Source organism: Polaromonas sp. P4_F4, from assembly GCF_056401355.1.
The window spans coordinates 110,785-165,783 of the sequence record NZ_JBFUJO010000002.1; the positions used below are offsets into that span (position 1 = coordinate 110,785).

Annotated in this window: 55 protein-coding genes and 2 pseudogenes (2 of these 57 cut by a window edge); 28 read left to right on the plus strand and 29 right to left on the minus strand. The window is 63.0% G+C overall.

The window, feature by feature from the left end; translation table 11 throughout:
- The 4 genes from AC1DUR_RS03095 to AC1DUR_RS03110 form a co-directional block, all read left to right on the plus strand.
- Positions 1–407 carry the 3' portion of a hydrolase gene (locus tag AC1DUR_RS03095; RefSeq protein WP_477716595.1) on the plus strand. The gene continues 244 nt to the left of window position 1, outside the view, so only the last 407 of its 651 coding nucleotides appear in the window; its start codon lies off the left edge, out of view; it ends in the stop codon at positions 405–407.
- Positions 408–416: 9 nt separating this feature from the next.
- Positions 417–1,034: an antibiotic biosynthesis monooxygenase gene (locus AC1DUR_RS03100; RefSeq protein WP_477716594.1), complete on the plus strand. Its 618-nt coding sequence runs from the start codon at positions 417–419 to the stop codon at positions 1,032–1,034.
- Positions 1,035–1,121: 87 nt separating this feature from the next.
- A complete protein-coding gene (locus tag AC1DUR_RS03105; RefSeq protein WP_477716593.1) occupies positions 1,122–3,026 on the plus strand; it encodes an amidohydrolase in 1,905 nt (634 codons plus the stop codon).
- Between the two features lie 37 nt (positions 3,027–3,063).
- A complete protein-coding gene (locus AC1DUR_RS03110) occupies positions 3,064–3,474 on the plus strand; it encodes a DoxX family protein (protein ID WP_477721172.1) in 411 nt (136 codons plus the stop codon).
- Between the two features lie 533 nt (positions 3,475–4,007).
- Here the strand turns inward: AC1DUR_RS03110 and AC1DUR_RS03115 are convergent.
- From AC1DUR_RS03115 to AC1DUR_RS03130, 4 genes are read right to left on the minus strand one after another with little or no spacing between them, the layout of a single operon-like run.
- The gene (locus AC1DUR_RS03115; RefSeq protein ID WP_477721173.1) at positions 4,008–5,621 is read right to left on the minus strand and encodes an MFS transporter; all 1,614 of its coding nucleotides are present in this window, start codon (positions 5,619–5,621) and stop codon (positions 4,008–4,010) included.
- A complete protein-coding gene (locus tag AC1DUR_RS03120; RefSeq protein WP_477716590.1) occupies positions 5,618–6,145 on the minus strand; it encodes a DUF421 domain-containing protein in 528 nt (175 codons plus the stop codon). Before AC1DUR_RS03120 ends, AC1DUR_RS03115 begins: the two co-directional genes overlap by 4 nt.
- Positions 6,142–6,753, minus strand: coding sequence for a M17 family peptidase N-terminal domain-containing protein (locus tag AC1DUR_RS03125; protein WP_477716589.1), 612 nt, complete (start codon positions 6,751–6,753; stop codon positions 6,142–6,144). Before AC1DUR_RS03125 ends, AC1DUR_RS03120 begins: the two co-directional genes overlap by 4 nt.
- Before the next feature lie 27 nt (positions 6,754–6,780).
- Positions 6,781–7,182 (minus strand): hypothetical protein, encoded by a 402-nt coding sequence (locus AC1DUR_RS03130; RefSeq protein ID WP_477721174.1) that lies wholly within the window; start codon positions 7,180–7,182, stop codon positions 6,781–6,783.
- A gap of 412 nt (positions 7,183–7,594) precedes the next feature.
- Between AC1DUR_RS03130 and AC1DUR_RS03135 the strand changes: the two genes are divergently transcribed.
- The 3 genes from AC1DUR_RS03135 to AC1DUR_RS03145 all read left to right on the plus strand — a co-directional run bounded on the left by AC1DUR_RS03135 (position 7,595) and on the right by AC1DUR_RS03145 (position 10,523).
- On the plus strand, positions 7,595–8,362 hold the full coding sequence (locus AC1DUR_RS03135) for a YoaK family protein (protein ID WP_477721175.1): 768 nt from the start codon (positions 7,595–7,597) through the stop codon (positions 8,360–8,362).
- Positions 8,363–8,764: 402 nt separating this feature from the next.
- Entirely contained in the window at positions 8,765–9,544 is a 780-nt protein-coding gene (locus tag AC1DUR_RS03140) for an SDR family oxidoreductase (RefSeq protein WP_477721176.1), read from the plus strand.
- A 43-nt stretch (positions 9,545–9,587) separates the two neighbouring features.
- Positions 9,588–10,523, plus strand: coding sequence for an alpha/beta fold hydrolase (locus AC1DUR_RS03145; RefSeq protein WP_477721177.1), 936 nt, complete (start codon positions 9,588–9,590; stop codon positions 10,521–10,523).
- Positions 10,524–10,592: 69 nt separating this feature from the next.
- Here AC1DUR_RS03145 and AC1DUR_RS03150 read toward each other — a convergent pair whose 3' ends face one another.
- Positions 10,593–11,477 (minus strand): LysR substrate-binding domain-containing protein, encoded by an 885-nt coding sequence (locus tag AC1DUR_RS03150; protein ID WP_477721178.1) that lies wholly within the window; start codon positions 11,475–11,477, stop codon positions 10,593–10,595.
- 141 nt (positions 11,478–11,618) lie between these two features.
- On the opposite strand from AC1DUR_RS03150, the gene AC1DUR_RS03155 reads away from it, so the two are divergent.
- On the plus strand, positions 11,619–12,821 hold the full coding sequence (locus AC1DUR_RS03155; RefSeq protein WP_477721179.1) for an MFS transporter: 1,203 nt from the start codon (positions 11,619–11,621) through the stop codon (positions 12,819–12,821).
- A gap of 50 nt (positions 12,822–12,871) precedes the next feature.
- Complete coding sequence (gene dkgB / locus AC1DUR_RS03160; RefSeq protein WP_477721180.1) at positions 12,872–13,675, plus strand: 2,5-didehydrogluconate reductase DkgB; 804 nt, start codon at positions 12,872–12,874, stop codon at positions 13,673–13,675.
- 109 nt (positions 13,676–13,784) lie between these two features.
- Here dkgB and AC1DUR_RS03165 read toward each other — a convergent pair whose 3' ends face one another.
- The 3 genes from AC1DUR_RS03165 to AC1DUR_RS03175 form a co-directional block, all read right to left on the minus strand.
- On the minus strand, positions 13,785–14,255 hold the full coding sequence (locus tag AC1DUR_RS03165; protein WP_477721181.1) for a DM13 domain-containing protein: 471 nt from the start codon (positions 14,253–14,255) through the stop codon (positions 13,785–13,787).
- 177 nt (positions 14,256–14,432) lie between these two features.
- Positions 14,433–15,869: an aldehyde dehydrogenase family protein gene (locus AC1DUR_RS03170; RefSeq protein WP_477721182.1), complete on the minus strand. Its 1,437-nt coding sequence runs from the start codon at positions 15,867–15,869 to the stop codon at positions 14,433–14,435.
- A 79-nt stretch (positions 15,870–15,948) separates the two neighbouring features.
- Positions 15,949–16,359 (minus strand): thioesterase family protein, encoded by a 411-nt coding sequence (locus tag AC1DUR_RS03175; protein WP_477721183.1) that lies wholly within the window; start codon positions 16,357–16,359, stop codon positions 15,949–15,951.
- A 193-nt stretch (positions 16,360–16,552) separates the two neighbouring features.
- On the opposite strand from AC1DUR_RS03175, the gene AC1DUR_RS03180 reads away from it, so the two are divergent.
- A complete protein-coding gene (locus AC1DUR_RS03180) occupies positions 16,553–17,596 on the plus strand; it encodes a transcriptional regulator GcvA (RefSeq protein WP_477721184.1) in 1,044 nt (347 codons plus the stop codon).
- Here the strand turns inward: AC1DUR_RS03180 and AC1DUR_RS03185 are convergent.
- The 5 genes from AC1DUR_RS03185 to AC1DUR_RS03205 all read right to left on the minus strand — a co-directional run bounded on the left by AC1DUR_RS03185 (position 17,584) and on the right by AC1DUR_RS03205 (position 22,164).
- A complete protein-coding gene (locus AC1DUR_RS03185) occupies positions 17,584–18,486 on the minus strand; it encodes an amidohydrolase family protein (RefSeq protein WP_477721185.1) in 903 nt (300 codons plus the stop codon). The two genes, AC1DUR_RS03180 and AC1DUR_RS03185, sit on opposite strands and share 13 nt — an antisense overlap.
- A gap of 72 nt (positions 18,487–18,558) precedes the next feature.
- Complete coding sequence (locus tag AC1DUR_RS03190) at positions 18,559–19,032, minus strand: cupin domain-containing protein (protein ID WP_477721186.1); 474 nt, start codon at positions 19,030–19,032, stop codon at positions 18,559–18,561.
- A gap of 103 nt (positions 19,033–19,135) precedes the next feature.
- A complete protein-coding gene (locus AC1DUR_RS03195; RefSeq protein WP_477721187.1) occupies positions 19,136–20,104 on the minus strand; it encodes a tripartite tricarboxylate transporter substrate binding protein in 969 nt (322 codons plus the stop codon).
- Between the two features lie 82 nt (positions 20,105–20,186).
- On the minus strand, positions 20,187–21,383 hold the full coding sequence (locus AC1DUR_RS03200; RefSeq protein WP_477721188.1) for a CaiB/BaiF CoA transferase family protein: 1,197 nt from the start codon (positions 21,381–21,383) through the stop codon (positions 20,187–20,189).
- A gap of 1 nt (position 21,384) precedes the next feature.
- Complete coding sequence (locus tag AC1DUR_RS03205; protein ID WP_477721189.1) at positions 21,385–22,164, minus strand: enoyl-CoA hydratase-related protein; 780 nt, start codon at positions 22,162–22,164, stop codon at positions 21,385–21,387.
- Positions 22,165–22,484: 320 nt separating this feature from the next.
- Between AC1DUR_RS03205 and AC1DUR_RS03210 the strand changes: the two genes are divergently transcribed.
- From AC1DUR_RS03210 to AC1DUR_RS03235, 6 genes are all read left to right on the plus strand, one after another.
- On the plus strand, positions 22,485–23,624 hold the full coding sequence (locus tag AC1DUR_RS03210) for an iron-containing alcohol dehydrogenase (RefSeq protein WP_477721321.1): 1,140 nt from the start codon (positions 22,485–22,487) through the stop codon (positions 23,622–23,624).
- 172 nt (positions 23,625–23,796) lie between these two features.
- On the plus strand, positions 23,797–24,783 hold the full coding sequence (locus tag AC1DUR_RS03215; RefSeq protein ID WP_477716574.1) for a TRAP transporter substrate-binding protein: 987 nt from the start codon (positions 23,797–23,799) through the stop codon (positions 24,781–24,783).
- Between the two features lie 19 nt (positions 24,784–24,802).
- Positions 24,803–25,738: an amidohydrolase family protein gene (locus tag AC1DUR_RS03220; protein ID WP_477721190.1), complete on the plus strand. Its 936-nt coding sequence runs from the start codon at positions 24,803–24,805 to the stop codon at positions 25,736–25,738.
- A gap of 11 nt (positions 25,739–25,749) precedes the next feature.
- Entirely contained in the window at positions 25,750–26,253 is a 504-nt protein-coding gene (locus tag AC1DUR_RS03225; RefSeq protein ID WP_477716572.1) for a TRAP transporter small permease, read from the plus strand.
- A 15-nt stretch (positions 26,254–26,268) separates the two neighbouring features.
- A complete protein-coding gene (locus AC1DUR_RS03230; protein WP_477716571.1) occupies positions 26,269–27,546 on the plus strand; it encodes a TRAP transporter large permease subunit in 1,278 nt (425 codons plus the stop codon).
- 36 nt (positions 27,547–27,582) lie between these two features.
- Entirely contained in the window at positions 27,583–28,485 is a 903-nt protein-coding gene (locus AC1DUR_RS03235; RefSeq protein WP_477716570.1) for an NAD-dependent epimerase/dehydratase family protein, read from the plus strand.
- 334 nt (positions 28,486–28,819) lie between these two features.
- Here AC1DUR_RS03235 and AC1DUR_RS03240 read toward each other — a convergent pair whose 3' ends face one another.
- The 7 genes from AC1DUR_RS03240 to AC1DUR_RS03270 all read right to left on the minus strand — a co-directional run bounded on the left by AC1DUR_RS03240 (position 28,820) and on the right by AC1DUR_RS03270 (position 33,339).
- Complete coding sequence (locus tag AC1DUR_RS03240) at positions 28,820–29,911, minus strand: pirin family protein (RefSeq protein WP_477716569.1); 1,092 nt, start codon at positions 29,909–29,911, stop codon at positions 28,820–28,822.
- A 113-nt stretch (positions 29,912–30,024) separates the two neighbouring features.
- Positions 30,025–30,510 (minus strand): DUF1579 domain-containing protein, encoded by a 486-nt coding sequence (locus AC1DUR_RS03245; protein WP_477721191.1) that lies wholly within the window; start codon positions 30,508–30,510, stop codon positions 30,025–30,027.
- Positions 30,511–30,551: 41 nt separating this feature from the next.
- Entirely contained in the window at positions 30,552–31,172 is a 621-nt protein-coding gene (locus AC1DUR_RS03250; protein ID WP_477721192.1) for a glutathione S-transferase family protein, read from the minus strand.
- Positions 31,173–31,185: 13 nt separating this feature from the next.
- On the minus strand, positions 31,186–31,605 hold the full coding sequence (locus AC1DUR_RS03255; protein WP_477716566.1) for a VOC family protein: 420 nt from the start codon (positions 31,603–31,605) through the stop codon (positions 31,186–31,188).
- Between the two features lie 117 nt (positions 31,606–31,722).
- Positions 31,723–32,082 (minus strand): VOC family protein, encoded by a 360-nt coding sequence (locus AC1DUR_RS03260; protein ID WP_477721193.1) that lies wholly within the window; start codon positions 32,080–32,082, stop codon positions 31,723–31,725.
- Positions 32,083–32,200: 118 nt separating this feature from the next.
- The gene (locus AC1DUR_RS03265; RefSeq protein WP_477716564.1) at positions 32,201–32,671 is read right to left on the minus strand and encodes a VOC family protein; all 471 of its coding nucleotides are present in this window, start codon (positions 32,669–32,671) and stop codon (positions 32,201–32,203) included.
- A 194-nt stretch (positions 32,672–32,865) separates the two neighbouring features.
- Complete coding sequence (locus AC1DUR_RS03270; protein WP_477721194.1) at positions 32,866–33,339, minus strand: VOC family protein; 474 nt, start codon at positions 33,337–33,339, stop codon at positions 32,866–32,868.
- Positions 33,340–33,507: 168 nt separating this feature from the next.
- On the opposite strand from AC1DUR_RS03270, the gene AC1DUR_RS03275 reads away from it, so the two are divergent.
- On the plus strand, positions 33,508–34,167 hold the full coding sequence (locus AC1DUR_RS03275; RefSeq protein ID WP_477721195.1) for a TetR/AcrR family transcriptional regulator: 660 nt from the start codon (positions 33,508–33,510) through the stop codon (positions 34,165–34,167).
- Between the two features lie 219 nt (positions 34,168–34,386).
- Here AC1DUR_RS03275 and AC1DUR_RS03280 read toward each other — a convergent pair whose 3' ends face one another.
- Genes AC1DUR_RS03280 through AC1DUR_RS03295 form a run of 4 tightly spaced genes read right to left on the minus strand, consistent with a single transcriptional unit; the run spans position 34,387 to position 38,695 of the window.
- A complete protein-coding gene (locus AC1DUR_RS03280) occupies positions 34,387–35,181 on the minus strand; it encodes a class II aldolase/adducin family protein (RefSeq protein ID WP_477721196.1) in 795 nt (264 codons plus the stop codon).
- Positions 35,178–36,206, minus strand: coding sequence for a Bug family tripartite tricarboxylate transporter substrate binding protein (locus tag AC1DUR_RS03285; protein ID WP_477721197.1), 1,029 nt, complete (start codon positions 36,204–36,206; stop codon positions 35,178–35,180). The genes AC1DUR_RS03280 and AC1DUR_RS03285 overlap by 4 nt, the downstream gene beginning before the upstream one ends.
- Before the next feature lie 36 nt (positions 36,207–36,242).
- Positions 36,243–37,247, minus strand: a complete 1,005-nt coding sequence (locus AC1DUR_RS03290; RefSeq protein ID WP_477721198.1) for a tripartite tricarboxylate transporter substrate-binding protein — start codon at positions 37,245–37,247, stop codon at positions 36,243–36,245.
- 8 nt (positions 37,248–37,255) lie between these two features.
- Positions 37,256–38,695 (minus strand): amidase, encoded by a 1,440-nt coding sequence (locus AC1DUR_RS03295; protein WP_477721199.1) that lies wholly within the window; start codon positions 38,693–38,695, stop codon positions 37,256–37,258.
- A 105-nt stretch (positions 38,696–38,800) separates the two neighbouring features.
- On the opposite strand from AC1DUR_RS03295, the gene AC1DUR_RS03300 reads away from it, so the two are divergent.
- Complete coding sequence (locus AC1DUR_RS03300) at positions 38,801–39,688, plus strand: LysR family transcriptional regulator (protein ID WP_477721200.1); 888 nt, start codon at positions 38,801–38,803, stop codon at positions 39,686–39,688.
- 23 nt (positions 39,689–39,711) lie between these two features.
- Here AC1DUR_RS03300 and AC1DUR_RS03305 read toward each other — a convergent pair whose 3' ends face one another.
- Both AC1DUR_RS03305 and AC1DUR_RS03310 read right to left on the minus strand, forming a co-directional pair.
- Positions 39,712–40,440 carry an enoyl-CoA hydratase/isomerase family protein gene (locus AC1DUR_RS03305; RefSeq protein ID WP_477716557.1) on the minus strand — a complete coding sequence of 243 codons (729 nt, stop codon included), beginning with the start codon at positions 40,438–40,440 and terminating at the stop codon, positions 39,712–39,714.
- The gene (locus AC1DUR_RS03310; RefSeq protein ID WP_477721201.1) at positions 40,437–41,843 is read right to left on the minus strand and encodes a CaiB/BaiF CoA transferase family protein; all 1,407 of its coding nucleotides are present in this window, start codon (positions 41,841–41,843) and stop codon (positions 40,437–40,439) included. The genes AC1DUR_RS03305 and AC1DUR_RS03310 overlap by 4 nt, the downstream gene beginning before the upstream one ends.
- Before the next feature lie 92 nt (positions 41,844–41,935).
- On the opposite strand from AC1DUR_RS03310, the gene betC reads away from it, so the two are divergent.
- From betC to AC1DUR_RS03340, 6 genes are read left to right on the plus strand one after another with little or no spacing between them, the layout of a single operon-like run.
- Complete coding sequence (gene betC / locus AC1DUR_RS03315) at positions 41,936–43,465, plus strand: choline-sulfatase (RefSeq protein ID WP_477721202.1); 1,530 nt, start codon at positions 41,936–41,938, stop codon at positions 43,463–43,465.
- A gap of 29 nt (positions 43,466–43,494) precedes the next feature.
- Entirely contained in the window at positions 43,495–44,994 is a 1,500-nt protein-coding gene (locus AC1DUR_RS03320; RefSeq protein WP_477716554.1) for an aldehyde dehydrogenase family protein, read from the plus strand.
- Between the two features lie 31 nt (positions 44,995–45,025).
- Complete coding sequence (gene mmsB / locus AC1DUR_RS03325; RefSeq protein WP_477721203.1) at positions 45,026–45,925, plus strand: 3-hydroxyisobutyrate dehydrogenase; 900 nt, start codon at positions 45,026–45,028, stop codon at positions 45,923–45,925.
- Between the two features lie 60 nt (positions 45,926–45,985).
- Positions 45,986–46,948: a Bug family tripartite tricarboxylate transporter substrate binding protein gene (locus AC1DUR_RS03330; protein ID WP_477716552.1), complete on the plus strand. Its 963-nt coding sequence runs from the start codon at positions 45,986–45,988 to the stop codon at positions 46,946–46,948.
- A 4-nt stretch (positions 46,949–46,952) separates the two neighbouring features.
- Positions 46,953–47,702, plus strand: coding sequence for a hypothetical protein (locus AC1DUR_RS03335; protein ID WP_477721204.1), 750 nt, complete (start codon positions 46,953–46,955; stop codon positions 47,700–47,702).
- Positions 47,699–48,421, plus strand: coding sequence for a GntR family transcriptional regulator (locus AC1DUR_RS03340; protein ID WP_477716550.1), 723 nt, complete (start codon positions 47,699–47,701; stop codon positions 48,419–48,421). The genes AC1DUR_RS03335 and AC1DUR_RS03340 overlap by 4 nt, the downstream gene beginning before the upstream one ends.
- 203 nt (positions 48,422–48,624) lie before the next feature.
- Here the strand turns inward: AC1DUR_RS03340 and AC1DUR_RS03345 are convergent.
- Together AC1DUR_RS03345 and AC1DUR_RS03350 are read right to left on the minus strand one after the other, a co-directional pair.
- A pseudogene (locus tag AC1DUR_RS03345) lies at positions 48,625–49,368 on the minus strand (pirin family protein).
- 45 nt (positions 49,369–49,413) lie between these two features.
- Positions 49,414–49,728: pseudogene (locus tag AC1DUR_RS03350) on the minus strand (isochorismatase family protein); the annotation flags it as partial.
- Here AC1DUR_RS03350 and AC1DUR_RS03355 point away from each other — a divergent pair.
- A complete protein-coding gene (locus tag AC1DUR_RS03355; RefSeq protein ID WP_477721331.1) occupies positions 49,652–49,954 on the plus strand; it encodes a hypothetical protein in 303 nt (100 codons plus the stop codon). The pseudogene AC1DUR_RS03350 and the gene AC1DUR_RS03355 overlap by 77 nt on opposite strands.
- A gap of 55 nt (positions 49,955–50,009) precedes the next feature.
- On the opposite strand, the gene AC1DUR_RS03360 is transcribed toward AC1DUR_RS03355, so the two are convergent.
- The gene (locus AC1DUR_RS03360; RefSeq protein WP_477721205.1) at positions 50,010–51,467 is read right to left on the minus strand and encodes an efflux transporter outer membrane subunit; all 1,458 of its coding nucleotides are present in this window, start codon (positions 51,465–51,467) and stop codon (positions 50,010–50,012) included.
- Between the two features lie 91 nt (positions 51,468–51,558).
- Between AC1DUR_RS03360 and AC1DUR_RS03365 the strand changes: the two genes are divergently transcribed.
- The 3 genes from AC1DUR_RS03365 to AC1DUR_RS03375 all read left to right on the plus strand — a co-directional run.
- Positions 51,559–52,173 (plus strand): TetR/AcrR family transcriptional regulator, encoded by a 615-nt coding sequence (locus AC1DUR_RS03365; protein ID WP_477721206.1) that lies wholly within the window; start codon positions 51,559–51,561, stop codon positions 52,171–52,173.
- Positions 52,174–52,250: 77 nt separating this feature from the next.
- Entirely contained in the window at positions 52,251–53,360 is a 1,110-nt protein-coding gene (locus tag AC1DUR_RS03370) for an efflux RND transporter periplasmic adaptor subunit (protein WP_477721207.1), read from the plus strand.
- Positions 53,357–54,999: the 5' portion of an efflux RND transporter permease subunit gene (locus AC1DUR_RS03375; RefSeq protein WP_477721208.1), read on the plus strand. 1,432 nt of this gene lie beyond the right edge of the window; only the first 1,643 of its 3,075 coding nucleotides appear in the window; it begins with the start codon at positions 53,357–53,359; its stop codon lies off the right edge, out of view. The genes AC1DUR_RS03370 and AC1DUR_RS03375 overlap by 4 nt, the downstream gene beginning before the upstream one ends.

The window sequence follows — 54,999 nt, forward strand, 5'->3', positions numbered from 1 at the left end:
TTTTCGAGCGCACCAGCATGAACACCTGGGATGACGAGGCCGTGAAGGCTGAATTGAAGAAGTTCGGCCGCAAAAAGCTGGTGCTCGCTGCGCTCTGGACGGAGGTCTGCCTGAACTTCCCGGCGCTCGAGGCGATGGCGGATGGTTATGAGGTCTACTTTGTAGAGGATGCCTCCGGCGGCACCTCGGTCGCGGCACACAACATGTCGGTGCAGCGCATGATTCAGGCGGGCGCCGTGCCAATCACCTGGCAGCAGTTCCTGCTGGAAATGCAGCGTGACTGGGCACGCAAGGAAACCTACGCCGCCACCACCGGCATCGTCGTGGAGCACTCCGGCGCCTACGGCTCGGGTATCGACTACGCGATCACGCATGTGCACAAGATGCCGGCGCGCAAGGTTGGCTGAGAGCACACCATGAACAGCGTCGCGAGCACCCCCCTTGCTGCCGCTGACCAGCGGGTCAGCGCGTCCGCCGACAGCGTCAGTTTCGTCGTGCGTCACCGTGTGCGCGCCGGCGCACACGCCGCGTATGAGGCCTGGCTTGTCGAGACCATGGGGGCTGCCGCGGCCTTTCCGGGCCACCAGGGGGTGCAGGTCGTGCGTCCGACCGAGGGCGGCGTCGACTACACCATCATCGTGAGCTTTGCCACGCATGACGACGCGACACGCTGGTACCAGTCGGCCGAGCGAGCACGCCTGATCGAGGCCGTGCAGCCTCATCTGGCGGCCGCCGAACGGGTCAGCGTCGGCGCCGGCATCGATTACTGGTTCCAGCCCGAGTCCCCTGCAGCCGGCGAGCCGGCGGTGAAGCCACCAGCGTGGAAGCAGTGGCTGATCACCACCTCGGTGATCTGGCCGCTGACCATGGTGGTGCCGTGGGCGTTTGGACCCGTGTTTAAAGCTTTTCCTGTGCTGGGTGCATACGGAGTCGCGCACGGCATCCTTGCCGCCGTCATCGTCGCCATCGTCGTCTGGCTGATCATGCCGCGCTACACCGAGCTGGTGCACGACTGGTTATTCCGCAAAGAGTAGTCCCCCGCAAGTAGTCCCCCGCAAAAATTGGCCAGCGCGAACGCACTCTGTTGCTGGTCCTCCTTTGACCAACTCCTGGAGACGCGCATGACCGCTTCCATCACCCCCGCTGAAATCATCTTCATCAACGGCCGCTTCACCACCCTGGACCGGCAGAACCCGGTGGCCCAGGCCGTGGCCATCGCCGGCGGCAAGTTCATCGCTGTCGGTGACCGCGAAGAAGTCATGCGTCACGCCGGCAGCAAGACGCAGGTGATTGACCTGGGCGGCAGCGCTGCCCTGCCAGGTCTGCACGACAGCCACACGCACCTGATCCGCGGCGGCCTGAACTACACCATGGAGTTGCGCTGGGACGGTGTGCCCTCGCTGGCCGATGCGATGGCGATGCTCAAGGCCCAGGTGGCGCGCACGCCGGCGCCGCAATGGGTGCGCGTGGTCGGCGGTTTCACCGAGCACCAGTTCGCCGAAAAGCGCTTGCCGACGCTGGAAGAAATCAACGCCGTCGCGCCCGACACCCCCGTCTTCATCCTGCACCTGTACGACCGCGCGTTGCTGAACGGCGCGGCGCTGCGCGCCGTCGGTTACGGCAAGGACACGCCGAACCCGCCCGGCGGCGAGATCGTGCGCGACGCCAGTGGCAACCCGACAGGCCTTCTGCTTGCCAAGCCGAACGCGATGATTCTTTACGCCACGCTGGCCAAAGGCCCCAAGCTCGACCCCGACGCGCAGGAGGCCTCAAGCCGGCTCTTCATGCGCGAACTCAACCGACTCGGCATCACCTCGGTGATCGACGCCGGCGGCGGCTTTCAGAACTACCCCGACGATTACCGCGTGATCGAGAAACTGCGTGACGCGGATGAGCTCACCGTGCGCATCGGCTACAACCTGTTCACGCAGCGGCCCAAGCAGGAGATAGACGACTTCAGGCAGTGGACCGACATGTTGCCGCCGCTGTCCGGCAGCGACATGTTCCGCCACAACGGCGCCGGCGAAATGCTGGTGTTCTCCGCTGCCGATTTCGAGGACTTCCGCGAACCGCGCCCCGACCTGCCTGCGAGCATGGAGGACGAGCTCGAAGGCGTCGTGCGCCTGCTGGTCGAAAAGCGCTGGCCCTTCCGGCTGCACGCGACCTACGACGAATCGATAGGCCGCGCACTCGATACGTTTGAGAAAGTCAACAGCGACATTCCCTTCAACGGCCTGCACTGGTTCTTCGACCATGCCGAAACCATCAGCCTGCGCAACATCGAGCGCGTCAAGGCGCTGGGCGGCGGCATCGCCGTGCAGCACCGCATGGCTTACCAGGGCGAATATTTCATCGAGCGTTATGGGGCCCGGGCCGCCGAGCAAGCGCCGCCGATCCGCAAGATGCTTGATGCGGGTCTGCCCGTCGGTGGCGGCACCGATGCGACCCGCGTCGCCAGCTATAACCCCTGGATCTGCCTGTACTGGATGATCACCGGCCAGACCGTCGGCGGCACCACGATGTACCGGCCCGACAACCTGCTCGACCGCGACACCGCGCTGCGGCTGTGGACCACCGGCAGCGCCTGGTTCGCCAATGCCGACGGGCAAAAGGGCCAGATCAAGGCCGGCCAGCTGGCCGATTTCATCGTGCCCTCGCGCGACTTCTTCGGTGTGCCAGAGGCCGACATCAAGGACCTGGTCTCGCACCTGACAGTGGTTGGCGGCCGCATCGTGCATGGCGACGGCGACTTCGCCAGGCTCGCGCCACCGATGCCCAAAGCCGCCAACGACTGGGCGCCGACCAACGCCTACGGTGGCTACTGGCGCGAACCTGCACTGGGTGGCAACCAGCCGGGCCGCGCCGCCCCAACCACGCAACGCAAGGCCCTGCTGCCGTTTGCCGATTGCTGCGTCAAGCCTTGCGCCGTTCATGGCCATGCGCACACGAAAAGCTGGCTGGCCAACACGCCGGTGTCGGACGAGAAGAGCTTCTGGGGCGCGCTGGGCTGCGCCTGCTGGCTGTAGATAAAGAATGACAAGAATGGTCACCACGGACAACGCCATGGACACCCACAACCCACAATTTTCAACACAGGCGCTCTGGGCCGCCAAAGTCCTGCTGGCGATCGCCTTCGTCTACAGCGGCGTATCCAAGCTGTTGAATTTCGACGCAGCGATCGGCGAGGCCCAGCATTTCGGCCTGAGCCCGGCGCCGGTCTTTGCCGCCGCGACGCTCGCCACGCAGCTGGTCGGCGCGGCGCTGATGCTGCTGGGCCGCGGCCTGTGGTCGGCCCTGGGCGCGCTCGCGCTGGCCGGGTTCACCGTGATCGCCACGGTCATCGGCCACCCGTTCTGGACCATGAGCGGCATGGAGCAGTTCCACAACCGCAATGCTTTTCTTGAACACCTGGGGTTGGTCGGCGGCCTCCTGCTCGTGGCCGCGCTGTGCTGGGACCGTCGCACTGCGCGTTAAGGTGAAGCCAGCTACAAAGAAATCTGCGCCTGGATGAAAGCGCAAAGCGAAGGCGCGCTCAAAGGCGTGCTGGGACACCCAAGACAAGAAAGTCCTCATGGATCGAGGGCATGTCGTCGATCCGCAAAATGCGCCGGTTCTGCTGCGGGGTCATGGTTCGCGGGTACACAGAACTCGTCTCGAAGTCATGCTCGAAGGCATGGTGTGCGTGAAAAATCCGGCGGCGGTGTGGCGCCTGGCGACACTCCCGTTAGGAAGCCTCGGTCGCTCGCCGGCGTTTGCACTTGCCCTGGAGCGGTCCTGTCAACGGAAAAATCTGATTCCAGAGCCAGGTTCCTGATTTTTCCCCAATAGCCCTGACATGCACCCAAAAGAATCTAGTGACTGAGTGACTGGCTCATTCGTTTTGGGTGTGGCGAACATGGTCGAGTTCTCCAAAAAAGAGTCAAGGTAATGTCTGATACAGGTTTGCGTTGACATCCCGGTCGTAAAAAGTGCAAGCGCCGGCTCGAAGGGGCCGGCAGCCTCCATGCTCAATTGATGGCCTCCAGTCTGAAGTATCGCTGCGCTGGGGGCTGCCTGGTCACGGTCAACCCGATGATGTCGGACAACACGGCCTGGTCTTCGTCGGAGATCCGGTCGTTCTGGTCCCCATACTCAGTCCGGGACGACACCATGAATCGTTCCTTTTGCAGCGCTGGGTTCTCAAGGTCTTCGAAAATGCCCCATTGGTAGGCGCCGTTTTTTCGTCTGATCCTTCCGAGCATGATGACTTTTTCGAGAAATTCCGCGCGGTTCTGAGGCGGAACCTGGTAGTCGTTGTAGACGGCGATGGGTCCTTCCCCCTGTATATCGAGGGTCTCGCTGAAGACCGGCGTCATCGTGGCCAGGGGGAGCGGCGGCGATGGTGTGGCGCTGGCACTGCCGGTCGATGGCAGGGTCAGAAAGAGACCACAGGTAGCGGTGACTGCAAGCGTAAGCAGCGCGATCGTCAGTGCAATCTGGGGGCTGGAGAGCTGGGCGATGAAGCCCCAGACAATGCTGCCCGCGCTGACACCGCCAAAAAACGTCAAGGAGTAAATGGCGATGACGCGGCCGCGCACCCAGGTGGGTGTGGCCGGCAGGAGGCTTGCCTGCAAGTTGGAGAGAACCAGTATCCAGCCGGCGCCGGCGAGCGCCATGGTCGCGCACAGGGTCCCAAAATGCGGGACGTAGGCGAGAGCCGCCAAGTTGGCGATGAAGCACAGGTTGCCCGCGAACATCATGCCTTCCGTGCCCAGTCGGCTCTTGAGCCGCGGCATCAGTCCGATGACGGCGATGGCGCCGAGACCGACGCTGCCCACCAGCATGCCGTATCCGCCCGATGAAAGTCCCATGGCCTTACGTCCGATCAGCGGCAGCAGCGCCCACATCACGCTGGCCGGTAACAGGAACATTAGGCTTCTGCTCAGGATGCGCAGCACCGCAGGCGAAAAGCGTGCGAACTGGATGCCGGTGCGCAATGACGAGACGAATGCTGTGGCAGAGATGGGCTTGACCGTCCGCACCTCGGGCGTCCAGCGGAGCAGAAGCAAGGCCAAGGCGATGAAGGATAGCGCATTGAAGGCCAGCGCGAGCGATGGGCTTTGAAGGCCGATGAGGATACCGGCTATGGCGGGTCCCAACGCACGCGCAAGGTTCACGGAAACGCCGTCAAGGCCAAATGCCGAGGTCTGCAGTTCCGGCTTGACGAGTTGTGGCACCACGCCTTTCCAGACCGGATTGTAGAACGCACCGCCCGCACCCATGGCGAAAACGTAGAGAAGCAGCATCCAGGGTGCGATGGGCATTACCAGCGACAAACCGGCCATGAGCGCCGACACGCAGGCCACGAAGAAGGCCGCCGTGACAAGCATGGTGCGCTGGTTAAGGCTGTCGGCAAGTACGCCTGCCGGGAAGGCGAACAGCAAGTAAGGCAGGCTAGCCGCGCCTTGCATTAGTGATACGAGCAGCGGCGAGTCGGTCGCCGATATCATCATCCAGCTGGCCGCCATGTCCTGCGTCCAGGTACCGGTATTGGCGATCAGGGTGGCGATCCACAGGGTGCGGAACAGTGGTTCCGCCAAGGGCGCCCAGCTGCCGGGAGTAGCTGTGCTGGATGCGCTCATGTCGACTCTTGTTTGTCGATTTCCGACTCGATGGGGGAGCCTTTGTGGGTGACGATCAGCCGGCCCTCGGAGTCGAGCACCACCCGCCGGACTTCGGCCATGTCTTCGACACCCTGCAGCATGAGCAATGCGCGGAGCTGCGGCGCTGTCATCAGCACCTTACGGAGTTCAGCGCCCAGTATCTTTCCGTCGATGACCACGGTAATGGGCTTGCCTTCGATGAGGGCACTCATGGCGTGGCTGTGAAACGTAAGGTAGCGGATGGCGCGACTGCACACGACGAGCGTGGCGGCGGAGATCAGGCCCCCAGCGAGCGAGCTGTCCCCGCCAACCATGGAGTTCTGCACGGCGTTGCTGATCAGCAGCATCGCCACCAACTCGGTGGGACCCATCTGAGCGATCTGACGGCGACCGGCTATCCGCAATAGAACCAACACGATCGCGTACACGACCAGCGTACGGACGATCAGGTCCAGTGGGGAAACCGTCAGCTCGAATAGAGGCGAGAGCATGAATGCGGTCATTTGCCGAAAGCGGTCCTCAATCCCTTGAGTGAGCTTTCGAGATGTTGCGTGCCTGCCAGGAATATGACCTCCTCCAGAAGGAAGTCTTGCTGCAGACCTCGCGCATGCAGCGTCTGTGCCCAGGAAATGGCCTGTGTCATGCCGCGTGCGAGCGCGACAGACACCTCGGACGCGTCGAACAGCGAGAGCCCCGCGTCCTTCAGGCTGGGCGCGAAGCAAAAACTCCAGACGTTGAGCTTGATGGCTTCGCGCGCGGCGACACGACCCACGGCTGTGAGTGTGTCCAGTGTCAGCATGGTTGGGTCGCCCAAGCCAATCAGTAGCAGGTTACGCGCGGGGATCTGCTGGCGCGCGGGCTGTAGCAGCAGCGTTTCGAGCCGTTCACCGCGAAAAATATCCTCGCTGCGCAGGTCTCGAATGGCGCCCTTGAAGCCTGCATCTATCAGCTCGGTGCCGCCGCCGTAGGTCTGGTTCAGCGTCTGGTCGGGAAAGCAGACGACCTGCAAGGCGGTGTCCGTTGCTGACGGGCTCATGGCTACAGCCTTGAACGTTACTTTCCCGTGCGAGAAGCTTTCGGGGCTGTCGGGATTGAGGTGCGTGGATGTCATGGCAATGGTCCTTGTTGTGCAAATGGGTCAGGATGGATCGGTGCTGATGTCGGGTTTTCCGGCAGCATCGACCATCACCTGGGCGCGGCGCTTGCCCGCCTGGTCGGTCAGCACTACGCCGGTCGGCCCGCCGTTTTTCAGGAACAAGTAGCTTTGCTGTCCGCCTTCGCCAGCCAAAAACACGTGCGTGCCTTTGGCGTCCAGGCTGATCTCGACGCGCTTCGCACCGGTGTCCCGGTCGAAGAGTTGCAGGGCGGCGTCTCCGCCCGCGTCCGCGCCAAGCCACAGCTGTGGTCCGCTGCCACTGCTGCCCATGGTCAGCGCCACGCCGTTAGCGGTCGCGCCTAGGCGCGCTTGCTGCTGACCGTTCGCATCCAGCAACTGGAATTCGTGGGCTTTGACTACGATGTGTTCGCCGGTTGTTGGCATGGTCGGTTCCTTCCTCAGGATATGGGCAGGACCCCGGCGGATGTGGACGTCACTGTGGCCGATTCGGTTTTGGGCATGACCACGTGGCGACGTCCGTCAGCGCGCAGGGCGGCGCAAAGGTGACAGTGCTAGCATCATAGGACAGCCTGCATGGAATGGCTTGTTGAAAAGTGCGATTTTTGGCTGCCGCGTACCGGTTTTGCGCGCGGCATCTATGAAGAATGACGGTGTGAGGGCAGAAAAGCCGCAAACCGGGAGGCTTGGAAAGCCCATTCTCTATCAGTCAAGAAACAATCTCTTGACTCTTCACTCCTGGCGCCGGGGTTGCCGACGGGCAGGGCACCGTCTGCTGCAAGAGCAGGCTTGGCCTGAAGCCGCCGGCGCTGGCGTTCCACATCCCGAGGACATATCAATGAGTACCACCAATCCCACCGCCACCGCGCCGCAGGCGTTTTCCTCCGCGCCTGCGCCCGCGCCGGCGACGCCAGACGCCTCCGGGCCCATGGCCAGCCGGCGTGTGAGCATCCTGCTCTCGTTCACGGCGGGCTTCGTAGACACCTTCGGGTTTGTCGCGCTGTTTGGGCTGTTCACGGCTCACGTCACCGGCAACTTCGTGCTTATAGGCGCGGCGATCGCGGGCGCCGGCAGCGCCGCCGTGCTGGGCAAGTTGCTGGCGCTGCCGGCCTTTGTGGCCGGCGTGGTGGCGACCCGTGCCTGGCAACTGCGTTGTGAGCGGGAGGGCCGTGCGTCTGGCGTGGCGGTGGTGGTTGTGCAACTGCTGCTGCTGCTGGCATTCATGGCCAGCGGTGTGCTCGCCACGCCGTTTCTGCACCAGGACGGCTGGCAGGTGATCGTGGTGGGCTTGCTGGGCGTGCTCGGCATGTCGGTGCAGAACGCGGCGTCGCGAAGCACCTTCTCGAAGATGAGTCCGTCCACCGTGATGACCGGTAATGTGACCCAGATATCCATGGACCTGATCGACTTGTTGACCAAGGCGCCGGGATCCGCAGCTGCGGCGACGCGTATGCGCGGGATGTGGCCGGCCATCACGGCCTTCGCCATAGGCTCGCTCGGCGGTGCGCTGGCTTTCAAGCCCATGGGATTTTGGGCCATCCTGGCGCCGGTGGCGGCGCTCGCACTGGTGCTGAACGCGCTGACGCAAACAAGCCCGGCCCCGTAAAAATCACTGACCTGGAAGGTGCACCCGGCGTTTGCGTGGGGCATGTGTGGGTTTCTAAAACGGCGCAGGGCCGGGCTGCGGCCACCGAGCTTGAAACGCTCAGCCCTGGATGACGGCCAGCAGCTCCCTATTGATGTCGTCCTGGTTCGTGACGCAGGTCGCGCGGCGCGCTGGGATAGACCTTGAGCACAGAGCCCTTCATCATGCTGGCCGCGAGTTTGCCGGTGGCATCGAAGGGAACAACCTGGTCATCGTCGCCATGAATTCATAAAAGCTGAGTGATCAAAACACTTTTTGGCCATTCTTCTAACAGAAGATGAATCGTACATTGGCTTCATCGGCTGGCACATCGGGCTAACCGACCCAAGCTTTTGCCATTCACTCAACTTTCAGGACATCACCATGAATACGCTCACAACCCAAAGACTCAAGGACAAAGTGGCCATCGTCACAGGTGCCAGTTCAGGCATAGGCCGTGCGACGGCCAGGCTTTTTGCCGCCGAAGGCGCGCGCGTGGTGGTCGCTGCTCGCCGCCAGCCGGAACTGGACAGCCTGGTGGCCGAAATTGCGGCCGATGGTGGCATTGCCATCGCATTGGCCGGCGATGTGCAATCGGAAGCCTTTGCCCAGGCGCTGGTTGAGTTGGCTGTGGCGAAATTTGGCCGGCTGGACATTGCCTTCAACAACGCCGGCACCCTGGGCGAAATGGGCCCGAGCACCGGAATTTCGGCGCAAGGCTGGAATGAGGCCCTGAGCACCAATTTGACCAGCGCCTTCTTTGGCGCAAAACACCAAGTGGCAGCCATGCAAAAAACGGGCGCCGGTTCGATTATTTTTACCTCGACCTTTGTCGGGCACACTTTCGCTTTTCCGGGTGTGGCCGCTTATGCCGCCAGCAAGTCCGGGTTGATCGGATTGACGCAGGCCCTGGCGGCGGAGTATGGTCCGCAAGGCATTCGGGTCAATGCCATCTTGCCGGGCGCTGTAGACACCGAGATGTACCGGGCCATGAACAACACCCCCGAATCCCAATCGTTCGTGACCAATCTGCACGCGTTGAAGCGGCCGGCACGGCCTGAAGAGCTGGCCCGTTCGGTGCTGTACCTGGCTTCGGATGACTCGTCGTTTGTCACCGGCACGGCCTCGTTGGTTGACGGCGGCGCCTCCATCACGCGTACGTGATCCCTGTCTTTCATCGTATCCATCTCAACGTGAGGAAGTCACCATGAAAACACGCCATATTATTTTTTCAGCGATGCTAAGCGCGGTGCTCTACGCCGTCACCACCATCGCCACTGCAGCGCCGCCGTCCCTACCCGCAGGCTTCAAAACTCGCACGGTCACCATGCAGGACGGAACGAATATTTTCGTTCGCTCGGGCGGGGCCGGCCCGGCCGTCGTGTTGATCCACGGCTTCGGCGACACAGGGGACATGTGGGGGCCGCTGGCGCAGGACCTGGCCAAGACGCATATGGTCATCGTGCCTGATCTGCGCGGCATGGGACGCTCTTCGAAAGCGACCGGCGGATACGACAAGAAGTCACAGGCCACCGACATCAGGACGGTCGTCACGCAGCTGGGACAAGACCATGCCGCAGTGGTCGGTCACGACATCGGCACCATGGTGGCCTATGCTTACGCGGCGAGCTATCCCGACAAAGTGGATAAATTGGTCGTGATGGATGCACCCGTTCCGGGCGTTGCGCCATGGGACCAGATCATTCTCAGCCCCCAACTGTGGCATTTTAATTTTGCTGGCCGCGATGCCGAGCGTCTGGTGGCCGGGCGCGAACGCATCTACCTGGATCGCTTCTGGAATGAGTTCGCTGGCGACCCCTCCAAGATCGACGAAGCGACGCGCGTTCATTACACCAGGCAGTATGCGCAGCGTGGCGCCATGCGGGCGGCTTTCTCCCAGTTCACGGCCATTGCGGCGAAAGACGTGGCGGACAACATCACCTGGTCCAAAACCAAACTGGCCATGCCCGTGCTGGCCATCGGAGGCGAAAAATCATTCGGCGCAACCATGGCCGTGGTGATGCGCAACGCGGCGACGAATGTCCAGGAAGAGGTGGTGCCAAAGGCGGGGCACTGGCTCATGGAGGAGAGCCCTGATACGACCGTTGCGTTGATTGGGAAGTTCCTCGGCAGCGGACGATAAGTTACGCGCCGTGCCGCTCTGGCTCTGGGCCCGCGTGATTTCAGCCCCAGCCAGGGTTCTGTTGTCGGGTCAGCGCAGCCGCGCTGCGATGAAATCCAGAAACGCCGTGATGCGCGACGACAGCGCCGTGTTGCGGTAATACACCGCGTTGACGGCCTGCCGCACTTCGACGGTGTCGCGCGCCAGCAGCTGCACCAGCTTGCCGCCCGCGCGGTCCGCTTCGGTCATGAAGTCGGCCAGACAGACGATGCCCATGCCAGCCAGCGCCAGGTGCCGCATGGTCTCACCGCTGGAAGCGCTGAAGGCAAGTGCTGCGGCGTAGCTGTCGCCTTGCGGCCCGCGCAGCGGCCACTGGTTCAGTGTTGGCAGCTGGCTGTTGCCTATGAGCGCATGGCTGGCGAGGTCTGTCACGCGTTTGGGTCTGCCGTGCTTTTCAAGATAGACCGGGCTGGCCAGCACGCGCAGGCGGCTGGTGCACAGCGGTCGCGCGTGCAGCGTGGAGTCGCGCAGCGGCCCGATGCGGATGGCGATGTCGGTGCGCTGGGCCAGGAGGTCCACGTTGAGGTCGTCGGTGTTGAGCTCCAGGCTGATCCTGGGGAACAGGGCACTGAATTCCGGCACCAGCGGCACGACGGCGTGCAGCATGAAGGGCGAGGCGGCATTGACCCGCAGCAAGCCGGCCGGTTGCTGGCGCCGCGTCACCAGTTCGTCCTCAGCCTCGTCCATGGCGTTCAGGATGGCGCGCGTGCGCGCCAGGAAGGTCTGGCCCTCTTCGGTCAGCTCCAGCCGCCGCGTCGTGCGGCGCAGCAGGGTGGTGGCCAGCTTTTTCTCCAGCCGGCCGAGCGCGCGGCTGATGCCTGACACGGTTTGCCCCAGCTGGTCGGCCGCCGCGGTGATGGAGCCGGTGTCCACCACCGCGCGAAAGGCCAGCAGTTCTTCAATCGTGGTCTTCATGGGTTTTTCAGGGCGTAGCTTCAGGGTGCAACGGGCGCGGCATTGTTGATTTCAAGTCAACTATATTGTGCGCGTACGGGGCTTATTCTGCAAAGATAAAAAGCCCACACTGCAGGCTTCGTGAAACCTCCGGAGCCTCTCATGCCCATTGCCCTTCTCGCGCTGACGATCAGCGCCTTCGCCATCGGAACGACCGAGTTCGTCATCGTCGGCCTGCTGCCCACGGTGGCCGCCGACCTGCAGATCAGCCTGCCTTCGGCCGGCCGGCTGGTCAGCCTGTATGCGCTGGGCGTCGCCATCGGCGCGCCGGTGCTCACCGCCCTGACCGGCCGGCTGCCGCGCAAGACCCTGCTGCTCGGGCTGATGGCCCTGTTCACGCTCGGCAACCTGCTGGCCTGGCAGGCGCCGGGCTATAACTCGCTGATCGCCGCGCGCATCCTCACGGGTCTGGCGCACGGCGTGTTTTTCTCCATCGGCTCGACGATTGCCACCGGCCTGGTGCCCAAAGACAAGGCCGCCAGTGCCATTGCCATCATGTTCACCGGCCTGACGGTGGCGCTGGTCACCGGCGTGCCGCTGGGCACCTTCATCGGCCAGCACTTCGGCTGGCGCGAGACTTTCCTGGCCGTGTCGGCTCTCGGCGCCATCGCCTTCGTGGTGAGCCTGCTGTTCGTGCCGCGCAACATCAAGCACACGCCACCGGCGTCACTGGCGCAGCAGTTCCAGGTGCTGGCCCAGCCGCGGCTGCTGCTGGTCTATGCCAAGACGGCCATCGGCTATGGCGGCTCCTTCATTCCCTTCACCTTTCTCGCGCCCATCCTGCAGCAGTCGGGCTTCAGCGCCGGCGCCGTCGGCTGGGTGATGCTGGTGTACGGCGTGTCGGTGGCGGTGGGCAACCTCTGGGGCGGGCGCCTGGCCGACCGCCGTGGGCCGATTGCCGCGCTGAAGATCATCTTCGCGCTGCTGGCCGCCGTGCTGCTGCTGTTTCAATTCACCGCGCCGCATCCGTGGCTGGCGGTGGCCACCGTGCTGCTCTGGGGCGCCGTGGCGTTCGGCAATGTGCCGGGCCTGCAGGTCTACGTGGTGAGCCAGGCGGAGCGCCACACACCGCAGGCGATCGACGTGGCCTCGGGCCTGAACATCGCCGCCTTCAACCTGGGCATCGCCTTTGCGGCCTGGGCTGGTGGCCTGGTGGTCACGCACCTGGGCCTGATGCACACGCCATGGATAGGCGCGGCGGTGGTGCTGGTGGCGCTGGCGCTGACCTTCTGGAGCGGCCGCCTCGACCTGCGCGACGGTGTGCCGGCCCGCCTGGCAAGCAAGGGCCCTGTGCCCGCCCACTGATGTTCAGCCCTTCAACGTCTTCATTCACCGACCCACCCAGGACACCCCTCATGACCATTCCCGCATTCGGCCTCGGCACCTTCCGCCTGAAAGACCAGGTCGTTATCGACTCCGTCAGCAACGCGCTTGACCTCGGCTACCGGCTCATTGACACCGCGCAGATCTATGGCAACGAAGCCGAGGTCGGCCGGGCCATCGTCGCCAGCGGCGTGCCGCGCAGTGAGCTTTTCCTGAGCACCAAGATCTGGACCGAACACCTCGCCAGAGACCGCGTGATTCCCAGCCTCAAGGACAGCCTGGTCAAACTGCGCACCGAGCAGGTGGACCTCACGCTGATCCACTGGCCGTCGCCCGGCCAGGCCGTGCCGCTGGCCGACACGCTGGGCGCCTTGATGCAGGCCCAGGCGCAAGGCCTGACAAAGCACATCGGCGTCTCCAATTTCAACATCGCCTTGCTGCAGGAGGCGATCGAGGCGGTGGGCGCCGCCAACATCGCCACCCTGCAGATCGAACTCAGCCCCTACCTGCAAAATCGCCGGGTCGTCGACTTCGTACGCAGCCAGGGCCTTCACATCACCTCGTACATGACGCTGGCCTACGGCAAGGTGCTGCAGGACCCGGTGATCCGGCAGATCGCGCAGCAGCACGGCGCCACAGCTGCACAGGTGGCGTTGGCCTGGGCTTTGCAACTGGGCTACGCCGTGATTCCGTCGTCCACCCAGCGCGCCAACCTGCAAGGCAATTTGCTGGCGCAGCAGCTGCGGTTGACTGACGAAAACATGGCACAGATCGCGACACTCGACCGCGGCGAGCGCCTGGCCAATCCGGAAGGCCTCGCGCCAAAGTGGGATTGAGGGCCGGGCAGATGTGGGCTGTGGCCTTGCCGGCCTCTGCGTGAAGATCATCGTCTGTGTGACCGCACGACCGCTCGGCGCCAGCGAACCGGTGCACGGTTTTCCGCGTCTAGCGATACCTCGCGGCCGTGATGAACTGGCTGAAAGACTCACACCAGACGATCACCGTGTTGTAGCGTGAAATGTCGACCGACCCCGGGACTGGAACAACGAAGTTCTCGAAGGTTTTGATGTCCCCGACGCGCAGCATGCGTGCCTTCAGGCGCGCAAAGTCCGCCTCTGTTTCGACGAACTCGGGCGACAGATACAGCTTGTAGTCCGGCCCCGGCGCAAGCCTTCCCGACAGGGCAATGCTTTGCGGGCTGACCGAGACCGTGCCTTCACCCCAGTGAAACAGGTCACTGTCTTTGAGGTCCCGGCGGAACTGGCCCGTATACGTGGCCTGGCCTATCTGGGAGGCGATCTCGGCGGCGGAGGGGGCCGGTGGCGCCGTAAGGACTGGCAAGGCATAGATGCCCGCGGCGAAGCCCGCGGCAAACGCCACGACATAGGATGCGATGAGAAGCAGGGCTTTTTTCATGAGACGGCCCAAACGTGCGCTAGCCGTGTACCGGCGCGTGTGAATGTGCGTCGCTGAATGACCGACCTTGTTGAACTGAACCGCCGCCATGACGGTTGCATGACCAGTGTAAGGTTCAACCGCCCGCGCTGGCAATGCCCCGGTGCCGATGGCGGCCGGGGCGCCCGTCGAGCCTGCTCAGGGCAGCGTGTAGGAAGTCTTCACCGTCGTGAAAAACTCCTGGGCGTACTGGCCCTGCTCGCGGGGCCCATAGCTTGACCCCTTGCGGCCGCCGAAGGGCACGTGATAGTCCACCCCGGCCGTCGGCAGGTTCACCATCACCATGCCCGCCTGGCTGTGGCGCTTGAAATGGGTGGCGTACTTCAGCGAGGTGGTCGCGATGCCGGCGGAGAGCCCGAACGGCGTGTCGTTGGCGACCTCCAGCGCTTCCTCGTAGTCCGCCACGCGGATCACGCTGGCCACCGGGCCAAAGACTTCTTCGCGGTTGATCCGCATGGAGGGTGTGCTGTCGGTGAAGAGCGCCGGTGTCATGAAGAAACCGTTCTTGTCCGCCTTGATCCGGTCGCCACCGAACGCCAGCGTTGCGCCTTCCGATTGCCCGATGTGCACGTAGCTGAGGTTTTGTTCAAGCTGGGCCTGCGAGGAGACCGGCCCCATGTCGGTCCCCGCGGCAAGCGCGTCCCCGACCCTGATCCGGGCGATGCGCGCCTGCAGGGCTTCCACGAACCGGCCGTAGATGCCCTGGGTCACGATCAAACGGCTGGAGGCCGTGCAACGCTGACCGGTTGAATAAAACGCACTTTGAGCACAGAGTTCCACTGCCTGGGTCAGGTCGGCGTCGTCAAGCACGACCTGCGGATTCTTGCCCCCCATCTCCAGCTGGATTTTCTTGAAGCTGGCAACGCAGGCTTGCGCAATGCGCCGGCCCACGCCCTCCGAGCCCGTAAAACTCACGGCATCGATAGCGGCGTGATGGACCAGCGCCTCGCCGATCACGCTGCCCCGGCCCATCACCAGGTTGAACACCCCGGCCGGGATGCCGCTGCGCGAGATGATCTCGGCCAGCGCCCACGCGGAGCCGGGCACGATGTCGGCAGGCTTGAAGACGACACAGTTGCCCCAGGCCAGGGCCGGTGCGATTTTCCAGGCCGGGATCGCGATGGGAAAGTTCCACGGGGTGATCAGCCCCACCACGCCAACGGGCTCGCGCGTGATTTCGACGCCGATGCCCGGCCTCACGGAAGCCATGCTCTCGCCGGCCATGCGCAGGCATTCCCCTGCGAAAAATTTGAAAATCTGCCCTGCACGGGTGACCTCACCGATGCCTTCGACCTTGGTCTTTCCCTCTTCCCGGGCGAGCAATGTCCCAAGTTCTTCCTTTCGCGCAAGGATTTCGGTGCCGATCCGGTCGAGCGCATCGCTGCGCAACTGAATACCCGAGGTCGACCAGGCCGGGAACGCCGCTCGTGCCGCGTCCACCGCCGCGTCGACATGGGATGCATCTGCCTGGGCGTACTCACCCAGGACATCTGCCAGGTTGGAGGGATTGATGTTGGGTGCATAGCTTGCGCCGGCAACCCAGCAGCTGGCAATCAGATTGTTGTAGCGTTGCATGGTGATCCAGAAGAAAAAGAAGAAGAACGAATGTGGCGGGAATAGATAAGGGACAAGGGATAAGGGATAAGGGATAAGGTCAGCGCATGGCCAGGGCGCGTTGGGCCTTGTCGTGAACACGCCCGCGGAGTTTGGCAACGTCCACGATGAACCGGCTGTGTGTTCCGCTGCAGATCTCTTCAACGCCGTCCACCGCCGTGACCTTGAAGCTGACCTTGCGTCCGTCCATGGCAATGACCGTGGCGGTGATCTGCACCGCCATGCCGACCAGCGTAGCAGCGCTGTGGTGGAGATCAATCGAAATGCCCACTGAGTTCTCCCCGGGCTTGACATGCTCGAGGAGAAAGTCGAGACAGGTTTGCTCGATGTCCCGTACCAGCTCCGGTGTGGCGTACACGCGAAGCTCCTCACCGAGAAAGTCCACGGTTCGGGGCAGGTCCACCGTGATGGTTCTGGAGACCTCCGCGCCGATGCTCAGTTCATTCGTCATTTTTTACTCGTCATTCTTTTGTTCCAGGTTTGTGACCGGCAAAACGTTCATGGCGGTCATGGCGGTCATGGCGGCAAAGTTTATGGTCGCAGGGGGCTCCGGACAAGCGACATTTAATTGAACCCGACTCAAGAAAAACTTGAAGCAAAACCTGAAGCGAGACCTCAAGCGCAGTGGTCGGAGGAGCGGCTTCATGGATGTGACACCGGGGTGTGTTTCAAGTAAACTCACCGTCAGGGTTCCAAGAATTAAAAGGCTCGCTTCGAGCCTGAATTACCAACAGAGACAAGAGATGGCGCGTCAGATTCCCCCCCTCAATCCCTTGAGGGCGTTCGAGGTGGCAGCGCGTCATCTGAGCTTTACCCGCGCGGCCGATGAGCTGTTTGTCACACCCTCAGCCGTGAGTCACCAGGTCAAGGCGCTGGAGGAAAGCCTGGGTGTCGTTCTTTTCGTGCGCGAGTCCAAGGCGCTCGCGCTGACGGCAGCGGGGCGTGCCTACCTGCCCGGCGTGCAGCAAGCGTTCCAGCAATTGGCCGCCGCGACCCAACAGCTGCATGCCCAGAATCTGCCGGCACTCAGGGTCAGCGTTCCTCCGACTTTTGCCGTCAAGTGGCTCATTCCGCGCATGGACCGATTCATGAAGGCGCACACGGACATCGACCTCAAGATTTCAACGTCCGCGCGCATGGTCGATTTCGAGCGCGAGGACTACGACCTGGCGATCCGCTATGGCCGCGGCAACTATCCCGGCCTGCATTCCGAGGTGTGTCTGTCGGTCGAAGTCTTTCCGGTGTGCAGCCCCGCGCTCATGCGCGGCGAGCACCCGCTGCTGAAGCCGGAAGATTTGAAACATCACACTTTGCTGCACGATGACAGCAAGTACACCGATGTCTCCAATCCAGATTGGTCGATGTGGCTGGCACATGCAGGGGTGACCGGTGTCGACGCGACGCGTGGCCCGTCGTTCTGGCCCAGCCATCTCGTGATCAATGCAGCCATCGACGGTTTGGGCGTTGCCCTTGCAAAGAAGAACTGGGTGCTCCACGACCTGGCCCAAGGTCGCCTGGTGCGCCCGTTCGACATCAGCCTGCCGGTCGAGTTTTCCTACTACATGGTGTATCCGAAAGAACGGATCAATGATCCGCGCATCATGCTTTTCGCGGAGTGGGTGCGCAGCGAGGTTGCCCTGGCCAATGCCGCTGAATCAAAAGACGCCGAGGCGGCCTACAAGCGGTAGATACGCTGTGCGTTGTCATGCAGCAGCATGCGGCGCTCTTCAGGCGGCCGGTCCGCGATGGCGGCAAGAAAGCCCGCCAGAATGTCTTCATAGCTTGCCACCAGGCTGTCCACCGGAAAATTGCTGGCGAACAGGCAACGATCCGCACCGAAGATGGCAATCGTGTCGCGAATGATGGGCACATTCGCCGTCTGGGTCCAGGGCTGACCCATCTGGCCCAGACCAGAGATCTTCACGGCTGCATTCGGCTGGCGCGCGACCTGCTCCATCGCCTGGCGCCAGCCGCTCAAACCCTCAGTACTTCGGTCTGCCGGCAATCCCGTGTGGTTGATGATGAGCCGGGTAGCGGGGAAAGCACGGGCGAGGTCGGCAGCCTGGTCGAGGTTCCACCAGGGCGCCTGCAGATCAAAAGAAAAAGAATGGTGCTCCAGCAATGCATAGCCCTTGCGCCAGCGCTCGTCATCCATGGACCCCGGCAAGCCGCGCCGGGCCTCGGCATGCAGTGGGGCGGTCACGGGTTTGTGGCGTATGCCGCGGACCATCGCATAGCCGGCTTGCCCCTGGAGCACTTCATCCACATCCGGTGCATCAAGCTTGGCGTGCCCGACGATGGCAGAAGGCCATCCCGTCTGACGGGCCACCTGCGTCAGCCAGCGCGTTTCGCCCAGCGGCGTCGCACGCTCCCATTCGGCTTCTATGTGAACTGTCTTGACGGGCCGAAAGCCCTCGGTGTCTCGGGCCAGGTCGCAGGGCAGGTAGTCGCGCTTGAGTGCGGCATAGTCGCCATACCGGAACCCGCTGACATCTTCCCCCTGCAGCCAGGGGTAGGGATTGTTCCGCAGGTCCCAAAAATGCTGGTGGGCATCGATAAAGGGTTCATCAAAGTTCATGCCGGCGATTCCTTGCAGCGGGCGGCGGGGCGATGGACCATGCGTTGAAGCAGTCGCACGCCCCGGGGGCCGTCAGTTTTTTTGCGGTACCAGCGTGGTGAACGACGGGCCGATGCCGATCACGTCACAGACGACGTCCCCGTCCTTGGTCCACGAATAGTGGGGTGCTTCGATGGGTTCCTTGAAGAGCGATCCTGCAGGGTAGGCGATCAGCTTCGACTCGTCAAACTTGTCGCCGTAGCCGAAGTAGAGAGTCCCCGAGATGATGGAGACGATCCTGACTTTGTCGGGATGGGTGTGCACAGGCAACTTCGTGTTAGCCGGGATGCGCACGCGCAGGATGAACAGGCCCGGCTGTTTCGGGTCGCCGAACAGGACCGCGCTCTGGGAGGGCGAGGCGGGGTTCATGGTGTAGCGGACGTCGCCCGGCTTGAACGATATGTCAGGAGGCGCGACCTCGTCGGCGGACCACGCGGCCGGGATGCAGGCCAGGGCCAACAGGGAAGCGCCGCAGAAAGCGCGTAGGTACGATGCAGTAGTTTTCATGAATGTCTCCTCGTCAGTTCAAAGTTAAGGGCGAAAAATGCACAGGGACGGGCGGCAGGGTTGCGTTTCGTCTCCATACAAGGGGTGACGCTGGCCGGCAGCCTCAAGGCTTGGGTTCAATCTTGCCGGCCAGCTGTTTGAAATAAAGGCTTTCACGGGCCATGACCGCCTGCAGGGTCACGTCATCGGCGTAGGTATCGGTGCTGTAGTTCAGCTTCTCAAGCGCTTCCCGCAGGGTTGGCTCCTGGACCGTTTTCGCGACGACCGCGCGCAGGACCTTCAGCACCTCGGGTGGCGTATCCCGGGGGGCGGCCAGGCCGCGCCAGATGCCAAGCGACACGTCGATACCGCGCTCCTTGAGCGTCGGCACCGATTCAAATCCCTTGACGCGGCGGTCGGCCATGACCGCCAGGACCTTGAGCTTGCCCGTGGCAACGTGGCTGGAAACCTCGGCCGTGCTGACGGTGACCGCGTCGATGTGGCCGCCCAGCAGCGCGAGAATCGCCGGCGCCCCTCCCGCGTAAGGAATGTGGTTAAAGGCCGCGCGGGTTTTGTCCGCAAGAGCCACCGCCGCCATATGCCACGTCGAGCCATGGCCCGCATTGCCGACCCGGATGTTCGAGTCCGGCTTGCGTGCGGCCTCCAGAAACTCTTCGAGCGTTGCATACGGCGCGTCGGCGCGAACCGCGACGGTTGCCGGATCGGCGTTCAGTCGGGCAATCGGCGCGAAATCCTCATACGAGAACTTGGCCAGGCCAAGATGGTTCAGGAAGGTCATCTCGCTGGAGGCCAGAAGAAGCCGATACCCATCGGGCTTGGCTTTCCAGACATCGGTCATGCCCAGCACGCCGCTGGCGCCGGGCTTGTTGATCACCACGATGCTCTGGGGCAAGTGCTTTTGCGCTGCGACCGCAAAGGCGCGGGCAACCACGTCGGCGCCACCCCCTGCCTGCCAGGGCACGACCAGCTCGATACTGCGGCTGGGGTAGCCGACCGGCTGCGCTGCGGCGCCGACCGTGAAACCGACGGCACACAGGGCCATAAACCATTTGCGTAAATTGAATGCAGACACGGTATCTCCTCGGGTTGAATGGTTGGCGCAACTTGCGCCGGAAGCCATGAACAAAAACTCTTTCATGTGGGAGGCCGGGCGCTCACTCCATGGCGAAGATCGCGCCCTCCTGGCGCAGCGTGCGAATGTCCTCATCGGAAAACGCGAACTCGCGCAGCACTTCGACGGTGTGCTCGCCCAGGCGAGGGGCGGGCCGGCCGCTGTTGTCCCGCCCTTCTGAAAACGTGATGGGCAGGCCCAGCCCTTTCACACTGCCGGCGGTGGGATGCAGGGTCTCCACGATCATTCCGCGCTCTATCGTCTGGGGATGGGCGACTGCTTCGGCGATGCCGAGAATGGGGCCGGCCGGCAGCCCGACACGGTCGAACAGCGCCATCCATTCCGCGGTGGTTCGCCGGGTCAATTGCTCGGTCAGCAGGCGGACCAGTTCCGGCCGGTGCTCCATGCGGCCCGCGTTGGTGGCGAAGCGCGGATCGGATGCCAGGGCCGGTGCGTCCAGCACCTCAAGCAGGCGTTCGTAGTTGCTCTGGTTGGCCGCACCGATGTTGATCCAGCCATCCTTGGAGCGGAAAGCCTGGTAGGGTGAGCTGGTTGCGTTGGCCGAGCCCATCTTGGGCAGCACGGTCCCGTCGGTGAAGTAGCTCGCCACCGGCCAGTACATCTGGTGCAGGCTGGCCTCGAACAGCGAGGTGTCCACGCTCTGACCCAGGCCGGTGCGCAGCCTTTGGGCATAGGCGGCGGCGATGCCCAGCGCCGCCAGAATCCCGGCATTGATGTCGGCCACGGGTGAGCCGGCCTTGATGGGCGCCTGGCCTTCCTCGCCCGTCATGCTCATCAAGCCGCTCATGCCCTGTGCCACCAGGTCGAAGCCGGCGCTCTCGGCCATGGGGCCCGTGCGGCCAAAGCCGGAGATCGAGCAGTAAATCAGCGCCGGGTTGATCTCGCGCAGCGTTTCATACCCCAGCCCGAGTTTCTCCATGGTGCCGGTGCGGTAGTTCTCGGTCACGACGTCCGCATCTTTCAGGAGCTTGAGCAGAACCGCCTTGCCGCCTGCGGTCTTCAGGTTCAGGCCGATGCCCCGCTTGTTGCGATTGACGATCATGAAGGCCGCCGACTCACCGCACGGCAGGACAGGCGCGAAGCGCCTGGCGTCGTCGCCTCCGGGGACCTTTTCGACCTTGATGACCTGGGCGCCCATGTCGGCGAGCATCAGCCCGCAAATCGGGCCTGACATGATGTGGGCCAGCTCGATGACCTTCATTCCTTGCAGCGGTCCCATGTCACTTCCCCTTGAAGACCGGTCGGGTCTTGTTGATGAATGCCTGATAGCCGGCGCGAAAGTCTTCCGTGTCGAAGCACGCATAGGCCTCGTCCCGGTCCGCTTCGGTGAGTGGCGCCGGATCCGCCAGCCGGCGAATGAATTTCTTGTGCCATTGCGCGACCAGCGGCGCGCCGTGGCTGATGCGCCGGGCGATGGCCTCCACTTCAGCCGGCACCTCGGCGTCTTCCACCACCTTGTTCACGAGGCGCTTGTCGAGCGCCTCCTTCGCACCGAACACCCGGCCTTCCAGCAGGATCTCCAGCGCGGTGCTGGCACCGACCAGTGATACCAGGCCGCCCAGTTCGCCGTAAGACATCACCAGTCCGAGCCGGCTGACCGGCACGCCAAAGCGGCTGGACACGCCACAGATGCGCATGTCGCAGACCGAGGCGATCTCGAGGCCGCCCCCCACGCAGGCGCCCTGGATCATGGCCAGCGTCGGGTGGCGGCAGGTGGCGATCGCCTGCATCGCGGCTTCCGTGACATGGGCGTAGGCGCGTGCCTGCGTTCCGTTGAGCCGCGCCCGGGGAAACTCCTCGATGTCGGCGCCCGCCGAGAAAGCCTGGTCACCGGCGCCGCGAAGGATGATGCAGCGCACATCGTCGTCAGCCGACAGCGTTTTGACAGCCGCCTCCAGACCCAGCCACATGTCACGGTTCATGGCGTTGAGCTTGGCCGCGTTGTTGAGCGTGACCGTCGCGACGCTCTCCTTTCGATCAATCAGTACTGGTGTTGGCATAGGTCCCGCTCTGTAGAAACTTCAAATTTGCGCAAGGTGCCAACGGCGTTTGCGCTGGCTGCCTTGCATGAGGAGCAGAGTCTAGGTTTCAACGGTGATGGCACCAAGCGAGAAATTTTCTGCATGGCTTCAAGAAAAACTCGCGGCCCCAACGCATGAAAATTTCTTGATCACTCGTCAAGAAAATGTGCCTTGCAGGTGGAGGGAAGTACTCCCAGAATACGCGCACTGCTAGCTGGCCAACAGCTTCAGTTGCCGCGAAACGGCTGCATTGCATGCAGCGTTTGCTTCACAAGTTCCAGCTCAACATCGGGGATTCCATGGCCACCATCAACTACGTTACCCAAATCGAAATCGACTTTGGCGCGGTCCAGCTCTTGCAGCGCGAGTGCGACCGGATCGGTATCAAGCGACCCCTCATCGTCACGGATGCCGGTGTGCGCGCCGCCGGCATCGTCGACCGTGTCCTGTCCCACCTGGCGAATGGCAAGGAGGCGGTCGTCTTCGACAGGACGCCTTCCAACCCGACCGAGGCCGCCATGCGGCAGGCAGTCGAGCTGTATGTCGCGCATGTCTGCGACGGCATCATTGCCATTGGCGGGGGTTCGCCCATTGACCTGGCCAAAGGGGTGGCCGTGTGCGCGACGCACGAGGGGGAGCTGCGAATGTTCGCGGCGATCGAAGGAGGCGTTGCCAGGATCACGGCGAAGACGGCGCCCGTCATCGCCATTCCGACGACCGCTGGCACAGGCAGTGAGGTGGGGCGCGGTGCGGTGCTGATTCTGGACGACGGCCGCAAGGTCGGCGTGCTCTCGCCCTACCTGATACCCCGGGTGGCGATCTGCGACCCCGAGCTGACTTTTGGGTTGCCGCCCTTGCTGACCGCGGCCACCGGCATGGACGCGATTGCCCATTGCATGGAGACCTTCATGGCGCCCGCCTTCAACCCGCCGGCCGACGGGATTGCACTGGACGGCTTGCGCCGTGCGTGGAAACACATCGAACGCGCCACCGCGTCTCCCCAGGATCGCGAAGCCCGGCTGAACATGATGAGCGCCTCGATGCAGGGCGCCCTGGCATTTCAGAAGGGCCTGGGTTGCGTGCACAGCCTCAGCCACTCGCTCGGAGGCCTGAGCCCGCGGCTTCACCACGGGACCCTGAACGCCATTTTCCTGCCGGCAGTCATAGCGTTCAACGCCGTGGCAGAGTCGGTGCAGAAAGAGCAGCGCCTGGAGCGCATGGCGCAGGCAATGGATGTTGCCGGTCCCGCGGCGCTGGGCCCGGCGATCTTGTCGATGAATGCACGGCTGGGACTGCCGACGGGCCTGCGCCAACTGGACGTTTCGCCGGATATCTTCCCGAAAGTCATTGAAGGCGCGCTAAAGGACCACTGCCACAAGACCAACCCCCGTCTGGCGACCCCGGCTGACTACGACGCCATGCTTCGGGCCTCCCTGTAGGCGGCCGAAGGGGATGAGCTTTTCTAGGGCGCAGGACGACTAAATGTCGCTTGTGACGCATTCGGGCGCTTCATACACTGATGGCGTATTGACCACCCACTGATTGCCGTCGAACCGGAGCATGCGGGACCACCGACCACTGCTGCCTTCGTAAACATAAAGGAGACTTCTCATGAAAACGCGCTTATTTTTGGCGTCCATCGCCCTGCTTCTCGCCGCGACCGCCGGCCTTGCCTCCGCGCAGACTGCGCCCGTCAAGCTGCGGTTCGGCCATACGCTGCCGGCGAACGATTCACAGCATTTGGCCGCGCTGGAGTTCAGCAAGCGCGTCAAGGAACGCACCCAGGGGGGTGTCGAGATCCAGGTTTTCGCCAACAGCCAGCTCGGCAACGACTCCACCTTGATCAACAGCGTCCGCAGCGGCACGATCGACATCGGCGCCACCGGAAACCCCTTTTTCACGGGCCTGGCGCCCCGGCTCAATGTGCTGGATTTGCCCTATCAATTCACCGATGCGCAGCAGCTCTACCGCGTGCTGGACGGCCCCACAGGCCGATCCCTGCTCGATGACCTGGGCGCGCACCAGCTGAAAGGCCTGGCGTTCTGGGAGATAGGCTTTCGCAGCCTGGCCAACAACAAGCGCCAGGTCTCGAAGGCCGAGGACATCAAGGGGCTGAAGATCCGCACCACGCCAAATCCTTCTCATCTGAAGGCCTTCCAGTTGCTCGGCGCCAGCCCGCAACCGATGCCTTTTGCCGAGGTGTTTTCAGCGCTTGAATCCGGCGCCGTGGATGGCAACGAGAATCCACCGGTGTTGATGGTTTCCTCCAAGATGTACGAGGTGCAAAAGTACCTGTCGCTGACCCGCCATGCCTACACCGCTCTCGTCGTTGTCATGAACAAGGCGAAATTTGATGCGCTCAAGCCTGAGTTCCAGAAAGTGCTGCTTGAGGAATCTGCCAGCGCTGCGGTGCTGCAGCGCAAGATGAACGCGGAGAATGAAACAGCGGCTATTGCTCAGTTGCGCGCCAAGGGCATGCAGGTGAACGAAACCCCCGACATCGCCGGCATCCGTGCCGTGGTCAAGGACGAAGTCCGCAAGATGTACGTCGAAAAGAACGGCGACGCCGTTCTTAAGGCGATTGATCTTCAGCGCTGAGCCCAAGGTGTCATTACCCATGGGAACCCGTCCAGCCGCCATCGTGGATGCGCACCACCACCTGTGGGACCTCGGCCGCGGCGGGTACCCCTGGCTGCAGCAGGACTACAACCCTGCCGTCTTCCACCTGGGTGACTACGAGCCGCTTCGCCGGAACTTCGGCCCGGCAGAGTACCGAAGCATCTGGCAAGGCCTGCCGCTCGCCGCAACGGTGCATGTGGAAGCCGAGCGCGACCGCAAGGAGTCGCTGGCCGAGACGGCATGGTTGCATGAGATTCATGCAGTCCACGGGTTCCCGAACGCCGTGGTGGCCCATGTCGACTTCGCATCGCCCGACGCCGACGAGCAGCTCGCACAGCATGCGGCCTTTGCGCTGGTACGCGGCATACGCTGCAAGCCGCTCACCAGTGCGAATGCCAACGGGTCCGTACGCGGCCAGCCCGGATCGCTGCAGGATGAGCAATGGCTTGCAGGTCTGGCCCTGCTGGAAAACCACGGCCTGTCGTGGGACCTGCGGGTGCCGTTCTGGCATCTTGAAGAGGCCGCGGCAGTCGTCCAGCAACTGCCTGGCATTTCCGTGGTGCTGGAGCACGCAGGCTTGCCCTGGGACCGTTCCGCGGCGGGCCTGGCCCATTGGCGCAAAGGCATGGAGGCGCTGGCACGCCACGACCAGGTGCATGTCAAGCTCTCTGAATTCGGTTTGCGACATGCGCCGTGGAACGCCGATGAAAACACCGCCGTGATACGTGACACCATTGCCATTTTTGGTTGGCAGCGCTGCATGTTTGCCAGCAACATGCCGGTCGCCGGGCTGCGCATCGGCGTGCCGGAACTGGTGGACACCATGGCCGGTGCCTTAAAAGATTTGAGTGAGGCCGCACAAAGCGCCATCTGGCACGACAACGCCAGGCGCTTCTACCGCATACCGGATGTCACAGGGCTCGACAAAAACTAAAGGAGACAGGCATGTTCAACAATATCTTGAGAACCAGTGCCAATTGGTTGATGGTCGCCATGTTCACCGCGATGATCGTGCTCGTATTCGGCAATGTCGTATTGCGTTACGCGTTCAGCTCGGGGATTGCTTTTTCCGAGGAGGTTTCGCGCTTTCTCTTCATCTGGCTCACGCTGATCGGCGCACTGATGGTGATGAAGGATCATGCGCACCTCGGTGTTTCCACCCTGATCGACCGCCTGAATGAAAGAGGCCAGCGTATCTGCCGCTTTTCTGCGGATGTGCTGTCGCTGGCCTGCTGCTGCCTGCTGGTGTATGGCGGCTGGAAGCAGGTGGTGATCACCATGGACGATCACGCCGCCGTCACGGGCATCCCCATGGGACTGGTGTACTCGTCTGTGCTGATCAGCAGCGTCGGGATGGCGATCGTGTTCGCTCACTCGCTCTGGCGGCAGGTTTCCGGGCGCATGCCCAAGGACGAACTGGTGCCGCATAGCGGCTCTTCGGGCGAATGAAATAGAAAAACATTTATGACCATTGCAGTCTTCATATTTTCCTTGCTTGGCGCCATGGCGCTGGGCATGCCCATTGCTTTCGCGCTGCTGGCATGTGGTGTCGCATTGATGTTCCATCTGGACAACTTCGATTCGCAAATCCTGGTGCTCAACCTGCTCGAGGGCGTCAACAACTATCCGCTCATGGCCGTGCCCTTTTTCATGCTGGCGGGCGAGCTCATGAATGCAGGCGGCCTGTCCAAGCGCATCGTGCACGTTGCCGACTCCCTGATCGGGCACGTGCGCGGCGGCCTGGGCTACGTGGCCCTGATCGCGGCGACGGTGGTCGCGAGCATTTCCGGCTCTGCGGTCGCAGACTCCGCCGCGGTGGCTGCACTGCTCATCCCCATGATGCGCAACGCGGGGTACAACGTGCCGCGCTCGGCCGGGCTGATTGCCGCGGGCGGCATCATTGCACCGGTGATTCCGCCCTCCATCGCCTTCGTCATCTTCGGCGTGATGGCGCAGATCTCGATCACCAAGCTGTTCCTGGCCGGCATCTTCCCCGGCCTCATGATGGCGCTCACGCTGGCGGCCACATGGTGGGTGTGCGCCAAAAAAGAGTCTGTAGCGCCGACCCGTGTTTTCAGCCTGCCGGCACTGGGCCGGGCGCTGGCCGATGGCGTCTGGGCGCTGATATTGCCGGTGGTCATCATTGGTGGCATGAAGATCGGTGTCTTTACGCCGACGGAAGCTGCCGTTGTTGCCGTCGTCTACGCCTTCCTGGTGGGTACGCTGGTCTACCGGGAGCTCAAGCTGCCCCAGTTGCCTCACCTGATGCTCGTTGCGATGAAAACTTCCAGCACGGTCATGTTTCTGGTCGCATGCGCCCTGGTCTCGGCCTGGCTCATCACCATCGCCAACATTCCCATGCAGGTCACGGATTTGCTGACACCCTTCATGGACAACAAGATCCTGTTGATGTTCATGATCATGATCCTGGTCATCATTGTGGGAACCGCGCTCGACCTGATGCCCACGGTGCTCATCCTGACCCCCATCCTGATGCCGGTGATCACCAAGGCCGGTATCGACCCGGTGTACTTCGGCGTGATGTTCATCATGAACAACGCGATTGGCCTGCTGACACCGCCTGTCGGCACGGTCCTGAATGTGGTGGCGGGGGTGTCCCGCTGCAGTCTGGACAGCGTGATCAAGGGGGTCTGGCCTTTTTTGCTGTCGCTGACCGTGCTGATGTTTTTGTTCGTCCTGTTCCCTCAGCTGGTGATGGTGCCGGCCACCTGGTTCCGGTAAGCTCTCATGTCAAATGCCGTTACTCCCAAGCCTCCCATGAATGTATTTATCACCGGGTCCACCGGATTCATTGGTGGCTCCGTCGCCGTGCGCCTGGTGGCCGCTGGCCATACGGTGCATGGACTGGCACGGACCGAAGCCCAAGCCGCACAACTTTCTGAACTGGGCATCAAGCCTGTTCTCGGAGACCTCGCTGACGGCGCGGTATTAAGACGTGAGGCACGTTCGGCGGATGCCGTGGTCAATGCCGCCAGTTCGGATGACCTGGCTGCTGTTGAAACCTTGATGGACGCGCTTGCCGGAACCGGGAAAACCTTCATCCACACCAGCGGCAGCAGCGTGGTTGCCGACCACGCGAACGGCGAATGGGCGGGCGGGACGGTCTACGACGAAGACACCCCTGTTAGGCCAGTCCCCGGGAAGGCGCAGCGCGCAGCGCTGGACCAACAGGTCATCAGGGCCGCGACCGAACGCGGTTTGCGCTCCATCGTGCTGTGCAACAGCATGATCTATGGCAATGGGCTCGGACTCAAGCCGCACAGTGCTCAAATCCCCCTCCTGCTGGCGCAGGCGCGCCAAAGCGGTATCGCGCGCCATGTGGGGCACGGCCTGAACATCTGGTCGAACGTGCACATCGAGGATGTGAGCGAGCTGTACCTCCTCGCCTTGAATCACGCCCCGGCGGGTTCGTTCTACTATGTGGAGAACGGCGAGGCCTCGTACGCGCAGATCACGGCGGCCATTGCGGAACGCCTGGGACTCGGCGCACCCCAGGGGTGGCCGATTGAAGAGGCCATCAGGGAATGGGGCGCCGGCCGGGCGAGCTATTCGCTTGGGTCCAATAGCCGCGTGTCGTCCAGGCGTGCGCGAAATGAACTGGGCTGGAAGCCCGGGCATGGGTCGGTGCTGGAGTGGATCAGGACCGGCATGGTTTTATAACGGACCAGACCGGCAATCCTTTGGTGCGCCGTGCTCAATCGCTTACTGGCGATTGCCCGCTCCTGGCCTCTTGTTTGCCGGGGTTCCGTGGGTGTTTTACCCTGGAAACAGCAGTTGACCGCTCGAAAACTTCAGGAGAGCCGCATGCCCATTGACTTTCCCCTCTTCGATTGCGTTCACCTTCTGGGCAACAGCGCTATGCATCCGATTGCACCGTGCTCGAGCGCCATGCTGCGTTGCTCCGCCTTGTGGGCACAAGCCCACTGCGTTGTCACGCCTTGCCTGCCACGCCGATCACGACGCACTCGGACGCATCCAACTGCCGTTTCCAGGTTTACTCGACGTCGACGTCGTCATCTGCGGCATGGGCTGCAGCGTGATCGTCACCGCTCGTTGGCCGCTCTTCGCGTCCGCCCGGGTGGTTCGCAAAGCGCGCCGGGTCGCGGCCATGCACCGGTGCGTCCTCGGCAAACGACCAGCCGCCGAACTGCGTGCGCCGGTAGTCGTCCAGGGTTTGCGCAATCTCGGCCTGCGTGTTCATCACAAACGGGCCGTACTGGGCCACTGGCTCACCGATGGGTTTGCCTTGCAGCAGCAAAAACTCGGCAGCTTCGCTGCCGCCGTTGACCAGCTCGACGGGATCGGTGGCGCGCAGTTCCAGGGCTGCGTGGTCGGCGATGGGTTGCCCGGCCACGGACACCCGCGCGCCCTTGAAGAAATACAGGCTGCGCCGCGTGCCCTGTCCGGTCGCGGCGGGCAGCGTCCAGCGCCCGCCGGGCGCCACGCGAATCGTCCAGATCGCTACGTCGGCGTCGGCCTGCGCGGCCCATGAGTCGGGCGGCGGCGCCAGCGGTGCAGCCGCGGCGCTGCCCTCCTGTCCCAGCCGCCCGGCGATCACGGCCACCTCGGTCCGGTGGCCTGCGGCATCGGTGGCAGTCAGGCGCGGAATGTCCTGCGACCAGAACATGGTGAAGTGCGGGTCGGACATCTTGCTGCGCGCCGGCAGGTTCAGCCAGATCTGGAACAGCTCCAGCGGGTTGGGGCGGTCCTGGTTGAGCAGCGGGAACATCTCGGAATGCACCACGCCCCGGCCGGCCGTGAGCCACTGCACGTCGCCCTGGCCGAAACGCGCCGTGGCGCCCAGCGAATCGGAGTGGTCAATGAGGCCCTTGCGGACGATGGTCACGGTTTCAAAGCCGCGGTGCGGATGCGGCGGAAAGCCCGGCACCGTACTGCCGTGGTACATGCTCCAGCCGTCCTTGCGGCTGAAGTCCTGCCCGATGTCGCGGCCCGCCAGCGAGCTGGCCGGGCCCATCTGCGCATTCGCCTCGGGGTAGGCGTCGTCGTGGTAGGCGCAGAAAAGGAAGGGGTCTATGGTTTCCCACGGAAAACCAAGGGGCTTGAGGTGGAGAATGGGGCTGGACATGAGCGGCCTTTCAGTCTGGAATGCAAAGAATACAACTAAGGCTGCCCCGCCGTCTTTCAACCGCTCCCCGCCGCCCGCCTGCCGGACTCCAGGCGCTACCCGGTCTCCAGGCGCTACTTCACGCGCCGGTACCTGGCCGTCATGAAGCGCTTCCATGTCCCGTCGCCTTGCAGCACCTGGGAGCTCAGCTCGCGCTCCTGGCTGTTTTTGAGGGTGATCACGTCCTGGTACCTGGCCAGCTTGCCGTCGCCGGCAAAGCTCGGCCCCTCGGTGTCGAGCGTCAGCACTTTTTGCGCAGGGTCGAGCTGGCCTTTGTAGATCCACATGTTGGCCATCATCGAGCCGACCCAGCTGCCGACGAATGCCTGCTTTTGCGTGTCGTAGCCCAGCGTCATCAGCGTGGTGCCCATTCCTTCAAGGCCCGGCATGGTGCCGCTGCCCTCGCACAGCAGCCACAGGCCGCCGAGGGTGCGCACGCTTTCCTGGCCCCTGCTTTTCGTCGGCGGCTGATCCGGACCCATTTGCATCTCGGCCTCATACGTCCAGTCGCCCAGCAGCTGCTGCAGCCACTGGTGTTCCTTTTGCGGTTCTGTTTTCATCAAACTCATCCTGGATGATTGAAGTTGAACTACGCCGTGAACTACACCGCCTGCAGGGTGGGAAAAGGCTCGCGCCAGGCCTCCAGCTCATTGAGGCGCGCGTGCCAGCGCCGGATTTCCGGAAACCCTTCCAGCGGCAGCCTGGCCTGCTGCGCGTAGGGCAGTGTGATCGCCACCGCAAAGTCGGCCACGCTCAAGGCCTCGCCTACTAGGTAGCTGCGCCCGCGCAGATGACCTTCCAGCACGGCGGCATAGCGCATGAAGCCCTCGGTGGCCTTCTGGATTTCCGCCGGATCGGGCTCGCCCATGCTGAAACGCGGCTTGATGAGGTACTCGAAATAAAACGTGGAGGCCTGCGGCGCGAACTCGGTCGCGTCCCACATCAGCCAGCGCATCACCTCGATCTGGCGCGCGTCGCGCGGCCACAGGTCCGAGCCGGCCTTGTCCGCCAGGTGGCACATGATCGCGTTCGACTCCCACAGCGTCGTGCCGCCGTCCACCAGCACGGGTACCTTGGCATTGGGGTTCATCGCGCGGAACACCGGCGTCCTGTGTGCGCCCTTGCCCAGCTCGACGTAGATGAATGCCACCGGCAGCTTCAGGTATTTCGCGACGGCGCAGGCCTTTCGCGGGTTCAGCGTGTCTGAAAAATAAAGCTGCATGGCGCTGGCCACCTCAGGGCATGGGGAGGGGCTTGATCACCATCCACGACACGCCGAAGCGGTCGGCCACCATGCCGAAAGACGATGCGAAAAAGGTTTTGGCCATCGGCATCTGCACCTGCCCGCCGTCGCCCAGTGCCTTGAACAGGCGCTGCGCCTCGTCGTCGGAGGGCGCCGTCAGCGACAGCGAAAAGCCCTTGAACTCCGGCTTGCCGGCGGCCATGCCGTCGGAGGCCATGACTTCGGTGTCGCCGATCTGGAAGCAGGCGTGCATGATGCTTTCGCCAGAAACCGGCCCGCAACCGGCTGCAGGCGGCTCGGGGCTTTCCTTGAAGCGCATCATCATCTTGATCTCGGCGCCCAGCGTCTTGCGGTAGAACTCGAGGGCCTCTTCGCAGCGGCCATCAAAAAACAAATAGGGCTGAACTTGCATGACGATCTTCCTTTCAGTAGTTGATGTGGATGGCCCCAGTGCACCTCCCGGGGCCGCTGCATGCGCTTGTTGTCGCGCGAACCCGGTCAGGCGACCGCCTCGCCGGTGCCGGCGTTTTCACGTTTTGGGCTTCCAGAGACCGAGCGTTGCGCCCGTCGGATCCATGATGATGCTGAACCAGCCCATATCCGGGACTTCCGTGACCTCCTTGCAAACGGTGGCGCCTAGCGACTGGGCCTTTTGTGTAGCCGCTGCGATGTCGCCGACTACAACATAGGGCAACCAGGCGGAAGGGGCGCCGGGCTGGGGATGCTGCATCATGCCGCCGCCCGTTCCCTCGCCCACTTTAATCAGGGTGTAAGTGCCTTGCGGCATCGGCATGTCCTCCAAAGTCCAGTCAAAAAGCTTTCCGTAAAAGGTCTTTGCCTGGCTGAGATCGGTCGTGTTCAGCTCTACATGCACGAATGGATTGGCCATGGTGTTCTCCTCAAGTGTCGGGATTGAAGGCGAATGGCAATGAGCTTGCGGATGCCGCTGTCCGCCAGAACAGGCAAGGGATGCTTCGCCTTTTTGTGCATCCCGCCTGACCGCCTTGTCAGGCGTGGTCCTGTTTGAAGAGCGCCTCGGCGCGCCGGTTGATTTCCTCTGGCGTGAGATCCTCCTTGTGGGTGGCAAGAAACCAGATGTGCCCGAATGGATCTTCCAGCGTCCCCGTGCGATCACCGTAAAACTGGTCTTGCACGGGCTTGACGGCCTTGGCTCCGGCACTGACGGCCTGGGCAAATTGAGCGTCCACATCGTCCACGTAGACATGCAGGCCAACCGACGAGCCGCCCAGCGACCGGGGGTGGCGGAATGCACCTTCCTCACAAGGGTCGGCCAACATGATGATGGAGTCGCCGACCTTGATTTCGGCGTGTCCAATTTGACCGTTGGGTTGCGCCAAACGGAACAGCTCAGTGGCACCAAGCGCCCGTTTGTAAAACCCGATGGCCTCGGCGGCGCCCTTGATCATCAGGTACGGCGTTACGGTGTGATAGCCCTCTGGCATTGGCTTGACGGTCATGTATGACTCCTTGATTCAAAAATGGCTGGTATGTGCTCGCATGTGTTTCTTCCGTTGTTGACTCGGTGCTTCAAGGCGCTTAAATGTATGTGCGCTTCAATCACATCCATAAGCATTCCTTTCAGGCACACACCTGGCGCGTCGGACGGCGCCGCGATCTCCTGTCGGCCGCGCAGCAGCGGTTTGCCACGGCCTCAAGCTGCCTCGTGGGCCTGCTTCAGGCGCTGGATGTCAATCTTGTGCATCTGCAGCATGGCCTTCATGACGGCGCTGGACTTCGCGGGGTTCTTGTCGCCCAGCAACTCGCCCAAAACGGTGGGAATGATCTGCCACGACAAGCCGAACTTGTCTTGCACCCAGCCGCACTGGTTGGGCGCGCCGCCTGCCGAGAGCTTGTCCCAGAGCTCGTCCACTTCCTCCTGCGTTTTGCAGCTCACAAACAGCGAGATGGCCGGCGTAAAGCTGAAGTGCGGGCCGCCGTTGAGCGCCATGAACTCCTGGCCTTCCAGCTGGAAGGTGCCGGTCATGACAGTTCCCTCGGGCCCCGGCCCTTCCTTGCCGTAGCGCCTGAGCATCAGGATCTTCGAATTCTTGAAGAGGGAGACATAAAAATTCATGGCCTCCTCGGCCTGGTTGTCGAACCACAGGAAGGGGGTGATTTTCTGCACGGTCTACTCCTTTGGAACTGAACTGTGTCTGTTGCCTTGCCAGGTGTTGAACGGTAAGCCGGGTGGATGAGCTTGCTGAATCTGCGCGAATTGTGTACACCGTCCACAAAAAGAACAGGAAGAGTAGCAAAGATAATGGACAGTGTCCACATCGAAAAGTAACAAGTCATGACGTCCCCGTCCAAGCCCCCCGCCTCGCGCAGCACCTACCGCCACGGCGACCTGCGGCGTGCCTTGCTGGAGGCGGGAATCGAGCTGGCGCGCGGTGGCGGACCTGACGCGGTCGTGCTGCGCGAAGCCACGCGGCGCGCCGGCGTGGCGCCCAATGCCGCCTACCGGCATTTCGACAGCCGGCAGGCTTTGCTCCGGGCCGTGCGCTCCGCTGCGCTGGCGGCCGTGGCCCGTGCGATGGAAGCCGAGCTGGCCGCGCTGCCGCAGGATTTGCCGCCGGTCGAATTCGCCCGCGCCAATGTGCGCGCGGTGGGCACGGGCTACCTGCGGTTTGCGCAGGCCGAAACGGGCCTCTTTCGCACGGCCTTTGCCGCGTCCGACGACATGAAGGAAAGGGTCCAGGGCGGCCCGGCCGATGCCGAGCGGTCCGGGCAGAGCGGCCTGGACCCGTTCGAACTGCTGGGCGCCGCGCTCGACAAACTGGTGGACGCCGGCGTGCTGCCCCCGGAACGCCGTCCCGGCGCCGAGTTTCTGGCATGGTCGGCGGTGCACGGCCTGGCCATGCTGGTCATTGATGGCCCGCTGCGCAGCGTGGTCGGGCCGCAGATGGAGCAGGTTGGGCAGCGTCTGCTGGATATGGTCGAGAAGGGCTTGTAAAGCTGCGCTGTGAGGCGATTTCAGCCGGAAGTTTGAAGCGTATTGGGAGACCGACCGGCCCTTGAAGAAATACAGCGTGCGCCGCGTGCCATGCGGAGCGTCCAGATCGCGACGCCAGCCTGGGCCTGCGCCGCCCAGGAATCGGGCGGCGACGCCTGCCCCGGTTGATCGCCCATCGACCAGACTTGACGCTTACCGCTTGCGAAGCACCGTAACTCGTCAGCTTCTGTACGATGAGCCTCGCTCGCGCTCAAGCTTACGCAGCAGTGCCGGCCACTCCAGCCGGCCGACCTCAAGAAAACCGCCTTGCCCAAGCATCTTCTTCCCTTGCGCACGTGTGTGGTTGATGGTCTCTTGTGAAAGCTCGTGAAGTGGGGCGCCCCCCGCCATCCCATCGATCTGATACTTGCACGCAGTTTCCAGCCTGTGCATCCAGCAAAAGGCTTCGCCCACGCTTCGGCCAACCGTCATTGCACCGTGGTTGCGCAGAATTAGCACTCGGCCCTTGCCAAGGTCGCGTACGAGCCGAGTTCGCTCGTCTTCGTCAAGCGCTGCTCCCTCATAGTCGTGATAGCCCAGGAAGTCGAGCATCACTGCTGCTTTTTGGGTTAGTGGCCGCAGGCCTGCGGCCTGCATGGCAATGGCATTGTTCGCTCGCGTATGGCAATGCATGACGCAGACCAGATCCGACGCCGCCATGTGCACGGCGCTGTGAATGATGAAACCGGCTGGGTTCATCAGGTTCGGGTCGCCTTCGACCACCTTACCGTGGAGGTCGACTTTGAGCAGCTTCGATGCCGTCATTTCGTCGAATAGGACACCCAGCGGATTGAGCAAGAAGTGATGTTGCGGTCCTGGAAGCAAAACGGAGATGTGTGTCGAGATCAGGTCGGACATGCCGAACAGGTCCGTTAGCTGGAAGCAAGCAGCTAGGTCACAGCGAAGGTTCCATTCCTCAACGCTCATCCCTTCGGGTTGCTGCCTTGATGCGATAACTGCAGGCTTGCCAATCATTTCGATACTCCTGCATTAGTGGGGGACTCGTTATTCAATGTTTTTGACATGGCGGTCCAGCGAGCCAGATCAGCCCGTACGAACGCCAGCGTTTCCGCTGGAGATGCGCCTTTTTCAATGAGCAGTCCGATTTCGCTCAAACCTGTCTGAATTTCAGGTGAATTGAGGACATCGTTGAGTTCTTTCGCCAAGGTGATAACGATGTCATTCGGAACGTTCGCAGGTGCGAGCAATGCGAACCAGTTGGAGATTGCCAAGCCGGGCATGCCCAGTTCACTTACCGTCGGCACGTTCGGCAGTGCTTGCAATCGACGCTGGGAAGTGACCGCAAGCGCCTGCATCTTGCCACCCTGCACATGCGCAAGCACAAGTGGAACAGTGACCGAGGTAATGCCGAGCTCTCCCCTGATCAAGTCCGTCATCACCTCCGGCTGGCCGCGATATGCGATGTGCGTCAATTTGACCTTCTGCTGGGCCTTCAGCAACTCCATCGTGAAGAAGGGGGTTGTGCCGATACCGGGCGAACCGTAGTTGATTTGGTTTGGTCGTGTGCGAGCATGCTCAATGAATTCCGGCAAGGTGCGCGCGGGCGTGGCATTGCTGGCGACGATCGCCTGCGGGATCGTGCCAATCATCCCGATGGCACTAAAGGCGGTGGCCGGGTTCCATGACTGACTTCCGTCTGTGTTCGGCAGCATTGTCGTAGGACCGCTGGCAACCACCAGCGTGTATCCGTCTGCGGGTGCGCGAGCAGCTGCTGCGTATCCGATGCTGCCGGCCGCACCAGTCTTGTTCTCTACAACGAAACTTTGCTTGAATCGCTCCGAGAATCGCTGCGCCAAACGGCGCGCTATGAGGTCAACAATTCCGCCGGATGGGAACGCAACTACGATCGTTACGGGGCGTTCAGGGTATGCAGCTTGCGCAGATCCTACCGGGAGGCAAAGCGTCGCCACAAAAGGCAGTAGGACGGCGTACAGGCGTACCGACGAAAGACGGCAGTGAATAGGAATCAGTTTGGACATGGGTTGCTCCTCTGTTAGATCGCAAAAGCTCGCGCTTCACTCTTCGCTCTTGAAGCCGGAGGCTTCGACGATGGGCCGCCAGAAGGCACGCTCCGCGCGTAGCTGTGTCCTGACGGTCGCGCCGTCCAGCCCCGTGGGCTCGAGCCCAATGTTCAGGAGCTGTGCATAGACCTGTCGCTCTTTCACGGCCGCGATTAGCGCGCGCTCAAGTCGCATCGTTACAGCGGGGGGCGTGCCGGCGGGAACATAAGCGCTGTAGGAAAAAGTAGCGTGATCGAAACCGTTGATGCCAGCTTCCTTCGCGGTGGGGACATCAGGCAATAGCTTGTTACGCCGTGTTCCAGAGACCGCGAGGATGCGCACCCTGCCACCTCGATGAAGTTCCAGTTGACTGGCCAGCGCATCTGTTCCGACGGGGACTTGTCCGCCGATGATGTCCGTTGCGAGGGGCGCACCACCCCTATACGCAACAGGACTTAAGGGAACGCCAATTTCCTTGGACATCGCCAAGATGGAGAAGTGCAGGCCACCCCCAAGAGATGTGAGTCCTACCATCCCATCTGCGGGGTGGCTCCGGACCCATGCGACATATTGGGGCAGTGTTTTGTAGGGCTTCGCGGCACTCGTGGAAATGACGCTGGAGAATTCCACCAGATGCGCCACCGGAACGAAGTCGCGTTCCACGTCGTAGTTCACGTTTTTGTATGTCATCGGAAAGATGACGAACGGCGCCGAGGATGCAAGGAGCACCGTATTGCCATCGGGCGGCGCTCGCTTCACGTACTCGATGGCCAAGCGGGTCGACGCGCCTGGCCGGTTGTCGACCAAAACAGTTTGTCCGGTGGACTTCCGCAGCTGCTCGGCCAAAGCCCTTGCCAAAGCGTCGAGAGCGCCTCCCGGCGCGAATCCGACCACTAGCTTCAAGGGCTCGGTTGAAGCGCCGCCCGGCGGGTTTGGCTGAGCGTGAACGCAAGCCAGAGCGCCGCTGAAAATCGTGAAGGCAAATGCCCACTTGGAAAATCTATGGTTCAGTTTGTTCATGATCTACCCTAGGTCAAGTCAAGTCCATTTGGTCGGCGCAACAACAGTCCCTGGGATGTCTCGAGCAGCGATGCGGCGTGAAGCAGATCCGCATCGCCCCTGAACCGCCCAACCAGTTGCACGCCGATGGGAAGTCCGTCCGGGTCGAAGCCGCAGGGAAGTGTGATGGCAGGATGTCCGGTGAGGTTGAACGGCATCGTCCAGGGAAACCAGTTCGGGCGGAGCTCCGGGTAGCTCTGACCGTCAATGTCCAGCGCGCCGAAGAGATCCTGGTTGATCGCTACGGCCGTACGCGACAACGTGGGCATGGCGAGGAAATCATTCTCGTGCAACAGCGCTTGGACATGCCTGAACAGGCGGGTTCGGTCGAACATGGCTCGCTGATACTCGACCCCAGTGACGTGCCTGGCCAACTCAAGTTGTTGAAGGAGAGAAGGACTGAGGTCGTTCGGACGCTCGCGTGCCCACTCGCTAAACCGCGCCAGCCACACCGTGTGGTTGATCGTGCGCCAGAGGGGCTCAATGTCAAAGTCAGTGGTGACGGGCATCTCGCACAATTGCGCCCCCATTGATTTCAGATGGGCGAGCGCATCCTCAAACGCACGCGCGACCTCGCTTGAAACGGGCCGGCCTTGGGGTGCCATGCAGAACATGATGCGTTTACCATGCAGGTCGCCGCCTGCCGTAGCCGCCTTGCAATAGTCCGGTACCGGCACGCCAATAGACCAAGGGTCGACGGGCGCCGGGCCGGCCATGGCCTGGAGCATCAACGCGGTGTCTGCCACCGTGCGTGTCATCGGTGTGACATACGTGAGGTTCCCGAAGGCATCTTCGGTCTGCGAGTGAGGAACGACGCCAATGCTTTGCTTGAGGCCTACAACACCATTGCACGCCGCAGGAATCCGGGTTGACCCGCCTCCGTCGGTGGCGATGCCGATCGGTGCAATCCCCGCCGCCACGGCCACGGCCGCGCCGCCGCTGGAACCTCCACTGGTGCGATCGGCGCGCCAGCCGTTGCGGGTGCGACCGAAGAGGGGGGCGTCAGTCAGGCATTTGGCACCGAACTCGGAGGTCGTTGTCTTGCCGATAAGGATGGCGCCTTGCCGACGCAGGCGCGCCACTGCTTCCGCGTCTTCCGTAGGAACATTGTCCTGGAAGATCAGCGAGCCGAATGTCGTGCGCACCCCGCGTGTGTTGACCAAATCCTTGCACGTGTAGGGTATTCCATGGAGGAGGCCGAGCGGTTCGTTACGCATGAGCGCTTGCTCAGCGGCGCGCGCTTCCTGCATCGCCTCGTCAGCGCAGATGGTGATGAAGCAGTTAAGCACCGGTTGAAGTCGTACGGCGCGATCAAGGATTGCTTGCGTAACTTCGACAGGCGAGACCTCCCGCCGCGCGATTTTTTGGCGCAGAACGGTTGCAGGCATTTGGCAAAGGTCGTCACTCATCTTTAGCTCTATCTCCATGGTTCTTGACGGTGTGAGCTTCGCATTTCGCAATGCATTCGTCTAATACCGATTTACGACAATCCCATACGCGTTTAATATGGGTTGATGGACTTGAAACACCTCCGCTATTTCGTTGCCGTTGCGGATGCCCGCAGCGTGGGGAAGGCGGCGATGCAGCTTCACATGGCGCAGCCACCTCTGTCGGTACACATCCACAACCTCGAGGCGCAGCTTGGAACCGCGCTTTTTCGTCGAGGGCCTAGGGGGATGGAGCTTACCGATGCGGGTGGTGCTTTGTATTCGCGCGCGAAGGAAGCGCTTGCGCTCGCGCACGACGGCTTTGAAGCAGCGCGTGCGGTGGCCGCGGGACGCCGCGGTCGCTTGACCGTGGGCTATATGTTCGCGCTAGGCTATGCAGTGCTCCCCAAGTTGGTCCCGGAGCTGAGACGCACTTTGTCCGGGGTCGACATCCAATTCGTCGAGATGAGTGCCAGCACGTACGAGATGCTTATCAGCGAGTTCAAAGTGACGGTAGGTCTCTGTATGCCGCCACTGCAACGCAGCGGGATCGCTACTGTCACGATCGGAAAACAGCCCTTGCTTTTGGCTATGCCTGCGCGGTCACCGCTGGCCCGTCACAAAGTAGTCCCCATGGCCAAATTGCAAGGAATGAAGCTTGTTGGATTGCCTAGCACGAGGGTGGAAAACGGAGCGGATACCTCTCCTATCGGATCGCTTCTCAGACGTCACCACATTACGGCGCATGTGATGCAGAGGGTGGAGACAGTTCACTCTGCCCTTGCCCTCGTACTGGCTGGAGAGGGGTTTTCCATCGTCCCGGCATGCGCCGCGCTCGGCAGTCCCCCTGGCGTTTCATTTCGTCCTCTGGAAGATGACGGTGGTGGAATGGAGATGGCCGTGTGCTGGCGTCAAGACTTGGACAATCCGCTCGTCAAGCCGTTCATCTCCGCCGTTCAGGCGGCAATGGCTTAGCGAACTCGCAGTACCTCGGCGGCCTATTTAAGCGTCGCCAGGCGCAACGCTGTGGCTTTCGACCGCAGCGAACGTTCGTAGGCGTGGCGTCCGATTTCTTCCGACCAGGTCCCCTGCGCCAGTTGGTCGATGTGCAGCTTCATGCTCGCCACGGCCTCGGGTTCGCCTTGAGTAATGGCCTCCACATACGACTGCACCGTGCGGGCAAGCTCCGCCGGGTCTACCAGCTCGGTCAGGAAGCCGATGCGCAGCATCTCATCCGCCTGGAGGGTTTGCCCGGTCAGGAATATCTTCTTGGTGGCAGCCGGACCGAGCCGCGTGACGAATCGGCGCAGCCCGCCCGGGTAGTAATGGAGGCCGAACCTGGCGGCCGGCATGAACATCCGGATGCCTTGCACACCGATGCGGAAGTCGCAGCTCATGGCCAGATCGGTGCCGCCACCGTAGGCGCTGCCGTTCATCACGCACAGCGTCGGCACTTTCACCGCCTCGATGCGGTCCAGCATGTCTTCAAAGCTGCGGTCCAGGCGTGAACCGATCTGCGCGAGGGTGTAGCCGGAACAGAACGTTCGGTTGCCTTCGCCCGTGACGACCAGTGCGGCCACGCTGGATTCGGTTTCCACTTCCTCGAGGAGCCGGAGGATGACCTTCGGGTCGTCCGGGTCGATGCGGTTGTGCTCGGCCGGCCTGCGCAGGGTGATGGTGGCGACGCGGCCGTCGATGTGCAGCGTCGGCTGGCTGGAGTGGCTCATGAGGTCACAGCCTGGCGGTGCTGGCTGATGACGCCACCGTCGGCCAGCGTGTCAAGCGTGGATTGCTCATAGCCGAACTCGCGCAGGATCTCGAAGGTGTGCTGGCCCAGAAGCGGAGGTGCCATGCGGATCGAGGCGCCGGCCATCGCGTCCAGCCGGATCGGACTGCCAACTTGCTTGAGCGGTCCAAGCTCCGGGTGCATCACTTCCTCCACCAGACCGCTGTGGATCACCTGTTCGTCCGCGAACACGTCAGCGAGATTGTTGATCGGGCCGGCGGGAATGCCTTCTGCAAGGAAGTCTTGCGTCCATTCGGCGCGGGTACGCGTCATCAGGCGTTCCTCAAGGATCGCTTTGAGTTCGTTGCGGCGCTCCACGCGGGCGGCGTTGTCGGGGAATCGCGGGTCGTCGATCAGCGGCGCGAGGCCGAGGATCAAACAGAGCTTGCGCCACATCTCGGTTGTCGCCGGTGCGATGTTGAAGGGGCCATCGGCCGTCTGGAAGACCCCGTAGGGAGAAATGACCGGATGCGTGTTGCCGGCCAGGGGCGGCACTTCGCCCAGGCTCAGGTAGCGCTGGCCTTGCACGCTGAGCAGGCCAACAAGGCTCGCGAGGAGTGACGTTTCAACCCGCTGGCCGCGGCCGGTCCGATGGCGTTCATTCAAGGCTGCGAGCACACCCATGGCGCACCACATGCCCGCAGCCTGGTCGCCAATAGCGACACCGACGCGCATGGGCCCGGATTCGGCGGAGCCTGTCACGCTCATCAGGCCCGAGTGCCCCTGGGCAATCTGGTCAAAGCCCGGCCGCTGACCGGCCGGGCCGGTGCGACCAAAGCCGGTGATGCCCGCGTAGATCAGCCGCGGGTTCGCTGCCACCAGGCTCTCAAAGGAGAGGCCCATGGCCTCCATGGCGCCGGGGCGGAAGTTCTCGGCGATCACGTCGCATTCACCAGCCAGTCGGCGCAGCATGTCCAGCGCGCGCGGTTCGCGGAAGTTGACGGCCATGCCGCGCTTGTTGCGGTTGCCGCTCAGGTAATAGGCGCTCGTGCCGCGGTCGAACGGGCCCCAGTTGCGGATCATGTCGCCGTCGCCCATCGGCTCGACCTTGATGACGTCGGCGCCGAGGTCGGCCAGGATCATGGTGCAGAAGGGGCCAGCCAGCGCACGCGTGAGGTCCAGGACGCGGATGCCGGCCAGGGGAAGAACTGAGCCCCCACGTTCGCGCACTGCGTGTCGCTCTCTGCCCCCCGAGGGGGCTGGCCTTGCTTGGGGCGGCCCGGCGCGGCGGTCGGCCTGAGCCCCCACGTTCGTGCACTGCGTGTCGCTCTCTGCCCCCCCGGGAGGCTGGGCTGGCCTGGCTTGGGGCGGCCCGGCGCGGCGGTCGGCCTTAGGTGTTTGCATGGATGTCTCCAGAAAAGTCTTGTGTTTCAACGACAGTAAGTCTATATTGCATGCAATGGTAATGCAACCATTATTCAAAAAGGAGACTTATTATGAAGAAACCCAACATCTTGATGATCATGGCCGACCAGCTGTCGGCCCCCGTCCTTCCCTTCCACGGGAACACTGCGCTAAAGGCGCCGCACCTGCAGGCGCTGGCCGCGCGTTCGGCGGTTTTTGACAATGCGTACTGCAACTTCCCGCTGTGCGCGCCGGCCCGCTTCTCGCTGCTGGCCGGGCAGTTCGCTACGCGCATCGGCGCGTTTGACAACGCCTGCGAGTTCCAGGCGGCCACGCCCACGCTCGGTTACTACCTCGGCAGCCAGGGCTACAAGACCATCCTCAGCGGCAAAATGCACTTCGTGGGTCCCGACCAGAAGCACGGCTTCCAGGAACGGCTGACCACGGACATTTATCCGGCCGACTTCGGCTGGTCGGCCGACTGGAAGGAAGGCGAATTCAGCTTCTATTCGCCCGGCCACAACCTCAGCACGGTGGACGAGAGCGGCGAGTGCTTCCGCAGCCTGCAGCTGGACTACGATGAGGAGGTCGAGGCCAAGTCCATCCAGCGCTTGTATGACCTGGCGCGCGATGACGAGCAGCCGTTTTTCATGTGCGTGTCGTACACCCACCCGCACCCGCCGTTCCACATACTTCCAGAGTACATGGCCCGGTACAAGCGCGAAGAGATCAACCTGCCACTGGTGCGCGACATTCCCATGGCCGAGCGCGACATGCTCAGCAAGTGGATCCAGTATTCGCACGGCCTGGACAAGCAGACGGCCAGCGACGAGCAGATCCTGCGCGCGCGGCATGCCTACTACGCCATGGTGAGCTACATCGACGACAAGGTCGGCAAGCTGCTTGAAACCCTCAAACGCACGGGCTTCGACGAGAACACCATCGTCGTTTTCACGTCGGACCATGGCGACATGCTGGGCGAGCGCGGCATGTGGTTCAAGCGGGTGTTTTTCGACTGGTCGGCCAAGGTGCCGTTGATCATTTCGCGGCCCGGCATGACAGAGGGCAGCCGCATCGCGGCACCGGCGTCGCACGTCGACCTCCTGCCCACCTTGATGGACTTTGCCACCGGCGGCGCCGAGCCCCAATGGGTCGAGCCTGTGGACGGCGTGTCGCTGCGTCCGCTATTGGACGGTGGCAAGGACAACGGCGGCAAGGAGCGCACCGCCTTCGTCGAGTACACGGCGGAAGGCGTCACCGGGCCGTGCTGCATGCTGCGGCGCGGCCGCTACAAGTATGTCTACACGCATGGCTACCCCGACCAGCTCTACGACATGGAGGCGGACGCCAACGAACTCGTCAACATCGCGCAGGCCGCACCGGATGTGCTGAAAAGCCTGAAGGACGAAGTAATGGCCGGATGGAACCCGGACGCACTCAAGGCGCAGGTCCTGGCCAGCCAGGCGCGGCGCCAGTTCATCAAGGACCTGCCGGATGCCCTGCAACCTGTGTGGGATTACCAGGCCAGCGTCGACGACACCAAGCGCTTCGTGCGTCGCGGCAGCGCCCGCATCATCAAGGTGAAAAAGCGCTGGCCGGCCATCGCCGAGGTGAAAGGCTGATCACCATGAACAAACCCAAGGAACCCTTCATGGCATCCGACCCACTCGTCCCCGACACCGACCCCAAGCGGCTCGCGCGCGCGCTGAGCGGCTTCAACCTCATCGACGGCGAACTGGTCTCTGCACGTTCAGGCAAGACCTTCCCCGTCGTCAACCCGGCCACGGGGCTCGAAGTGGCTGCGGTGCCGTCCAGCGACGCGTCGGACATCGATGCCGCCGTTGCGGCGGCCAAACGGGCGCAACGCGGCTGGGCTGGCATGGCCGCCAGGAAGCGTGGCACGCTGGTGGCCGAATGCTCGCGGCTGCTGGGCGCCCACGTGGAAGAGCTCGGCCGGCTGGTCGCGCTGGAGACCGGCAAGGCCTTGCGCACTGAAAGCCGCGTCGAGGCCTCCATCGTCGCCGATGCGCTGCAGTTCTATGGAGGGTTGGGGTCCGAGCTCAAGGGCGAGTCGGTGCCTTTCAGCCCCGAGATGCTGACGGTCACGACGCGCGAGCCGATCGGCGTGGTGGGCGTCATCATTCCCTGGAACGCGCCGATGATGTTGATGGCGCTGAAGATCGCGCCGGCCATTGTCGCGGGCAACTGCGTGGTGGTGAAATCCGCCGAAGAGGCGCCGCTGGCCGTGTTGCGCGTCTGCCAGATCCTTAACCAACTGCTGCCCCCGGGCGTGCTCAACATCGTGTCGGGCTTCGGCCCCGAGTGCGGCGCGCCGCTCGTGGCGCACAAGGACGTGGGCAAGGTGACCTTCACCGGTTCGGTGGAGACCGGCAGGATCGTTTACAAGGCCGCCGGCGAGAAGCTCATTCCCGTCACGCTGGAACTGGGCGGCAAGAGCCCGATGATTGTGATGGGCGACGCGGACATCGACAGGGCCGTTGCTGGCGCCGTGGCCGGCATGCGCTTCACGCGGCAGGGTCAGAGCTGCACAGCGGCCAGCCGGATCTTCGTGCATGACAGCGTGCACGACGAATTCGTCGCCAAGGTCAAGGCCAAAGTGGACGCCATGAAGATGGGCGACCCGCTGGACGAGGCCACCGACATTGGCACCATCATCTCCAAAGGCCAGCACGAGAAGGTCCTGGGCTACATCGAAGCAGGCCGGGCGTTGACCGGCGCGACCGCCGTCGAATGTTCCGCGCTGCCGCAGGACGAGGCTTTGCGCAAGGGGCTGTTCGTGCGGCCCGTGATCTTCACGGGGCTGGACAACGGCAGCAAGCTCGCCCGCGAGGAAATTTTCGGGCCGGTGACCTGCGTCATCAGGTTTTCTAGCTATGAGGAAGCGCTAGCGCAGGCCAACGACAGCGACTACGGGCTGGCGGCGACCATCTGGACGCGCGACCTGAAGACCGCGCTGGACGCCAGCCGTCGGCTCGAGGCGGGTTTCGTGCAGATCAACCAGAACATCGTCGTGCAGCCCGGGCTGTCCTACGGCGGGGTCAAGCAGTCGGGCCTGGGACGCGAAGCTTCCCTCGAAGCCATGCTCGATCACTTCACCCACAAGAAGACGGTAATTTTCAACATGCAATGAGGCGCGTGCGCGCCGAAAAGGAGACAACAAAATGGCCACCATCGCGTTTATCGGCCTGGGCAACATGGGCTTGCCCATGGCTACCCGGCTGTGCCAGGCGGGACATGAAGTCCGCTGCGTCGACCCAAACCCGGAGGCCATCAGGCGCGCCGCCGAATTGGGCATGAAGCCCCACGGCAGCGTCACTGCGGCGGTGGCTGACGCGCAGTTCGTCGTTTCCATGCTGCCCAGCGGCAAGCATGTGCTGGACACGCTGGTCAACGCGCCGGGGGTTGAGTACGCGCCGGGCGCGGTGGTGATCGACAGCTCCACCATCGACGTGGCGTCCTGCGGCGTGTTTCATGCGGCGCTGTCGGCGCGCGGCGTCACGACGCTGGACGCGCCGGTCTCGGGCGGCGTGGGCGGCGCGGCGGCGGGCACGCTGACCTTCATGGCGGGGGGCTCGGACGCCGCGTTCGCGCAGGCCCTGCCCATTCTCCAGCTCATGGGAAAGAACATCATCCACGCCGGCGCCGGGGGCGCGGGCCAGGCCGCCAAGATCTGCAACAACATGATCACGGGCATTTCCATGGTGGCGGTATCGGAAGCGCTCAACCTCGCCAAGCGCTTGGGGCTGGACCCGCAAAAGTTCTTCGACATCGCATCCACCTCGTCCGGCCAGTGCTGGGCGCTGACGAGCTACTCGCCCGAGCCGGGCCTCGTGCCTACGTCGCCGTCCAACCGGGGCTACGAAGGCGGCTTCGCGTCGGAGCTGATGCTCAAGGACCTGCGCCTGGCGGAGCAAGCCGCGCTGGCCAGCGGCTCGCCGGCGCTTCTGGGCGGCGCGGTGGCCGCGCTGTACGCGATTCACTGCAAGGCGGGCAAGGGCCGGCTGGACTTTTCCTCGATCATGCAAATGTTGAGTGAGCCGGTGCCGCACGCCGCGGCCTGAGTTTGGGTGGGCGCGACCTTTGGGGGAGCGCCGGGTCAGTCTAAAAACAGGAGACAAACCATGAAGAAATTCGCAAGAATCCTGGCCGGTGCCACGCTGGGCATCGCGCAGGCGACAGCCTGCTTCGCGCAGGGCGACACGGGCAAGCTGATCGTCGGGTACCCGGCGGGCCAGTCGGTGGACACGGTCGCCCGCGTCCTGGCCGGCAGGCTTGGGCCGGCGACGGGGCGCAACCTGATCGTGGAGAACCTGCCGGGGCAGGCGGGCAGCATCGCGCTGGCCGCCGTGGCCAAGATGCCGGCGGACGGCAGCATCCTCACGTTGTCCGCTTCGGCCGCGCTGGCCGGCAACCCTTCGCTGTACAAGAACGTCAAGTACGACCCCCTGAAGGACTTCGAACCTATCGGCATGATCTACGACGCGCCTCTGCTTTTGATGGTGAGCAGCGCCCTGCCTGTCACTTCGGTCAAGGAATTGCTGGCCTACCTCAAGGCCAATCCCGGCAAGGTCAGCTATTCATCGCCCGGCAACGGCTCGGTGTCGCACCTGGCCATGACGGAATTCATGCGCCGCACCGGCACAGAAATGACGCACGTCCCCTACCAGGGCGCGGCCAAGTCGCTGACCGACCTGGCCGGCGGGCAGGTGCAGGTCTCGTTCGACGCGATCGCCGCCGCGCAGCCCTTTCTGCAGTCGGGCAAGGTACGGGCCATTGCCATCAGTTCGCGCGACCGCGTTAGCACCATGCCCACCATTCCGACGGTGGCCGAAAGCGGCGTCGAAGGCTTCGACATGGTGCCGTGGGTTGGGCTGCTGGCGCCAGCGGGCACGCCGCAACGCACGGTGGACAAGATCAGCGAGGAGCTGGCGAAGATCGTGCAATCCGACGACTTCTCCAAGCGCATCATCCTGCTCGGCGGCAGGCCGATCACCAGCACGGCGCCGGAGTTCAAGACCTTCCTCAAAGCCGAGGTGACGCGCTGGGCGGCGGTCATCAAGAGTTCGGGCGCCAAACTGGAGTGACGACATGGTGTTGACGGGATCGGCGGCGCGCGCACGCCAGACGCGGCATGCGCGCAAGCTACCAGAGGGCTTCGAGTTCTTTCGCAGCGAATGGATGGATGGGGGCAAGGACCCGGTGCTCTCGCCGACCGTGTTCCTGGTCGAGCAGCCGCCGGGCTCGGTGCTGGCGCCGCATTTCCACACGCAGAACCAGTTCCAGGTGGTTATGTCGGGCTCCGGCCGGTTGGGCGCGCATGAGGTCGCGACCGGCTCGGTCCACTACGCGGGCGCCTGCACAGGTTACGGCCCGGTGGTCGCGGGCCCACAGGGCCTGAAATACTTCACCATACGCCCTGTGTTCGAGATCGGCGCCAACTTCATCGCCGTCGCCCGGGACAAAATGCTGCGCGGACCCAAGCGCCACATGCAGGGGCCGCCCGTGCCGCAGGCAAGCGCGGCCGAGCTCGGCGCCCTCGCAGGCCCGGCGTGGTTCCATGCCATCGAGCCGCAGGCAGATGGGCTTGCCGCTTCCCTCTGCAGCCTTCCACCCGGCGGCCAAGCCGAGGCACCGGTGCCGGCTGCCAGCGGGCAGTTCCAGTTGGTGATGGCTGGCGCGATGCGACACGGAGCGGGTCAACTCGAAGTGTGGGAAAGCCGCTACCTGCAAGCAGGCGAGCCAGGCGGCATGCTCCAGGCCGGGCCCGAAGGCCTGCAGGTCCTTCTCCTGCAGGTGCCGGCCAAGGCCGCCGAATACCTGGTGCATGGGCCCGCATGACCATGGAAGGCATGCTGTATAACGCGTTCATGAATATGTCCACGCCCAAGACCGCCGCGAAACAGGAAGGCGGCCAGCCCCTAAGCGCCGAACAGGTCTGCGACCGAATCCGCGCCACCATCCTGAAGGGCGAACTCAAACCCGGCGACAAGCTGACAGAGCAAGACCTGGCTGCCCAATACAAGGTCAGCCGCACGCCGGTGCGCGAAGCGATCCGCCAGCTGGAAGTCGAACACCTGGTATCGCGGACGCGGTTTGTCGGTGTGACCGTCAAACAGCTTAAGCCGTCGGAGATCATCGAGCTGCTGGACATCCGGGAGGTGCTGGAAGGCCTGGTCGCCAGGCTGGCTGCGATACAGGCCCAACCACAGGAACTCAAGCAATTGAAAGCCACGCTCAAACAGATGGTTGCTGCGGTCAAGGCCGGCGACGTGGTGCACTACCTGGACAACGCGCTGGACTTCCGCCGCATGCTGGCCGAGTGCTGTCGCAGTGACACGCTCATCCACTACGTGATGGGCATTGAGAATCGACTGCGCCTCATGGGTAATCGCACAGCGATGATCCCTGGCCGCATGCAGGCGGCGATCGCCGAGCATGAAAAACTGTTCAAGGCCATCGAGAACCGCGACGCCGCGGCGGCCGAGCAGTTGAACCGCGAGCGCATCCAGCACATTCGCGCCGATGTCGAACGCGCGTTCTCGTTCTCGATCTTCTGAGCGCCCACGTCACCCGAGCGCCACATGCGCGCAGGGACGAACATCACGTCATCATCGATCGAGTTAATGCGCGAGGCACGGAGAACGCGATGAGGGAGCATCTACGGCGCACGCGAGCCAGAACGCTTCTACTGATCAAAGGCTAGCGCCTCCGGCCACTCGGCACGTGACGGCAACGTCCCGGCGACGTTAGGCGGATGCCCTTAATCGGTGCCGTCGCCTGCCACATGTGCCGCGGCGTGATCATCACCCACCGCCGGCCGCTCCTCGCGCCCGTCCGGGTGTTTGGCAAACCGTGCCGGGTCGCGCCCGTGCACCGGTGCGTCGTCGGGCCAGGGCCAGCCGCCGAACTGCGTGCGCTGGTAGTCCGCCATGGTCTGCGCAATCTCGGCCTGCGTGTTCATCACGAACGGGCCGTACTGCACCACCGGCTCGGCTATCGGTTTGCCCTGTAGCAACAGGAACTCGGCGACTTCGTTTTCCCCATTGAGCAGTTGCCGGCAGGTTTAGCCAGATCTGGAACAGCTTCAGCGGATTCGGCGCATCAGCGTCGAGCAGCGGAAACATCTCGGAATGCACCACACCCTTGCCCGCGGTCAGCCACTGCACATCGCCGCCGCCAAAACGCGCCGCCGCGCCCAGCGAATCCGAATGGTCAATCAGCCCCTTGCGGACGATGGTGACGGTTTCAAAGCCCCGGTGCGGATGCCCCGGAAAGCCCGGCACCGTGCTGCCGTGGTACATGCTCCAGCCGTCCTTGCGGCTGAAGTCTTGCCCGATGGCCCGCCCTGCCAGCGAAGCCTGCGGTCCCATCTGCGCGTTGGCCGCCGGGTAAGCGTCATCGTGGTAGGCGCAAAACAGAAACGGGTCGATCGTTTTTCCCACGGAAAACCGAGGGCTTTGATTTGCACGATGGGGTTGTCAGGATTGGCGAGGCGGATGGTCATGGCGGAGCTTTCAGAAAACACAATTGTGGTTAGCGTTATCTGGTTTCAAGTGCAGGCCGCCGTGGCCACGGCGGCCTGGGGTCTTACCTTGCCGCCTTGACCGCTGTAGCTGGTCATCAGGTTGCGGTAGTCGGGGATGTGGTTGGCAAACAGGGTTCCCAGGCCTTCCACATCGTTGCGCCAGTCGCGGTGCAGCTCGCAGGCCAGGCCAAACCAGCTCATCAGCTGGGCGCCGGCTTCAGACATCCGGTTCCAGGCGGCATCGCGGGTGACTTCGTTGAACGTGCCCGACGCATCGGTCACCACAAACACCTCAAAGCCTTCGGCCAGTGCCGACAAGGCCGGGAAGGCCACGCAGATCGCGCACCAGACCATCATCTACAGCATTGAACCCGCCGCGCGCAGCCGGCTCAATGCGGTGCTCTTCATCGGCATGTTCACCGGCATGGCCAGCGGCGCCTGGCTGGGCAGCGTGGTGCTGGCGCAGGCCGGCTGGCAAGGTGTGTGCGTGATGGCCGCGGTGGCCGGCGTCGCCGCGCTGGTGGTGCGGCTGTGGCCTCAAGAACCTGCCCCCTGCACGGCATAACAGGAAATGAATCGATCTCTGCAGAGTTTTATGGATCAATTTCCCAAACGTTGGGCTATCTGATTGCGACCGCGTTGGATCCCTGGGGTTGCCAACCGCCGCCGAGCGCTTTGAAGGTAGCGACCGCTGCGCGTGCTGATTCCGTTTGCGCTTGCGCTCGCGCATCGGAGGCGCGTAGCAGGTTTTCGTCGGCCTGCAAGACTTCGATCAAGCTGAGTACCCCTTTCTGATACCCCGCAAACGAAGCTGATCGTGCGCGGCCGAGAGAGTCCACTCCCTGGGCAAGTACAGCAGCCTGCTCCTCGCGCTTGACCAGGGCCGAAAAGGCGTTTTCTACGTCCTCAGTTGCCCGCAGTACGGCAAGCCGATATGCAGCCAACATCTCGGCCTCCTGGCCCCTGGCCTGGTCGATCTGCGCGTTGATGCGGCCAAAATCGAACAGGCGCCAGCGCAGACCCAGCACGCCGGAGGCCTGACTGGCGCCGCTGGTGAACAGATTGCCGGCCACCGATGTCGCGCTGCCGATCAGCCCACTCAGAGAGAGTTTGGGGTAGTACTCGGCAATGGCGACACCGATACGGGCATTCGATGCGGCAAGGCGGCGCTCAGCCACAATCAGGTCAGGGCGGCGCCTTAGCAGCTCACCCGGAGAGCCTGTAGCAGTGATTTGCGGGGCAGCAGGGATGACGCCAGCACCGGCCAGTTCCACCCGATGCGTTCCGGGTGGTGAGCCCAGCATCACGTCAAGCGCGTTCATGGCCACGTCCAGACCCGCCTCAAGGACCGGCACGGACGCCCGAACCTGGGCAAGCGCACCTTCGGCCTGCCTCACTTGAAGTTCGGCCGCCAACCCTTTCCCATACAGAAGGTTGATGGTTGATAGCAATTCCTGCTGCGTCTGCACCTGCCGGCGGGCAAGGTCGAGGCGGGTTTGCAGCCCACGAATGATGATGTAAGTGTCGGCGGTCTGTGCCGCCACGGCCAGCCGGGTGGCGGTTGCGCCTGCCTCCGACGCCTGGTACCCGGCAAGTGCCGCTTCCTTTCCACGACGCAAGCCTCCGAATACATCCAGTTCCCAGCTCGCGCCGAGATTGGCTTCGTAAGAACTGCCGTGGCGGTCGAAACCGGGGCTCGAGCTCAAGACTTTGCCCAGAGGCGTTTCAAGGGATTGGTAGGCTCTGGCCGCCTGGCCGCTGGCGTTGCCCGAAGGCAGCAATGCGGCATTTGCCGCCCCAAGCTCCGCGCGGGCCTGGGCGACGCGAGCGGACGCCTGCGCGAGATCGAGGTTCTGCGCCAACGCCAGCGTGACGAAGCGGGTCAGTTGCGGATCGCCGAAACCCGTCCACCATGTGACGAGATCGGCCTGGGCAGCGGCATGCCGCTGGTCTACCGCTGGTTGGCCCAGGTACCGTTGCGGCATGGGCGTATCGGGCCTGACGTAGTCGGGACCGACGGCGCAGCCGACCGAGAGGCTGGCAACAATGAGGCTGGTAAGGGTGGATTTGGGCAACATGGATTTGTTCCAGGTCAGTGGTCGATGTAGTGACTATAATACAATATGGTCACTCGTTGTTGATCTCTTGGGATGCGGGTAAGCTTCGGGCATGAACAAAGCGATTTATCCGGTTTCGGCCCGCGGCCCGGCCGACCACGACGTGCGAGATCAGATCATTAGCGCGGCCACCGAGCACTTCAGCCGCTACGGTTACGAGAAAACGACCGTCTCCGACCTCGCCAAAGCCATCGGGTTTTCCAAGGCTTACATCTACAAGTTCTTTGAATCCAAGCAAGCCATTGGCGAGATGATCTGCGCGAACTGCCTGCGCGAGATTGAGGCCGAGGTCAGTGCGGCTGTTGCAGGGGCCGACATGCCGCCAGAGAAGCTGCGGCGGATGTTTAAAGTCATGACCGAGGCGAGCCTTCGCCTGTTTTTCCAGGACCGCAAGCTTTACGAGATTGCCGCCTCGGCCGCTACAGAGCGCTGGCAGGCGGTTCATGCCTACGAAGAACGCATCCAGAAGCTGCTTCGGGACGTCTTGCAGGAAGGCCGGCAAACCGGGGACTTCGAGCGCAAGACACCCCTGGACGAGACGGCGTTGGCAATCTATCTGGTCATGCGCCCCTACCTCAACCCTTTGCTCTTGCAGCATAGCTTTGACTACAACAAAGAGGCGCCGGCGCATTTGTCGAGCCTGGTGCTCCGCAGTCTGTCACCTTGACGGAAATCGTGACTATTGACTAATTTGGTCACTAGTACCATAATGAAAGTCCAATTCACTTCGTCAGTGGGACTTTTATGCTCAGGCGTTGCCTCCCTATATCTACCGTCATCTGTGCATTGCCCTTTGTGTTGGCCGCTTGCGGCGACAAGGCGCAATCTGATCCACGTACCGAAGCGCCGCTGGTACGCGTGGCCACCATTCAGGGCTCGGTCGCTGCGTCACGCGCGTTCACCGGGACCGTAGCCGCTCGGGTACAAAGCGATCTGGGCTTCCGGGTCTCCGGCAAGGTGCTGCAACGCCTTGTGGATGCGGGGCAAACCGTTAAGCGCGGGCAGCCGCTCATGCGCATCGATCCCGTCGACCTGAAGCTCGCAGCGCATGCACAGCAGGAAGCGGTCGCCGCCGCCCGAGCGCGGGCGCAGCAAACGGCGCAGGACGAAGCCCGCTACCAGGACCTGCGCGGAACCGGTGCAATTTCAGCCTCAGCCTATGACCAGGTCAAGGCGGCAGCAGATGCGGCCAAAGCCCAGCTCAACGCAACCGAGGCCCAGGCCGAAGTCGCTCGAAACGCGAGCCGCTATACGGAATTGGTGGCAGATGGCGATGGCGTCGTCATGGAAACGCTGGCTGAACCCGGCCAGGTCGTCAACGCGGGGCAGGTCGTGGTGCGTGTGGCCCATGCCGGCCGCCGTGAAGCCGTCATTCAACTACCGGAAACCTTGCGCCCTGCGGTCGGTTCAACCGGGTTGGCCACGCTCTTTGGCCAGGAAGGCGTTACCGTTCCGACCAGACTCAGGCAGCTCTCAAACGCCGCGGACCGGCTGACGCGCACTTTCGAGGCGCGTTATGTGCTGGATGGAGAGCTGTCCACCGCGCCATTGGGCAGCACAGTCACCGTTCAAATTCCGGACGCACATTCCGCTGCGCAAGACGGCTTTTCGGTACCCATTGGCTCCCTCTCCGACGCGGGCAAAGGGCCGGGCGTCTGGGTGATCCAGGGCGAGCCGGCAAAGGTTTCGTGGCGGCCGGTCAAGGTCCAGCGCCTGGGCGACGATAGTGCTCACATTGCAGGTCAACTCAAGCAGGGTGACCGGATAGTCGCACTCGGCACGCATCTGCTACGCGAAGGCGAGCAGATTCGCGTGGCGGGTCAAACGGCTGCAACGGCAAGCGCGCGGCCATGAGCGAAGGCCGTTTCAACCTCTCGGCGCTCGCCGTGCGCGAGCGCTCCATCACCTTGTTCCTGATCTGCCTGATTTCACTGGCCGGGCTCATTGCGTTCCTCAAACTGGGCCGCGCGGAAGACCCTTCCTTTACTGTCAAGGTGATGACGATCGTCACAGCCTGGCCCGGGGCAACCCCGCAGGAAATGCAGGACCAGGTCGCCGAGAAGATTGAAAAGCGGCTGCAGGAGTTGCGCTGGTACGACCGTACCGAGACCTATACAAGGCCGGGCCTGGCCTTCACGACCTTGACCCTGCTCGACAGCACGCCGCCCGGGGAAGTGCAGGAGCAGTTCTATCAGGCCCGCAAGAAGGTCGGAGACGAAGCCGGCAACCTTCCGTCCGGCGTGATCGGGCCGATGGTCAACGATGAATATGCAGACGTCACCTTTGCCCTGTTCGCGCTCAAGGCCAAAGGTGAGCCGCAGCGCTTGCTGGTGCGCGATGCGGAGACGCTGCGCCAGCGGCTGCTGCACGTGCCGGGGGTCAAGAAGGTCAACATCGTCGGCGAGCAGTCCGAGCGCATCTATGTCGAGTTCTCGCACGAGCGCCTGGCAACGCTGGGCGTCAGCCCGCAGGAGGTGTTCGCCGGGCTCAATAGCCAGAACGCTCTGACGCCGGCCGGCTCCGTGGAGACCAAGGGGCCGCAGGTGTTCATTCGCCTGGACGGTGCTTTAGATGAGTTACAAAAAATCCGCGATACGCCGGTCGTGGCGCAAGGCCGCACTTTAAAACTGTCGGACATCGCCACAGTCAAGCGTGGCTATGAAGACCCGGCGACTTTCATGATTCGCAATGGCGGCGAACCCGCTCTGCTGCTGGGCATCATCATGCGCGACAGTTGGAATGGACTCGACCTGGGCAAGGCGCTCGATAAAGAGGTCGGTGCGATCAATGCCGATATGCCACAGGGTATGAGCCTCGCCAAGGTCACAGACCAGGCCGTCAACATCAGCTCAGCAGTCGATGAGTTCATGGTCAAGTTCTTCGTCGCGTTGCTGGTGGTTATGCTGGTGTGTTTTGTCAGCATGGGCTGGCGTGTGGGCATCGTGGTCGCCGCAGCCGTGCCGCTGACGCTGGCGGCAGTCTTCATGGTGATGCTCGCGACCGGCAAGAATTTTGACCGCATCACCTTGGGCTCCCTGATCCTGGGGCTGGGCCTGCTGGTCGACGACGCCATCATCGCCATCGAAATGATGGTGGTCAAGATGGAGGAAGGCTATAGCCGCATCGCAGCCTCCGCCTACGCCTGGAGCCACACTGCCGCGCCCATGCTTTCGGGCACGCTGGTCACGGCCGTCGGTTTCATGCCGAACGGTTTCGCCCGATCGACTGCAGGGGAATACACCAGCAACATGTTCTGGATCGTCGGCATTGCACTGATCGCGTCATGGGTGGTTGCCGTAGTCTTTACACCCTATCTTGGCGTCAAGCTACTGCCTGAGCTTAAAAAAATCGAAGGCGGCCACGACGCGCTCTACGACACGCCGCGTTACAACCGCTTCCGCCAAGTACTGGCGCGCGTCATCGCTCGCAAGTGGCTGGTCGCCGCAACAGTCGTGGGCCTTTTTGTGGTGTCCGTGTTGGGGATGGCCGTGGT

Excerpts from the sequence above, each read along its gene's own strand:
- AC1DUR_RS03110 (WP_477721172.1), top strand. The coding sequence starts at position 3,064 with ATGGACACCCACAACCCACAATTTTCAACACAGGCGCTCTGGGCCGCC.
- AC1DUR_RS03245 (WP_477721191.1), bottom strand. The coding sequence starts at position 30,510 with ATGAAAACAGAACCGCAAAAGGAACACCAGTGGCTGCAGCAGCTGCTG.
- AC1DUR_RS03295 (WP_477721199.1), bottom strand. The coding sequence starts at position 38,695 with ATGAGTGACGACCTTTGCCAAATGCCTGCAACCGTTCTGCGCCAAAAA.
- AC1DUR_RS03365 (WP_477721206.1), top strand. The coding sequence starts at position 51,559 with ATGAACAAAGCGATTTATCCGGTTTCGGCCCGCGGCCCGGCCGACCAC.
- AC1DUR_RS03205 (WP_477721189.1), bottom strand. The coding sequence starts at position 22,164 with ATGCCAACACCAGTACTGATTGATCGAAAGGAGAGCGTCGCGACGGTC.
- AC1DUR_RS03255 (WP_477716566.1), bottom strand. The coding sequence starts at position 31,605 with ATGCAAGTTCAGCCCTATTTGTTTTTTGATGGCCGCTGCGAAGAGGCC.
- AC1DUR_RS03120 (WP_477716590.1), bottom strand. The coding sequence starts at position 6,145 with ATGACCGCATTCATGCTCTCGCCTCTATTCGAGCTGACGGTTTCCCCA.
- AC1DUR_RS03215 (WP_477716574.1), top strand. The coding sequence starts at position 23,797 with ATGAAAACGCGCTTATTTTTGGCGTCCATCGCCCTGCTTCTCGCCGCG.
- AC1DUR_RS03300 (WP_477721200.1), top strand. The coding sequence starts at position 38,801 with ATGGACTTGAAACACCTCCGCTATTTCGTTGCCGTTGCGGATGCCCGC.
- AC1DUR_RS03220 (WP_477721190.1), top strand. The coding sequence starts at position 24,803 with ATGGGAACCCGTCCAGCCGCCATCGTGGATGCGCACCACCACCTGTGG.
- dkgB (WP_477721180.1), top strand. The coding sequence starts at position 12,872 with ATGACCATTCCCGCATTCGGCCTCGGCACCTTCCGCCTGAAAGACCAG.
- AC1DUR_RS03330 (WP_477716552.1), top strand. The coding sequence starts at position 45,986 with ATGAAGAAATTCGCAAGAATCCTGGCCGGTGCCACGCTGGGCATCGCG.
- AC1DUR_RS03100 (WP_477716594.1), top strand. The coding sequence starts at position 417 with ATGAACAGCGTCGCGAGCACCCCCCTTGCTGCCGCTGACCAGCGGGTC.
- AC1DUR_RS03105 (WP_477716593.1), top strand. The coding sequence starts at position 1,122 with ATGACCGCTTCCATCACCCCCGCTGAAATCATCTTCATCAACGGCCGC.
- AC1DUR_RS03200 (WP_477721188.1), bottom strand. The coding sequence starts at position 21,383 with ATGGGACCGCTGCAAGGAATGAAGGTCATCGAGCTGGCCCACATCATG.
- AC1DUR_RS03175 (WP_477721183.1), bottom strand. The coding sequence starts at position 16,359 with ATGACGAATGAACTGAGCATCGGCGCGGAGGTCTCCAGAACCATCACG.
- AC1DUR_RS03275 (WP_477721195.1), top strand. The coding sequence starts at position 33,508 with ATGACGTCCCCGTCCAAGCCCCCCGCCTCGCGCAGCACCTACCGCCAC.
- AC1DUR_RS03185 (WP_477721185.1), bottom strand. The coding sequence starts at position 18,486 with ATGAACTTTGATGAACCCTTTATCGATGCCCACCAGCATTTTTGGGAC.
- AC1DUR_RS03115 (WP_477721173.1), bottom strand. The coding sequence starts at position 5,621 with ATGAGCGCATCCAGCACAGCTACTCCCGGCAGCTGGGCGCCCTTGGCG.
- AC1DUR_RS03145 (WP_477721177.1), top strand. The coding sequence starts at position 9,588 with ATGAAAACACGCCATATTATTTTTTCAGCGATGCTAAGCGCGGTGCTC.
- AC1DUR_RS03335 (WP_477721204.1), top strand. The coding sequence starts at position 46,953 with ATGGTGTTGACGGGATCGGCGGCGCGCGCACGCCAGACGCGGCATGCG.
- AC1DUR_RS03140 (WP_477721176.1), top strand. The coding sequence starts at position 8,765 with ATGAATACGCTCACAACCCAAAGACTCAAGGACAAAGTGGCCATCGTC.
- AC1DUR_RS03240 (WP_477716569.1), bottom strand. The coding sequence starts at position 29,911 with ATGTCCAGCCCCATTCTCCACCTCAAGCCCCTTGGTTTTCCGTGGGAA.
- betC (WP_477721202.1), top strand. The coding sequence starts at position 41,936 with ATGAAGAAACCCAACATCTTGATGATCATGGCCGACCAGCTGTCGGCC.
- AC1DUR_RS03170 (WP_477721182.1), bottom strand. The coding sequence starts at position 15,869 with ATGCAACGCTACAACAATCTGATTGCCAGCTGCTGGGTTGCCGGCGCA.
- AC1DUR_RS03230 (WP_477716571.1), top strand. The coding sequence starts at position 26,269 with ATGACCATTGCAGTCTTCATATTTTCCTTGCTTGGCGCCATGGCGCTG.
- mmsB (WP_477721203.1), top strand. The coding sequence starts at position 45,026 with ATGGCCACCATCGCGTTTATCGGCCTGGGCAACATGGGCTTGCCCATG.
- AC1DUR_RS03150 (WP_477721178.1), bottom strand. The coding sequence starts at position 11,477 with ATGAAGACCACGATTGAAGAACTGCTGGCCTTTCGCGCGGTGGTGGAC.
- AC1DUR_RS03225 (WP_477716572.1), top strand. The coding sequence starts at position 25,750 with ATGTTCAACAATATCTTGAGAACCAGTGCCAATTGGTTGATGGTCGCC.
- AC1DUR_RS03310 (WP_477721201.1), bottom strand. The coding sequence starts at position 41,843 with ATGCAAACACCTAAGGCCGACCGCCGCGCCGGGCCGCCCCAAGCCAGG.
- AC1DUR_RS03360 (WP_477721205.1), bottom strand. The coding sequence starts at position 51,467 with ATGTTGCCCAAATCCACCCTTACCAGCCTCATTGTTGCCAGCCTCTCG.
- AC1DUR_RS03260 (WP_477721193.1), bottom strand. The coding sequence starts at position 32,082 with ATGGCCAATCCATTCGTGCATGTAGAGCTGAACACGACCGATCTCAGC.
- AC1DUR_RS03290 (WP_477721198.1), bottom strand. The coding sequence starts at position 37,247 with ATGAACAAACTGAACCATAGATTTTCCAAGTGGGCATTTGCCTTCACG.
- AC1DUR_RS03190 (WP_477721186.1), bottom strand. The coding sequence starts at position 19,032 with ATGAAAACTACTGCATCGTACCTACGCGCTTTCTGCGGCGCTTCCCTG.
- AC1DUR_RS03125 (WP_477716589.1), bottom strand. The coding sequence starts at position 6,753 with ATGACATCCACGCACCTCAATCCCGACAGCCCCGAAAGCTTCTCGCAC.
- AC1DUR_RS03340 (WP_477716550.1), top strand. The coding sequence starts at position 47,699 with ATGACCATGGAAGGCATGCTGTATAACGCGTTCATGAATATGTCCACG.
- AC1DUR_RS03210 (WP_477721321.1), top strand. The coding sequence starts at position 22,485 with ATGGCCACCATCAACTACGTTACCCAAATCGAAATCGACTTTGGCGCG.
- AC1DUR_RS03235 (WP_477716570.1), top strand. The coding sequence starts at position 27,583 with ATGAATGTATTTATCACCGGGTCCACCGGATTCATTGGTGGCTCCGTC.
- AC1DUR_RS03285 (WP_477721197.1), bottom strand. The coding sequence starts at position 36,206 with ATGTCCAAACTGATTCCTATTCACTGCCGTCTTTCGTCGGTACGCCTG.
- AC1DUR_RS03370 (WP_477721207.1), top strand. The coding sequence starts at position 52,251 with ATGCTCAGGCGTTGCCTCCCTATATCTACCGTCATCTGTGCATTGCCC.
- AC1DUR_RS03155 (WP_477721179.1), top strand. The coding sequence starts at position 11,619 with ATGCCCATTGCCCTTCTCGCGCTGACGATCAGCGCCTTCGCCATCGGA.
- AC1DUR_RS03320 (WP_477716554.1), top strand. The coding sequence starts at position 43,495 with ATGGCATCCGACCCACTCGTCCCCGACACCGACCCCAAGCGGCTCGCG.
- AC1DUR_RS03280 (WP_477721196.1), bottom strand. The coding sequence starts at position 35,181 with ATGATTGGCAAGCCTGCAGTTATCGCATCAAGGCAGCAACCCGAAGGG.
- AC1DUR_RS03135 (WP_477721175.1), top strand. The coding sequence starts at position 7,595 with ATGAGTACCACCAATCCCACCGCCACCGCGCCGCAGGCGTTTTCCTCC.
- AC1DUR_RS03265 (WP_477716564.1), bottom strand. The coding sequence starts at position 32,671 with ATGACCGTCAAGCCAATGCCAGAGGGCTATCACACCGTAACGCCGTAC.
- AC1DUR_RS03305 (WP_477716557.1), bottom strand. The coding sequence starts at position 40,440 with ATGAGCCACTCCAGCCAGCCGACGCTGCACATCGACGGCCGCGTCGCC.
- AC1DUR_RS03165 (WP_477721181.1), bottom strand. The coding sequence starts at position 14,255 with ATGAAAAAAGCCCTGCTTCTCATCGCATCCTATGTCGTGGCGTTTGCC.
- AC1DUR_RS03250 (WP_477721192.1), bottom strand. The coding sequence starts at position 31,172 with ATGCAGCTTTATTTTTCAGACACGCTGAACCCGCGAAAGGCCTGCGCC.
- AC1DUR_RS03130 (WP_477721174.1), bottom strand. The coding sequence starts at position 7,182 with ATGCCAACAACCGGCGAACACATCGTAGTCAAAGCCCACGAATTCCAG.
- AC1DUR_RS03180 (WP_477721184.1), top strand. The coding sequence starts at position 16,553 with ATGGATGTGACACCGGGGTGTGTTTCAAGTAAACTCACCGTCAGGGTT.